50 protein-coding genes (1 of these 50 running past the window's edge) are annotated in these 57,353 nt (G+C 60.2%); 35 read left to right on the top strand and 15 right to left on the bottom strand.

Annotated features, from left to right (window positions below; translation table 11 throughout):
- From dgoD to ACIPL2_RS28315, 3 genes are all read left to right on the top strand, one after another.
- On the top strand, positions 1-789 hold the 3' portion of the coding sequence (gene dgoD, locus ACIPL2_RS28325; RefSeq protein ID WP_401362127.1) for a galactonate dehydratase. Its footprint begins 360 nt before the window's first position; the window shows 789 of its 1,149 coding nt (coding positions 361-1,149); its start codon lies beyond the left edge, outside the window; its stop codon occupies positions 787-789.
- Positions 790-979: 190 nt separating this feature from the next.
- The gene (locus ACIPL2_RS28320) at positions 980-2,290 is read left to right on the top strand and encodes an MFS transporter (RefSeq protein ID WP_401362124.1); all 1,311 of its coding nucleotides are present in this window, start codon (positions 980-982) and stop codon (positions 2,288-2,290) included.
- A 60-nt stretch (positions 2,291-2,350) separates the two neighbouring features.
- Positions 2,351-3,154, top strand: coding sequence for an IclR family transcriptional regulator (locus tag ACIPL2_RS28315; RefSeq protein ID WP_076028203.1), 804 nt, complete (start codon positions 2,351-2,353; stop codon positions 3,152-3,154).
- Here the strand turns inward: ACIPL2_RS28315 and ACIPL2_RS28310 are convergent.
- Positions 3,151-4,203, bottom strand: coding sequence for an NAD(P)-dependent alcohol dehydrogenase (locus ACIPL2_RS28310; protein WP_401362120.1), 1,053 nt, complete (start codon positions 4,201-4,203; stop codon positions 3,151-3,153). The genes ACIPL2_RS28315 and ACIPL2_RS28310 overlap by 4 nt on opposite strands.
- A 191-nt stretch (positions 4,204-4,394) precedes the next feature.
- On the opposite strand from ACIPL2_RS28310, the gene ACIPL2_RS28305 reads away from it, so the two are divergent.
- A complete protein-coding gene (locus ACIPL2_RS28305; protein WP_401362118.1) occupies positions 4,395-5,285 on the top strand; it encodes an AraC family transcriptional regulator N-terminal domain-containing protein in 891 nt (296 codons plus the stop codon).
- Positions 5,286-5,469: 184 nt separating this feature from the next.
- Here the strand turns inward: ACIPL2_RS28305 and ACIPL2_RS28300 are convergent, their stop codons facing one another.
- A complete protein-coding gene (locus tag ACIPL2_RS28300) occupies positions 5,470-7,134 on the bottom strand; it encodes an electron transfer flavoprotein-ubiquinone oxidoreductase (protein ID WP_401362115.1) in 1,665 nt (554 codons plus the stop codon).
- 547 nt (positions 7,135-7,681) lie between these two features.
- Between ACIPL2_RS28300 and ACIPL2_RS28295 the strand changes: the two genes are divergently transcribed.
- The 10 genes from ACIPL2_RS28295 to ACIPL2_RS28250 all read left to right on the top strand — a co-directional run bounded on the left by ACIPL2_RS28295 (position 7,682) and on the right by ACIPL2_RS28250 (position 17,397).
- On the top strand, positions 7,682-8,431 hold the full coding sequence (locus tag ACIPL2_RS28295; RefSeq protein WP_033057000.1) for an electron transfer flavoprotein subunit beta/FixA family protein: 750 nt from the start codon (positions 7,682-7,684) through the stop codon (positions 8,429-8,431).
- Complete coding sequence (locus ACIPL2_RS28290) at positions 8,432-9,361, top strand: electron transfer flavoprotein subunit alpha/FixB family protein (RefSeq protein ID WP_401362111.1); 930 nt, start codon at positions 8,432-8,434, stop codon at positions 9,359-9,361.
- A 190-nt stretch (positions 9,362-9,551) separates the two neighbouring features.
- Positions 9,552-10,367 carry a substrate-binding periplasmic protein gene (locus tag ACIPL2_RS28285; protein WP_401362108.1) on the top strand — a complete coding sequence of 272 codons (816 nt, stop codon included), beginning with the start codon at positions 9,552-9,554 and terminating at the stop codon, positions 10,365-10,367.
- A 9-nt stretch (positions 10,368-10,376) separates the two neighbouring features.
- Complete coding sequence (locus ACIPL2_RS28280; protein WP_059406836.1) at positions 10,377-10,733, top strand: DUF4398 domain-containing protein; 357 nt, start codon at positions 10,377-10,379, stop codon at positions 10,731-10,733.
- The gene (locus ACIPL2_RS28275; RefSeq protein WP_401362104.1) at positions 10,730-11,542 is read left to right on the top strand and encodes an OmpA family protein; all 813 of its coding nucleotides are present in this window, start codon (positions 10,730-10,732) and stop codon (positions 11,540-11,542) included. The genes ACIPL2_RS28280 and ACIPL2_RS28275 overlap by 4 nt, the downstream gene beginning before the upstream one ends.
- Before the next feature lie 213 nt (positions 11,543-11,755).
- Positions 11,756-13,195, top strand: a complete 1,440-nt coding sequence (locus ACIPL2_RS28270) for a PLP-dependent aminotransferase family protein (RefSeq protein ID WP_059406834.1) — start codon at positions 11,756-11,758, stop codon at positions 13,193-13,195.
- 89 nt (positions 13,196-13,284) lie between these two features.
- Positions 13,285-13,752: a translation initiation factor 2 gene (locus ACIPL2_RS28265; protein ID WP_401362101.1), complete on the top strand. Its 468-nt coding sequence runs from the start codon at positions 13,285-13,287 to the stop codon at positions 13,750-13,752.
- Between the two features lie 165 nt (positions 13,753-13,917).
- Positions 13,918-14,172 (top strand): YkgJ family cysteine cluster protein, encoded by a 255-nt coding sequence (locus tag ACIPL2_RS28260; RefSeq protein WP_401362099.1) that lies wholly within the window; start codon positions 13,918-13,920, stop codon positions 14,170-14,172.
- Positions 14,173-14,213: 41 nt separating this feature from the next.
- A complete protein-coding gene (locus ACIPL2_RS28255) occupies positions 14,214-14,819 on the top strand; it encodes an START domain-containing protein (protein ID WP_401362096.1) in 606 nt (201 codons plus the stop codon).
- Positions 14,820-15,303: 484 nt separating this feature from the next.
- Entirely contained in the window at positions 15,304-17,397 is a 2,094-nt protein-coding gene (locus tag ACIPL2_RS28250) for an LTA synthase family protein (RefSeq protein ID WP_401362093.1), read from the top strand.
- A 59-nt stretch (positions 17,398-17,456) separates the two neighbouring features.
- On the opposite strand, the gene ACIPL2_RS28245 is transcribed toward ACIPL2_RS28250, so the two are convergent.
- A complete protein-coding gene (locus tag ACIPL2_RS28245; protein WP_169858239.1) occupies positions 17,457-17,615 on the bottom strand; it encodes a DUF3309 family protein in 159 nt (52 codons plus the stop codon).
- A 281-nt stretch (positions 17,616-17,896) separates the two neighbouring features.
- On the opposite strand from ACIPL2_RS28245, the gene ACIPL2_RS28240 reads away from it, so the two are divergent.
- The 3 genes from ACIPL2_RS28240 to csrA all read left to right on the top strand — a co-directional run bounded on the left by ACIPL2_RS28240 (position 17,897) and on the right by csrA (position 19,447).
- On the top strand, positions 17,897-18,712 hold the full coding sequence (locus tag ACIPL2_RS28240) for an SDR family oxidoreductase (protein ID WP_401362090.1): 816 nt from the start codon (positions 17,897-17,899) through the stop codon (positions 18,710-18,712).
- A 64-nt stretch (positions 18,713-18,776) separates the two neighbouring features.
- On the top strand, positions 18,777-19,109 hold the full coding sequence (locus ACIPL2_RS28235) for a YnfA family protein (protein ID WP_401362087.1): 333 nt from the start codon (positions 18,777-18,779) through the stop codon (positions 19,107-19,109).
- Between the two features lie 152 nt (positions 19,110-19,261).
- A complete protein-coding gene (csrA, locus tag ACIPL2_RS28230; RefSeq protein ID WP_401362084.1) occupies positions 19,262-19,447 on the top strand; it encodes a carbon storage regulator CsrA in 186 nt (61 codons plus the stop codon).
- 4 nt (positions 19,448-19,451) lie between these two features.
- Here the strand turns inward: csrA and ACIPL2_RS28225 are convergent, their stop codons facing one another.
- The 5 genes from ACIPL2_RS28225 to mnmC form a co-directional block, all read right to left on the bottom strand.
- Positions 19,452-19,679, bottom strand: a complete 228-nt coding sequence (locus ACIPL2_RS28225; RefSeq protein ID WP_007945785.1) for a YheU family protein — start codon at positions 19,677-19,679, stop codon at positions 19,452-19,454.
- A 216-nt stretch (positions 19,680-19,895) separates the two neighbouring features.
- Complete coding sequence (locus ACIPL2_RS28220) at positions 19,896-21,086, bottom strand: osmoprotectant NAGGN system M42 family peptidase (protein WP_307327371.1); 1,191 nt, start codon at positions 21,084-21,086, stop codon at positions 19,896-19,898.
- Positions 21,087-21,248: 162 nt separating this feature from the next.
- Positions 21,249-22,997, bottom strand: coding sequence for an N-acetylglutaminylglutamine synthetase (gene ngg, locus ACIPL2_RS28215; RefSeq protein WP_401362080.1), 1,749 nt, complete (start codon positions 22,995-22,997; stop codon positions 21,249-21,251).
- A 2-nt stretch (positions 22,998-22,999) separates the two neighbouring features.
- The gene (locus ACIPL2_RS28210) at positions 23,000-24,772 is read right to left on the bottom strand and encodes an N-acetylglutaminylglutamine amidotransferase (protein ID WP_401362077.1); all 1,773 of its coding nucleotides are present in this window, start codon (positions 24,770-24,772) and stop codon (positions 23,000-23,002) included.
- Between the two features lie 123 nt (positions 24,773-24,895).
- Positions 24,896-26,878 carry a bifunctional tRNA (5-methylaminomethyl-2-thiouridine)(34)-methyltransferase MnmD/FAD-dependent 5-carboxymethylaminomethyl-2-thiouridine(34) oxidoreductase MnmC gene (gene mnmC / locus ACIPL2_RS28205; RefSeq protein WP_401362075.1) on the bottom strand — a complete coding sequence of 661 codons (1,983 nt, stop codon included), beginning with the start codon at positions 26,876-26,878 and terminating at the stop codon, positions 24,896-24,898.
- Positions 26,879-27,166: 288 nt separating this feature from the next.
- On the opposite strand from mnmC, the gene pap reads away from it, so the two are divergent.
- Entirely contained in the window at positions 27,167-28,690 is a 1,524-nt protein-coding gene (pap, locus tag ACIPL2_RS28200; protein ID WP_401362073.1) for a polyphosphate:AMP phosphotransferase, read from the top strand.
- Between the two features lie 102 nt (positions 28,691-28,792).
- The gene (locus ACIPL2_RS28195; protein WP_401362070.1) at positions 28,793-29,977 is read left to right on the top strand and encodes a thiolase family protein; all 1,185 of its coding nucleotides are present in this window, start codon (positions 28,793-28,795) and stop codon (positions 29,975-29,977) included.
- Positions 29,978-30,104: 127 nt separating this feature from the next.
- Here the strand turns inward: ACIPL2_RS28195 and ACIPL2_RS28190 are convergent, their stop codons facing one another.
- Positions 30,105-30,299 (bottom strand): DUF6316 family protein, encoded by a 195-nt coding sequence (locus tag ACIPL2_RS28190; protein ID WP_401362067.1) that lies wholly within the window; start codon positions 30,297-30,299, stop codon positions 30,105-30,107.
- 210 nt (positions 30,300-30,509) lie between these two features.
- Between ACIPL2_RS28190 and ACIPL2_RS28185 the strand changes: the two genes are divergently transcribed.
- A complete protein-coding gene (locus ACIPL2_RS28185; RefSeq protein ID WP_401362065.1) occupies positions 30,510-31,469 on the top strand; it encodes a DMT family transporter in 960 nt (319 codons plus the stop codon).
- A gap of 131 nt (positions 31,470-31,600) precedes the next feature.
- On the opposite strand, the gene ACIPL2_RS28180 is transcribed toward ACIPL2_RS28185, so the two are convergent.
- Positions 31,601-32,995, bottom strand: a complete 1,395-nt coding sequence (locus ACIPL2_RS28180; RefSeq protein WP_401362062.1) for a class II fumarate hydratase — start codon at positions 32,993-32,995, stop codon at positions 31,601-31,603.
- A 192-nt stretch (positions 32,996-33,187) separates the two neighbouring features.
- On the opposite strand from ACIPL2_RS28180, the gene ACIPL2_RS28175 reads away from it, so the two are divergent.
- The 7 genes from ACIPL2_RS28175 to ACIPL2_RS28145 all read left to right on the top strand — a co-directional run bounded on the left by ACIPL2_RS28175 (position 33,188) and on the right by ACIPL2_RS28145 (position 41,025).
- The gene (locus ACIPL2_RS28175; RefSeq protein WP_150657013.1) at positions 33,188-33,712 is read left to right on the top strand and encodes a DUF2059 domain-containing protein; all 525 of its coding nucleotides are present in this window, start codon (positions 33,188-33,190) and stop codon (positions 33,710-33,712) included.
- Between the two features lie 12 nt (positions 33,713-33,724).
- Entirely contained in the window at positions 33,725-34,024 is a 300-nt protein-coding gene (locus ACIPL2_RS28170; RefSeq protein ID WP_052964137.1) for a BolA family transcriptional regulator, read from the top strand.
- 182 nt (positions 34,025-34,206) lie between these two features.
- Entirely contained in the window at positions 34,207-35,148 is a 942-nt protein-coding gene (locus ACIPL2_RS28165; protein WP_401362058.1) for a rhodanese-related sulfurtransferase, read from the top strand.
- 39 nt (positions 35,149-35,187) lie between these two features.
- Positions 35,188-35,790, top strand: coding sequence for a DsbA family protein (locus ACIPL2_RS28160; protein WP_177333688.1), 603 nt, complete (start codon positions 35,188-35,190; stop codon positions 35,788-35,790).
- The gene (locus ACIPL2_RS28155; protein ID WP_401362055.1) at positions 35,783-37,600 is read left to right on the top strand and encodes an ABC transporter ATP-binding protein; all 1,818 of its coding nucleotides are present in this window, start codon (positions 35,783-35,785) and stop codon (positions 37,598-37,600) included. Before ACIPL2_RS28160 ends, ACIPL2_RS28155 begins: the two co-directional genes overlap by 8 nt.
- Before the next feature lie 125 nt (positions 37,601-37,725).
- Positions 37,726-40,185: an EAL domain-containing protein gene (locus tag ACIPL2_RS28150; protein WP_401362053.1), complete on the top strand. Its 2,460-nt coding sequence runs from the start codon at positions 37,726-37,728 to the stop codon at positions 40,183-40,185.
- 45 nt (positions 40,186-40,230) lie between these two features.
- Positions 40,231-41,025, top strand: a complete 795-nt coding sequence (locus ACIPL2_RS28145) for a TenA family transcriptional regulator (RefSeq protein ID WP_401362050.1) — start codon at positions 40,231-40,233, stop codon at positions 41,023-41,025.
- Positions 41,026-41,160: 135 nt separating this feature from the next.
- On the opposite strand, the gene ACIPL2_RS28140 is transcribed toward ACIPL2_RS28145, so the two are convergent.
- From ACIPL2_RS28140 to ACIPL2_RS28120, 5 genes are all read right to left on the bottom strand, one after another.
- The gene (locus ACIPL2_RS28140) at positions 41,161-42,087 is read right to left on the bottom strand and encodes a GGDEF domain-containing protein (RefSeq protein WP_401362047.1); all 927 of its coding nucleotides are present in this window, start codon (positions 42,085-42,087) and stop codon (positions 41,161-41,163) included.
- A gap of 373 nt (positions 42,088-42,460) precedes the next feature.
- A complete protein-coding gene (locus ACIPL2_RS28135) occupies positions 42,461-43,201 on the bottom strand; it encodes a YciK family oxidoreductase (protein ID WP_401362045.1) in 741 nt (246 codons plus the stop codon).
- A 143-nt stretch (positions 43,202-43,344) separates the two neighbouring features.
- On the bottom strand, positions 43,345-44,016 hold the full coding sequence (gene mupP, locus ACIPL2_RS28130) for an N-acetylmuramic acid 6-phosphate phosphatase MupP (protein WP_401362042.1): 672 nt from the start codon (positions 44,014-44,016) through the stop codon (positions 43,345-43,347).
- Between the two features lie 4 nt (positions 44,017-44,020).
- A complete protein-coding gene (gene ubiG / locus ACIPL2_RS28125) occupies positions 44,021-44,719 on the bottom strand; it encodes a bifunctional 2-polyprenyl-6-hydroxyphenol methylase/3-demethylubiquinol 3-O-methyltransferase UbiG (RefSeq protein WP_056856461.1) in 699 nt (232 codons plus the stop codon).
- A 59-nt stretch (positions 44,720-44,778) separates the two neighbouring features.
- Positions 44,779-46,113: a TRZ/ATZ family hydrolase gene (locus ACIPL2_RS28120; protein ID WP_401362038.1), complete on the bottom strand. Its 1,335-nt coding sequence runs from the start codon at positions 46,111-46,113 to the stop codon at positions 44,779-44,781.
- 108 nt (positions 46,114-46,221) lie between these two features.
- Between ACIPL2_RS28120 and mtnA the strand changes: the two genes are divergently transcribed.
- The 8 genes from mtnA to ACIPL2_RS28080 form a co-directional block, all read left to right on the top strand.
- Positions 46,222-47,298, top strand: coding sequence for an S-methyl-5-thioribose-1-phosphate isomerase (gene mtnA / locus ACIPL2_RS28115; protein ID WP_401362035.1), 1,077 nt, complete (start codon positions 46,222-46,224; stop codon positions 47,296-47,298).
- Positions 47,299-47,721: 423 nt separating this feature from the next.
- A complete protein-coding gene (gene gyrA, locus ACIPL2_RS28110) occupies positions 47,722-50,391 on the top strand; it encodes a DNA gyrase subunit A (protein WP_401362032.1) in 2,670 nt (889 codons plus the stop codon).
- Between the two features lie 228 nt (positions 50,392-50,619).
- The gene (gene serC / locus ACIPL2_RS28105; protein ID WP_401362030.1) at positions 50,620-51,705 is read left to right on the top strand and encodes a 3-phosphoserine/phosphohydroxythreonine transaminase; all 1,086 of its coding nucleotides are present in this window, start codon (positions 50,620-50,622) and stop codon (positions 51,703-51,705) included.
- Positions 51,705-52,799, top strand: a complete 1,095-nt coding sequence (gene pheA, locus ACIPL2_RS28100; RefSeq protein WP_007899727.1) for a prephenate dehydratase — start codon at positions 51,705-51,707, stop codon at positions 52,797-52,799. The genes serC and pheA overlap by 1 nt, the downstream gene beginning before the upstream one ends.
- Positions 52,800-52,809: 10 nt before the next feature.
- The gene (hisC, locus tag ACIPL2_RS28095; RefSeq protein ID WP_401362027.1) at positions 52,810-53,922 is read left to right on the top strand and encodes a histidinol-phosphate transaminase; all 1,113 of its coding nucleotides are present in this window, start codon (positions 52,810-52,812) and stop codon (positions 53,920-53,922) included.
- A gap of 28 nt (positions 53,923-53,950) precedes the next feature.
- Positions 53,951-56,158: a bifunctional prephenate dehydrogenase/3-phosphoshikimate 1-carboxyvinyltransferase gene (locus ACIPL2_RS28090; RefSeq protein WP_401362197.1), complete on the top strand. Its 2,208-nt coding sequence runs from the start codon at positions 53,951-53,953 to the stop codon at positions 56,156-56,158.
- Positions 56,155-56,844 carry a (d)CMP kinase gene (gene cmk, locus ACIPL2_RS28085; protein ID WP_401362024.1) on the top strand — a complete coding sequence of 230 codons (690 nt, stop codon included), beginning with the start codon at positions 56,155-56,157 and terminating at the stop codon, positions 56,842-56,844. The genes ACIPL2_RS28090 and cmk overlap by 4 nt, the downstream gene beginning before the upstream one ends.
- Positions 56,845-56,964: 120 nt before the next feature.
- Positions 56,965-57,353 (top strand): S1 RNA-binding domain-containing protein (locus tag ACIPL2_RS28080; protein ID WP_401362021.1); only part of this gene is annotated, 389 nt, incomplete at its 3' end.

Genomic DNA, 57,353 nt, shown 5'->3' with positions numbered 1-57,353 from the left:
GGCGGTGACCGTCCCGCCGACACGGCGCGTGCGGCGCAAGAAGCGGTCGAGCGCGGTTTCACTGCGGTGAAAATGAACGGCACCGAAGAGCTGCAATTTCTCGATTCCTTCGAGAAAGTCGACCTGGCGCTGGCCAACGTCGCCGCCGTGCGTGACGCGGTGGGGCCAAACATTGGCATCGGCGTCGACTTCCATGGCCGGGTGCACAAGCCCATGGCCAAGGTGCTGATGAAGGAACTCGATCCGTACAAATTGATGTTCATCGAAGAGCCGGTGCTCAGCGAAAACTACGAAGCGCTGAAGGAACTGGCGCCGCTGACCAGCACGCCGATTGCCCTCGGTGAGCGGCTGTTCTCGCGCTGGGATTTCAAGCGTGTGCTCAGCGAAGGTTACGTCGACATCATCCAGCCCGATGCCTCTCACGCGGGCGGCATTACCGAGACGCGCAAAATCGCCAACATGGCCGAAGCCTACGACGTGGCGCTGGCGCTGCATTGCCCGTTGGGCCCGATTGCGCTGGCGGCGTGCCTGCAACTGGACGCGGTTTGCTACAACGCGTTCATCCAGGAGCAGAGCCTGGGCATCCATTACAACGAGAGCAACGACCTGCTGGATTACGTCAAGGATCCGCGGGTGTTCGACTACGACAAAGGCTTCGTGAAAATCCCCAACGGCCCGGGCCTGGGTATCGAGATCAACGAGGAATACGTGATCGAACGCGCGAAGGTCGGCCACCGCTGGCGTAACCCGATCTGGCGCCATGCCGATGGCAGTTTTGCCGAGTGGTGAGATCTGACTGACACCTCAATTCCAATGTGGGAGCGGGCTTGCTCGCGAAGGCGGTTGATCATTCAACATTGATGTCGACTGACACAGCGCTTTCGCGAGCAAGCCCGCTCCCACATTTGATCTCCATGGACCGGGAGATCCGTTACCCCCGTTTTTTTGACCTCAATAAACATAAGAAGAGGCATTCCCCATGCAACCGCAAACCCTCACCGGGCAGGCGTCGTTGGTGACGCCCAGTCGCAAGCGTTTTTTCATCATGGTCCTGCTGTTCATCACCGTGGTGATCAACTACCTGGACCGCAGCAACCTGTCGATTGCCGCGCCGGCGCTGACCAGCGAACTGGGGATCGACCCGATCCACGTCGGGCTGATCTTCTCCGCCTTCGGCTGGACGTACGCCGCCATGCAAATCCCCGGCGGCTGGCTGGTGGATCGGGTTCCGCCGCGCATCCTCTACAGCGTCGCACTGCTGCTGTGGTCGATCGCCACGGTGATGCTCGGCTTCGCCGCCAGTTTCATCGCGCTGTTCGTATTGCGCATGGCGGTCGGTGCGCTGGAAGCACCGGCGTATCCGATCAACAGCCGGGTAGTGACGACCTGGTTTCCGGAGCGCGAGCGTGCCACGGCCATCGGTTTCTACACCTCCGGGCAGTTCGTCGGCCTGGCATTCCTGACGCCGGTATTGGCCTGGTTGCAGCATCAATACGGCTGGCACATGGTGTTCGTCAGCACCGGTGCGGTGGGCATTGTGTGGGCGGTGATCTGGTACGCGGTGTATCGCGAGCCACGGGATTTCAAAGGCGCCAACGACGCGGAAATCGAGCTGATCCGCGAGGGTGGCGGGCTGGTGGATATCCAGGCTGAGCAAGCCAAAGTCAAAGCCAAATTCAGCTGGACCGACCTCGGCATCGTCCTGAGCAAACGTAAGCTCTGGGGCATCTACCTCGGCCAGTTTTGCCTCAACTCGACGCTGTGGTTTTTCCTGACGTGGTTCCCGACCTACCTGGTGAAATATCGCGGCATGGACTTCATCAAGTCCGGCTTGTTGGCGTCGCTGCCGTTTCTAGCGGCCTTCGTCGGCGTGCTGTGTTCGGGGTTCTTCTCCGACTGGTTGATCCGTCGCGGCTACACGGTAGGGTTTGCCCGCAAGTTGCCGATCATTGGCGGCCTGCTGATTTCCACCTCGATCATCGGCGCCAACTTTGTCGAGTCGACGCCGCTGGTGATTGCCTTCCTCGCGCTGGCGTTTTTCGGCAACGGGCTGGCGTCGATCACCTGGTCGCTGGTTTCAACGCTGGCACCGGCACGCCTGCTTGGATTGACCGGCGGGGTGTTCAATTTCATCGGCAACCTGTCGGCCATTGCCACGCCCATCGTCATTGGTTTCCTCGCCACCGGTGATTCGTTCGCCCCGGCGATTACCTATATCTCGGTTCTGGCGCTGCTGGGTGCACTTTCCTACATCTTGCTGGTGGGCAAAGTCGAGCGTATCAAGTTGTAGTCGCAGCCGTCGGGCGACCATAATGCCGCCCGTTCACTCGCTCAACGGTAAAGGCTGGATATGCAGGAAGACGCCCCAAAAATCGCCAAGGACGCCGCACCGACCGGCACCCAGACACTGCTTCGTGGTTTGGGTGTGGTTCAGGCCGTGGCCAGTGGCGCCCGCGATCTCAAGGAAATTGCCCGGCTCATCGGCACCACGCGCAGCACCACTCATCGTCTGGCCAGTTGCCTGGTGGACGAGCGTTATCTGCGGGTGGTGCCGCAGGTCGGTTACCTGTTGGGGCCGAAGCTGATCGAGTTGGGCTTCCAGGCGCGCGAAGAGTTGCCGTTGGTGACGTTGGCCGGGCCGTATCTGGATGAGTTGTCGGCGTTGACCGGCGACACCATTCACCTGGCGATTCGCGAGGGCGACGAAGTGCTGTACCTGCACAAGAATCCGGGGCGCAATGGCCCGGAAATGCGTTCGCGGGTCGGTCATCGCATGCCGTTGGCGCGCACCGGGATCGGTAAGGCGCTGATGCTCGACGACACGCAGGAAGAATGGCAGCGGCTGTACGAAGTCAGCCTGCCTGCGGGTGGGAAAAATCAGTTCTGGCCGCAGCACCCCGAGCAGTCCTGGGAGCAGTTTCAGCAGCGCATGGTCGAGTATGTCGCGGGCGGTTACGCCTTTGACCTGGAAGACAACGAACCGTCGATCCGTTGTGTGGCCGCGCCGATCCGTGATGCCAGCAAGCGCATCGTTGCCGGCATCAGCATCGCCAGCACCGTGCCGTACATGCCGCTGGAAAAAATGGCCGAGCTGATTCCCCTGATCAAAGGCGTCACAGCCCGGCTGTCGGCGGAGCTTGGCTTGAAGGTTTAAATCTTCAGTGTCGCCATGTCGATGACGAAGCGATACTTCACGTCACCGGCGATCATGCGGGTGTAAGCCTCGTTGATCTGACGGATGTCGAGCATTTCGATGTCGCAGGTGATGTCGTGCTCGGCGCAGAAATCCAGCACTTCCTGGGTTTCGGCAATGCCACCGATCAGCGAGCCGGCCAGTACACGACGGCTCATCACCAGTTTGCCGGCATGCACCGGTGGATCGACCGGTTCAATCAAGCCCACTAGAATGTGCACGCCGTCGAAACGCAGGGTGTCGAGGTAGGGGTTGAGGTCGTGCTGCACCGGAATGGTGTCCAGCAGGAAGTCGAAATGTCCTGCGGCGGCCTTCATCTGTTCGGCATCGGTGGACACGATCACGTGGTCCGCACCTTGGCGACGACCTTCCTCAGCCTTGCTCGCCGAGCGGGTGAACAACGTGACTTCCGCACCCATCGCCTTGGCGAACTTGATGCCCATGTGGCCGAGGCCGCCCATGCCGAGAATCCCGACCTTGTCGCCGGCTTTCACACCGTAATGCTTGAGTGGCGAGTAGGTGGTGATGCCGGCGCAAAGTATCGGCGCGGCGCTGGCCAGGTCGAGTTGTTCCGGGATGCGCACGACGAAGTGCTCGCTGACCACGATGCTGTCGGAGTAACCGCCCATGGTGTTGCTGCCATCGACCCGGTCCGGGGTGGCGTAGGTCATGGTCGGGCCTTCGAGGCAGTATTGCTCGAGGTTGGCCTGGCAGGCTTCGCAGCTGCGGCATGAATCGACCATGCAACCGACGCCTACCAGATCGCCGACCTTGTGTTGGGTGACGTTCGCACCGACGGCGGTCACTTTGCCTACGATCTCGTGGCCGGGCATCAGCGGGTAAACGGCAATGCCCCACTCGTTACGTGCCTGATGGATGTCGGAATGGCAGACGCCGCAGTAGAGAATATCGATCGCCACGTCGTCGGCCCGAGGGCTGCGGCGTTCGAATTTAACGGGGGCGAGGGGAGTGGTGGCCGATTGGGCGGCATATCCGATGGCGGTGTACATGAGGAACCTCGCAAAAGCAGTGACAGGTGAGGTGGCGAATTCTGGGCGCGGTACCGGCCAGCGGCCATGGCGATTCCTCCGGGTGTCATGCCTAATCCTCCGGCATCGGCTTTTGAACGAGCGCATTGGCGATCAGACCTGCGATGATGCTTTCATCCCTTTTTCCGCGACTTTTTCTGTGAAGAGCTCCCATGTTGTTGACCCGTCATCTTGACGCCAATGCCACGCTGGTTTCGTTGATTGAGCCGCTGACCACCCGCGACGGATTCGCGCCCACCGCCTTGCCGGGCGTGCAGGTTTTGCGCGCCAGTTGCGATGTTGCCCGCGGCCCGCAGATCTACGAACCGAGCCTGGTGATCATCGCCCAAGGCAGCAAACTGGCGTATCTGGGCCCGCGTACGCTGGAATACGGCGCCGGGCATTATTTGATTCAGGCGTTGCCGGTGCCGTTCGAGTGCGAGACGTTTTCGGCACCGGATGGCCCGATGCTGGGCGTGTCCATCGCCATTGACCGGGTGTTGCTCGGTGAATTGGTATTGGCCATGAGGCTGGCGCCGGGGCGCTATATTCCGGCGCAGACGCCAGAGTCCATGACCTCGGCGGTGCTCGACGATGCGATGCGCGGTTGCGTTGAGCGGCTGTTGCAGTGCCTGCACGATCCGCTGGAATGCCAGGTGATGGGCCAGGCGCGATTGCGCGAGTTGTTGTTCGTTGCCTTGCGCGGGCCGCAAGCCGATGTGCTGCGAGCGCTGGTCGAGCAGCAGGGGCAATTCGCGCGGATCGCGGCCTCGCTCAGTCATTTGCATGCGCATTACACCGAGCCCTTGAACGTCGAGACACTGGCCAGTTGCGCGAACATGAGTGCGTCGACCTTTCACGAGCATTTCAAGCGCAGCACCTTGTTGTCGCCGGTGCAGTACTTGAAACGCTTGCGCTTGCTCAAGGCGCAGACGTTGCTGGTGGCGGAAGGACTGGGCGTGGCGCAGGTGGCGCATCGCGTCGGGTATCAGAGCACGTCGCAGTTCAGTCGCGAGTACAAGCGCTACTTCGAGCGCAGCCCCGGCGACGAACGCGCCGCCTGATTCACCGCCAATCGAATGTGGGAGCGGGCTTGCTCGCGAAAGCGGTAGATCCGTCAACTTATCGATTGAATGACACACCGCATTCGCGAGCAAGCCCGCTCCCACATTGGTTTTGTGGTGTTGCTGGAATTTCGGGCAACAAAAAGGCCCCCGTTTCGGGAGCCTTGATGTTCAGCCTTTCGACTTACATGTTCGGGTAAGTCGGGCCGCCGGAGCCTTCCGGCGCCACCCAGGTGATGTTCTGTGCAGGGTCCTTGATGTCGCAGGTCTTGCAGTGAACGCAGTTCTGGGCGTTGATCTGGAAGCGCTTCTCGCCGTCTTCCTTGGTCACCACCTCGTACACACCGGCCGGGCAGTAGCGCTGGGCAGGCTCATCGTACAGCGGCAGGTTCTTGCTGATCGGGATGCTCGGGTCGGTCAACTTCAGGTGGCAAGGCTGTTCTTCTTCATGGTTGGTACCAGAGATGAACACCGAGCTGAGTTTGTCGAAGCTGATCTTGCCGTCCGGTTTCGGGTAGTCGATCTTCTTGCAGTCGGCCGCGAGCTTCAGGCAAGCGTAATCCGGCTTGGTGTCGTGCAAGGTGAACGGCAGTTTGCCGCCGAAGATGTTCTGGTCGAGCCAGTTGAAACCACCACCGACGATGGCGCCGAACTTGTGGATCGCCGGGCCGAAGTTGCGGCTGGCAAACAGCTCATCGTAGAGCCAGCTCTTCTTGAAGGCGTCGACGTAAGTGGTCAGCTCTTGCGTGCCGTCCTTCTCAGCGAACAGCGCCTCGGCCACGGATTCAGCGGCGAGCATGCCGGACTTCATCGCGGTGTGGCTGCCTTTGATCTTGGCGAAGTTCAGGGTGCCGAGGTCGCAACCGATCAGCGCGCCGCCCTTGAAGACCATTTTCGGCAGCGAGTTCAGGCCGCCCTTGCAGATGGCGCGCGCGCCGTAGCTGATGCGCTTGCCGCCTTCCAGGTACTGCTTGAGCACCGGGTGATGCTTGAGGCGCTGGAACTCGTCGAACGGCGACAGGTAGGTGTTGCTGTAGGACAGATCGACGATCAGGCCGACCACCACCTGGTTGTTTTCCAGGTGATAGAGGAACGAGCCGCCGGTGTTCTCGGTGCCCATGATGTCCAGCGGCCAACCGGCGGTGTGCACCACCAGGCCTGGCTGATGCTTGGCCGGGTCGATTTCCCAGATTTCTTTCAGGCCGATGCCGTAATGCTGGGCGTCGGCCTCGCTGTCGAGGTTGAAGCGCTTGATCAGCTGCTTGCCGATGTGGCCACGGCAACCTTCGGCGAACAGCGTGTACTTGCCACGCAGCTCCATGCCCGGGGTGTACAGGCCTTCTTTCGGATGGCCTTCACGGTCAACGCCCAGATCGCCGGTGATGATCCCGCGAACCACGCCGTTTTCGTCGAACAGTGCTTCCTGAGCGGCGAAGCCCGGGTAGATTTCCACGCCCAGGTTCTCGGCCTGCTGAGCCAGCCAGCGGCACAGGTTGCCCAGGGAGATGATGTAGTTGCCTTCGTTGTGCATGGTCTTGGGCACAAAGAGGTCAGGGATTTTCTGCGCGCTGTCGGCGTTCTTGAGGACGAAAATGTCGTCGCGGGTGACCGGCGTGTTCAGCGGCGCGCCGAGTTCTTTCCAGTCCGGGAACAATTCGTTCAGGGCGCGTGGTTCGAACACGGCACCGGACAAGATGTGAGCACCGACTTCGGAGCCTTTTTCGACCACGCAGACGCTGATTTCCTTACCGGCTTCGGCGGCCTTCTGCTTCAAGCGGCAGGCGGCGGAAAGACCAGCGGGGCCGGCACCGACGATGACGACGTCGAATTCCATGTATTCGCGTTCCACAGGTTATCTCCTACTCAAGGCTCAACAGTTTTTTTTCTAATTGGAGGTTTGGTGTCGCATCCATGAATTCCTGCGCAATGCGGGAAGAGGACAATCGATGAACCACCTTTCTCTCTGGGTGGCGCATTATATCTACACCACTCCTAGCGTCCAATACAAACGTTTGTTTGAATCGGCTCAAAGCCAGAGAAATCAAAGTCACGCGGCTTATGACTGGCCATTTTGCCGTATTGACCGGAATAGGCGTTCCGGTCAAGATACGGTCGGTTTTGCGCTCGCCGTAGGCTGACTGTTGGTTTCAAGAGCACCTCTAAAGACAGGGCGATGGCAGTACAGGGTGATGCGCCGCGCGGGCTTGGCGCGCAGTTTACACGCCGCGATATTGAATGACTCGTTAGTCACCACTGACGAACGGTCATGCGCATCGTGAGCGAGGGTCCCTTGACACATGTGCCGGCGTTTTTGGAGGTGCCCTTGCGCCCGATGAGCATCAACCGCCAGGTTCGCCTAGGCGACTTTCTTTTCACCGGAGAGTAACGAGGAATCCATGAAGGTTCTTGTAGCTGTCAAACGCGTTGTGGATTACAACGTCAAGGTTCGCGTCAAGGCGGACAATTCCGGCGTCGACCTCGCTAACGTGAAGATGTCGATGAACCCATTCTGCGAAATCGCCGTGGAAGAAGCGGTACGCCTGAAAGAGAAAGGCGTTGCGACTGAAATCGTCGTCGTCTCGATCGGCCCGTCCACCGCTCAAGAGCAACTGCGCACCGCGCTGGCTCTGGGTGCCGACCGCGCCATCCTCGTCGAATCCGCTGAAGATCTGACTTCCCTGGCCGTTGCCAAACTGTTGAAAGCGGTAGTCGACAAGGAACAGCCTCAGCTGGTGATCCTTGGCAAACAAGCCATCGACAGCGACAACAACCAGACCGGCCAGATGCTCGCTGCACTGAGCGGCTACGGTCAGGGCACGTTCGCCTCGAAAGTCGACATCAGCGGCGACAGCGTTGCCGTGACCCGCGAAGTCGACGGCGGCGCGCAGACAGTTTCTCTGAAACTGCCGGCCATCGTCACCACCGACCTGCGTTTGAACGAGCCGCGTTATGCGTCCCTGCCAAACATCATGAAAGCCAAGAAGAAGCCTCTCGAAGTGCTGACTCCGGACGCTTTGGGCGTTTCCACCGCCTCCACCAACAAGACCGTGAAAGTCGAAGCGCCGGCTGCACGCAGCGCGGGTATCAAGGTCAAGTCGGTGGCTGAACTGGTCGAGAAACTGAAAAACGAAGCGAAGGTAATCTAAATGACTATCTTGGTTATTGCTGAACACGACAACAAAGTGCTGGCCCCGGCCACGCTGAACACCGTGGCTGCTGCCGTCAAAATCGGTGGTGATATCCACGTGCTGGTTGCAGGTCAGGGCGCTGGCGCCGTGGCTGAAGCCGCTGCGAAAATCGCCGGTGTGAGCAAAGTCCTGAACGCTGACAACGCGGCTTACGCGCATCAGCTGCCGGAAAACGTTGCTCCTCTGGTTGCCGAGCTGGGCAAGGGCTACAGCCACATCCTGGCTGCCGCGACTTCCAACGGCAAAAACATCCTGCCGCGCGTTGCCGCTCAGCTGGACGTTGACCAGATCTCCGAGATCATCTCGGTCGAAAGCGCTGACACCTTCAAGCGTCCGATCTATGCCGGTAACGCGATCGCAACCGTTCAATCGAACGCTGCGGTCAAAGTGATCACCGTGCGTGCCACCGGTTTCGACCCGGTAGCAGCTGAAGGCGGTTCTGCTTCGGTTGAAGCGGTTGGCGCTGCACACGACGCTGGCATCTCCAGCTTCGTTGGCGAAGAACTGGCCAAGTCCGATCGTCCGGAACTGACCGCTGCCAAGATCGTCGTTTCCGGCGGCCGTGGCATGCAGAATGGCGACAACTTCAAACACCTGTACGCCCTGGCTGACAAGCTGGGCGCTGCTGTCGGTGCTTCCCGCGCCGCAGTCGACGCAGGTTTTGTACCTAACGACATGCAGGTCGGTCAGACCGGCAAGATCGTTGCTCCACAGCTGTACATCGCCGTCGGTATCTCCGGCGCGATCCAGCACCTGGCCGGCATGAAAGACTCCAAAGTGATCGTTGCGATCAACAAGGACGAAGAAGCGCCGATCTTCCAGGTGGCCGATTACGGCCTGGTGGCGGACTTGTTCGAAGCCATCCCTGAGTTCGAGAAGCTGGTCTAACCCAGCCGCTTGACTTATAAAGAGCCCGACCTTTTGGTCGGGCTTTTTTTTGTTCTCCTGTAGGAGCTGTCGAGTGAAACGAGGCTGCGATCTTTTGATCTTGTTTTTACATAGCGAAATCAAAAGATCGCAGCCTCGTTTCACTCGACAGCTCCTACAGGTAAAACCGGGTTGAGTGGAGTGTATTGCCATGGATCTGCGCCGAGTGTTCGGTTGGTCATTGTTGCTGTTGCCGGCGCTGTCTTTCGCCGCGGGCAAGTGCGAGCGGCTGGTGGTGACCGGCAGCCCGGATGCGCCGCCGTACCTGTGGCAAGACCCGCAAAACCCCAAGCACCTGATCGGCGCCAGTGCCGATTTATTGCAGCAAGTGGCGGGGGAGTTGGGCATCAAGGTTGACATACTCTACGCCGGCAAACGCTCCCAGGCCCTGGACGAAGTGCGCAGCGGGCGCATGGACATGCTGGCCGATGCGCCGCTGACTGTCAGCGAACTGGAGTCACTGGATTACATTCATCCGCCGTTGCTGGAAAACGACTACCTGGTCTGGACCCGCAAAGACTCGGCATTGGTCTACAACCAAGTGCAAGACTTGCACGGTCATCCCGGCGCTTTGTCGGAAAAGTCTCGAATGACCCAGGCATTCGGCATGTTCGCCGAGCAGCAATTGACCCTCGTGCGTACGCCCAACCTGACCCAGGCCTTGCAGAAATTGCTCTTGGGCGAAGTAGAATTTGTCCTCGCGGGACGTTACTCGGGCATGGCCGCCGCGCAGGCACTGAGCATGGCCAACGATCTGGTTGCGCGACCACAACCGGTCGACAAACCCGGCCTGTTCCTCGCGGTTTCCCACAACTCCGCCTGCAACGATCCGTGGTTGCGCGGACAGCTGGCCAAAAAGATGACAGAATTGCCCGCGTCCGGACTGACGGAAGCTGTGCTGCAACGCAACATCGAGCGTTGGAAAGCGCAGCAACAGCAACAACCCGCCAGTACCCCAAAACAGTAGGGATTTTTAGTGAGTATTCGACCTCTTTTCGCTGCCCTGGCCGTTCTGGCTCTGGCGGGTTGTGCAGCCGATCCGGCGCCGAATGAACAATTGCGCCTGACCGAGCAGGCACTCGAACAAGCCAAGGCCGTCGGCGCCACTGCCGATGACGTACCGGAAATGAAATTGGCCGAAGACAAGTTCAACCGTGCCAAGGGCAGCATGAACGACCAATCCTTCAAGAACGCACGCATGCGCGCCGAACAGGCCGAGCTGGATGCGCGCCTGGCTGAAGCCAAGGTCCTGACCCTCAAGAGCGAGGAGCAGTTGAACGTGCTCAATACCCGCATTACTCGCCTGCGCAAGCAACTGGGAGATGCCCAATGAGCCTCAAGAGCACAGTCCTCGGCGGCTTGATCCTGGCCGGTTGCGCCAGCCTTTATGGCTGTGCCGGTCAGCACAGCGAGGCCGCGTTGCAGCAGGCCGGCACCGACTTCCAGAAGGTCAAGGAAGATTCCAATGTGCTGCGAATCGCGCCGAAGGACGTGATCCGTGCCGGTGAATCCCTGGCCCGCGCCGATCGCCTGTCCAGCTACTGGGGCAGCGGCTCGGACGTGGTGCATTACGCTTACTTGAGCCAGCGCTACAGCGAAATTGCCCGCGAACATACCAATCAGGTCCTCAATGAGGAACAGGCCGCCAAGCTCGAACTGGAGCGTCAACGCCTGCAACTGGCGTTGCGCGAATCGAAATTGCTCAGCGTGCAGCAACAGGGCAAGTGGCTCGAAGAGCAGATTGTCGCGCTGGCCACCACCCAGACAGACCGTGGCCTGGTGATGACCCTCGGCGATGTGCTGTTCGATACCGGCGAAGCGGAGTTGAAAAACTCGGCGAACCGCGTGGTGTTGAAGATCGTTCAGTTCCTGCAGCTCAACCCCAAGCGGGTGGTGCGCATCGAAGGCTATGCCGACAGTACCGGCGGCAAGCAGGAAAACCTCAAGCTGTCCCGTGACCGTGCGCAGTCGGTGGCAGACGTGCTGATGGACCTGGGCATCGACGACAAACGTATTCAGGTTGAAGGTTACGGCGATGAATACCCGGTGGACGTGAACGCCTCCGAACGGGGACGTGCGCAAAACCGTCGGGTGGAAATTGTGTTCTCCGACGAGAAAGGCCAGCTCGGCGCCGCCCGTTAAGGGTTGCGTCACTGGAAAACCCGGCCTGCCATGCAGCGCCGGGTTTTTTTTACGCCTGCCGGTTAGCTCGCCCATGCCAGAAAAAGCAGTACAGATTTTGCTGACACCGCACTGTACGGTCGACTATTGTGGCAACTGTCCCCGTACACTTCTAAACTGTTCCGGTATTGTTTAACACAAGAATAAAATGCCCGTGAAATCGAGTGCTGCGTCATGACCAATCTCTTGCTCTACCAACGTATTGCTCAACAACTGGCCGAAGACATCCGTCGTGGGGTCTATCAACCGGGAGAGCGCGTGCCTTCGGTGCGCAAGATGAGTTCGCAGCTCAACGTTAGCCATGCGACGGTGTTGCAGGCTTACGCCAACCTGGAAGATCAGGGCCTGATCCGGGCCCGGCCGCAGTCGGGTTACTACGTGCACCAGACGCCAGCGCTCACCGCGCCGACGCCGGACATCGCCCGAGTCGAGCGTCCCGGCCTGGTCACCCGCAGCAGCATCATTCAACAAGTGTTGGTCGAATCCCGCCGCGAGGGTGTTTTTCCCTTGGGCGCCGCGGTGCCCAGCGTCGACTATCTGCCGGTGCGGGCGCTGCATCAGCAGTTGGCCAAAGTCACCCGTTTCCATAGTCCGCGCGCCTTCAGCTACATGTTCAGCCCCGGTTTCGAACCGCTGCGGCGGCAAGTGGCGATTCGCATGCGGGACGCTGGCGTGGTGGTCGACCCCTCGGAAGTGGTGATTACCCACGGCTGCGTCGATGCCTTGCAGATGTCCTTGCGCGTGTTGACCCGGCCGGGCGATTTGATCGCTGCCGAGTCGCCGACCTATTACGGTTTGCTGCAACTGGCGGACCTGCTGGGCCTCAAGGTCATCGAAATTCCCAGCGATCCGGCCACCGGCATGAGCCTTGAAGCCCTGCAATTGGCGGCCAACCAGTGGTCGATCAAAGCGCTGGTGTTGACCACTCGTCTGAGTAATCCACTGGGCGGCACCATGCCCGAAGAGCGGCAGAAGCAATTGCTGCGTCTGGCCTCGGATTTCGATATCCAGATTGTCGAAGACGATATCTACGGCGAACTGATGTTCGAGCAAGGTCGCACCAAATCACTCAAGGCCTACGATCGGCTGGATCGGGTGATCTATTGCTCAAGCTTCTCCAAAACCTTGTCGCCAGGTGTGCGGATCGGCTGGATGATTGCCGGTAAATACCAGCAGGAAATCCAGCGTTTGCAGACCTTCAGTACCCATTCGGCCTGTAGCGTCACGCAGATGGGCATTGCCGCTTATCTTGAGAACGGCGGTTACGACCGGCATCTGCGCTACATCCGTCAGGAGTACCGCAAGAACCTCAGCGCCTTCCAGCTGGCGGTGCAGCAGTACTTTCCGGAAGGCACGCAGATGACCCGGCCGACCGGCGGCTTCATTCTGTGGGTCAGTTTGCCGGGACGGGTCAACACCCAGGAACTGCACGTGCGCGCCTTGCAACAAGGCATCAGCATCGCGCCGGGGCTGATTTTCAGTAACACCGAGCAGTTCAATCACTGCATCCGGCTGAACTGCGGTACACCCTGGAACCGTGAAGCGGAGCGCGCCTTGATGACCCTCGGCATGCTCGCCACCCAGCTTTGCCAGGAGATGGCCGGCGGCATTTGACGGAATGGGCAGGTTCTTCCTGCCCGAGCTTGTCTTGTTGCGTGCAACAGGCGAGCATACGGGCCTCTGCCGCTAGCGCTGTTGGGTCCATGAAACCTATTTTCGCCGCCGTTTGGCTATCGATCTGCCTATTGATGGCCTTGCATGCCGAAGGCGTCATGGCGGCTGCCGTTCAGGAAAAACCACCCGCAAGCACCACGTCGAAGAAACCGGCGCCGGCCAAGAAAGCCGCGCCGGCCAAAAAGAAAACGGCAGTGGTGAAAAAGCGTGCGCCGATTGCTTCCAAATCGAAACCGGCGAGCGAGGTGGTGAAAACTCAACTCCCGCCGGCCACCCTGGATTTGAGCCTGCCCAAGGACATGGCCGAGGAGTTGAAGCCGATCGGTACAGTCCCGTTGCCCCGCCACGATACGGTGTTGCCGCAAATGTTCGGCGACAAGGCCACGCCGTTTCAGCTCAACGGAAGGCTGATCAGCAACGAAATGCAGTTGCAACTGCGTAACGAAGAGCGCCGCGAAGTCGAAGGCGCCGCGCTGGAATTCGAGTTCAAGCGTTAATTTCATCCCATCGGTGACCCGCCAACCAGACGCTTTGTCGGAGACTGGTCAGTCACCTTCGTTTCAGCGAAAAAACCCGGCCCGAAGTAATTTTAAACAACTGTTTTAGCGGTTACTCTGTGCCCCGTCCTTTAACACATCACCTATCGCGAGGAGCTCGTCGTCATGAAATGCCGTGCAGGCTGTGGCGCCTGTTGCATTGCCCCTTCCATCAGTTCACCGATTCCCGGCATGCCCAATGGCAAGCCTGCGGGAGAACGCTGCGTACAACTCTCAGTCGAAAACCTGTGCAACATTTTCGGTCAACCGGAGCGCCCGGCGGTGTGTGCGGCGTTTGAGGCCGACGTTGAGGTTTGCGGTAGCAGTAATGATGAAGCAATCAAATTGCTGGGTTGGTGGGAGGAAATGACGGCTGCGTGATGTGTTCGAGGAACGGAACTTCAACAATAAGGAATAAGACTATGGGTTCGCTGCATCGTATGGCTGTGTTGTGTGGTTTGACGGTTTTGCTGGCCTCCACGGCTGCTCAGGCCGAAGACTGGAAAGTCGCCAAGAACGAAGACGGCATCAAGGTTTCCCTGAGTGAAGTGGCCGGTTCTGATTACAAGGCTTACCAGGGTGTCACGTTGATGAAAACCACCATGGCCAAGCTGCGTGCGCTGCAGGAAGACGTGCCCGGCGCCTGTGCCTGGATTCACGAGTGCAAGACCCAGAAGTTGCTCAAACACGAAGGCGATCAGAGCTGGACCTATACGCAGTTCAATACGCCTTGGCCGGTAACTGCGCGTGATTCGGTGTTGCATGTCACTACCACCGTGGGTGCTGATGGCAGCCTGACTCGCAAACTTGAAGGTGTGCCGACGTACATTCCTGAAGAGAAGGGCTTTGTGCGGGTGACCAAGGTCGATGGTTTCTGGAAATTGGTGCCCAAGGGCGATCAGGTTGAAGTGACTTATCAGGTGCACACCGAGCCGGGCGGTAGCATTCCTTCGATGGTTGCCAACAAGTTTGTGGTGGATGCGCCGTTTAATACCTTGAAAGCTTTGAAGGAACGCGCTGAGAAGTAACGGCGGTTACCGCGGCATCCTTGCCGCGGTAACCCTCTGCGCAACGCGCAACAGCAAGATCACAGCCTTCGGCAGCTCCTTGGCCGTGTGTGCCCATCTATATATGTAGCGCACCGATCCCCTGTAGGAGCGAGCTTGCTCGCGATGAACCCACAGGCACCGCGTTTTTCCCGCTGAAACACGTCATCGTTAACGTTCTTCGCGAGCAAGCTCGCTCCTACAGGGGAATGCGTATTCCCCAATCAGGCTAGCCGGCATGCCGCAGCCTTTATTGTGTTTCCAGATATCGCCCTGTACGAAATTTTCACAAAGCGTCCAAGACAATTCGCCCGCGCCAACATCCGGGCAGTAATCAATGGCATTGCGGCGGTTGATCGTGCAACATTTGCGCACCGCGCAAGCCCCGGGGCCGAGAACTGGCCAACAGAGGGCAAGGCGCAGCTGTATTTTTGAAACTTAAACTTCCAATGGGTCCTAAAACGACATGGCAATCCCGGACGCCCTGAATCAGCAGCGAGCTTCTAGTCGCCTGCTGCAACCGACCGTCAAATCGCATCTGGCCTACACGCTGCTGTGTGCCCTGGTCATGATGGTCATGTTCAGCCTGCTGCGCGTCGCGCTGCTGGTCTACAACCGCTCGATGATCCTCGACACGCCAGCCTCGACCTTCCTCGAAGCCTTCGCCAACGGCCTGCGTTTCGACCTGCGCCTGGTGGTCTACCTCTGCATTCCGTTGCTGCTGGCACTGTTCAGTGCCCGGGCCATGGCCGCTCGCGGGTTCTTCCGTTTCTGGCTGACCATCGCCTCGAGCATCGCCCTGTTCCTCGGCCTGATGGAGATGGACTTCTACCGCGAGTTCCACCAGCGCCTCAACGGCCTGGTCTTCCAGTATGTGAAAGAAGACCCGAAAACCGTGATGAGCATGCTCTGGTACGGTTTCCCGGTGGTTCGCTACCTGTTGGCCTGGGTCGTGGGCACCTTGATCCTGACCCTGGCGTTCAAGGGCGCCGATCGCGCCACCCGTCCTCGCGGCCCGTTCAGCGGCGGCAGCATCGGCACGCGCCAGATCGCTCCGTGGTATGCGCGCATCGCCGTGTTCGTGGTGTGCCTGCTGGTCTGCGTGGTTGCCGCTCGTGGCACCCTGCGTCAAGGCCCGCCGCTGCGTTGGGGTGACGTCTACACCACCGATTCGAACTTCGCCAACCAGTTGGGCCTCAACGGCACATTGTCGCTGGTCGCGGCGGCCAAGAGCCGGATGTCCGAAGATCGCGACAACATCTGGAAAGCTACGCTGCCACAACCGCAAGCCCAGCAAATCGTGCGTGACATGCTGGTGATGCCGGACGACAAACTGGTGGATAGCGAGACCGCCGCCGTGCGTCGCGACTACACGCCGCCGAGCGACAAGACGCTGCCGATCAAGAACGTCGTCGTGATCCTGATGGAAAGCATGGCCGGTCACTCGGTCGGCGCCTTGGGTGCACCGGGCAACATCACGCCGTACCTCGACAAACTGTCGAAGGAAGGCCTGCTGTTCGACCGCTTCTTCTCCAACGGCACCCACACCCACCAGGGCATGTTCGCCACCATGGCCTGCTTCCCGAACCTGCCGGGTTTCGAATACCTGATGCAGACCCCGGAGGGCAGCCACAAACTGTCCGGCCTGCCGCAGTTGCTCAGTGCTCGTGACTACGAAGACGTGTACGTCTACAACGGCGACTTCGCCTGGGATAACCAGTCGGGTTTCTTCAGCAACCAGGGCATGACCAACTTCATCGGTCGTAACGACTTCGTCAACCCGGTGTTCTCCGACCCGACGTGGGGCGTGTCCGACCAGGACATGTTCGACCGTGGCCTGGTGGAGCTCAAGGCGCGGGAAAACGGCAAGCCGTTCTATGCGCTGCTGCAAACCCTGTCGAACCACACGCCATACGCCTTGCCGACGCCATTGCCGGTCGAGCGCGTGACCGATCGCGGCAGCCTGAACGAGCATTTGACCGCCATGCGTTACGCGGATTGGGCGCTGGGTCAGTTCTTTGAAAAGGCCCGCAAGGAGCCGTACTTCAAGGAAACCCTGTTTGTCATCGTCGGCGACCACGGGTTTGGCAACGAGCGTCAGATCACCGAGATGGACCTGGGCCGCTTCAACGTACCGATGCTGATGATCGCGCCGGGCATCCAGGAAAAATTCGGCCAGCGTGACCACACCGTGGGCACCCAGATCGACATCGTGCCGACCATCATGGGTCGCATCGGTGGCGAAGTGCGCCATCAGTGCTGGGGACGTGACCTGCTCAATCTGCCTGAAGGCGACACCGGTTTTGGTGTGATCAAGCCGTCGGGCAGTGAACAGACCACGGCCATCATCACCGCTGACCAGATTCTGGTGCTGCCGAAAGAAAAAGAAATGGCGCCGAAGATGTACCAGTACGAACTGGGCGCCACACCACACGCCGAGATCGTGCCGGATGCGCCGCGTACGGCCGAGCTGAAACTCAAGCTCGAAGCGTTCCTGCAAACGGCGACCAAAAGCCTGATCGACAACACCGCCGGTGTGGTTGACGGCAAGCCGGACTAAGTGTTGGCGCAATAAAAAAGAGGCCCCTGAGGGCCTCTTTTTTTTTGCCTGTTAATTCTTTATATCTTGCCAAGCAACAGCAGGATCAACAGCACTACCAACACCACGCCGATGATACCCGACGGGCCATAACCCCAACTTCTGGAGTGAGGGAAGACCGGCAAACCACCTACCAGCAGGAGGATCAGAATAACGATAAGAATTGTGCCCATGTCTATTTCCTTGTTGGAAGTGTTCTCGAATGACCTAGCTTTTAACTATCAGCTGGAATGCAAATAAACCCGAGCTGCTTACAAAATCCGACTGTTGCGCATCAAAGAAAATTCCAAGTTTTTTTAATGTTTTTCGAAGAAAGGCTTATTTCGTTTTTTATGGCGCTAGTTGATTCAGACGCTCCCACGGTTTGCTCGGGCCATTCAGCAATCTGATGGAGCGTGGGTCCGGCAATTTCCTTCGCTACACTCGGCAGATCTTCCCCGGAACAACAAGGCTGTTTGCTATGCAAAATCGCATGATGATCACTGGCGCGGGCTCTGGCCTGGGTCGCGAAATCGCGCTGCGCTGGGCGCGCGAGGGCTGGCAGCTGGCATTGTCGGACGTCAGCGAGCCCGGCCTGCAAGAAACGCTGAAACTGGTTCGCGAAGCCGGCGGCGACGGTTTCATCCAGCGTTGCGACGTGCGTGATTACAGTCAACTGACGGCCTTCGCCCAGGCCTGCGAAGAGAAGCTCGGTGGCATCGATGTCATCGTCAACAATGCTGGCGTCGCCTCGGGCGGGTTCTTCAACGAACTGTCCCTGGAAGACTGGGACTGGCAGATCGCGATCAACTTGATGGGCGTGGTCAAGGGCTGCAAGGCCTTCCTGCCATTGCTGGAAAAAAGCAAAGGCAAGATCATCAACATCGCGTCGATGGCCGCTCTGATGCAAGGTCCGGCCATGAGCAACTACAACGTGGCCAAGGCCGGCGTGGTGGCGCTGTCGGAAAGCCTGTTGGTCGAACTGGCGCAACAGGAAATCGCTGTGCATGTGGTGTGCCCGTCGTTCTTCCAGACCAACTTGCTGGACTCCTTCCGCGGCCCGACACCGGCCATGAAAGCCCAGGTCGGCAAGTTGCTGGAAAGCTCGCCGATCACCGCAGCCGACATTGCCGACTACATCTATCAGCACGTCGCTGAAGGTGAGTTCATGATCCTGCCGCACGAACAGGGCCGGATGGCTTGGGCGCTCAAGCAAAAGAACCCGCAACTGCTGTACAACGAAATGACCGTCATGGCCGACAAAATGCGCGCCAAGGCCAAACAAACCGCAGGCTGACTTGCCCGCAGGCAACGCCCTCGTTAGGGTGGCCGCCATCGGCCATCCCTCGCGAGACGTTTGCATGCTCAATTACCTGTGGTTTTTCCTCGCCGCACTGTTCGAAATCGCCGGTTGCTTCGCCTTCTGGATGTGGCTGCGCCAGGGCAAAAGCATTTGGTGGGTGGTACCGGCGCTGCTCAGCCTGACCTTGTTCGCGTTGTTGTTGACCCGCGTCGAAGCCATTTACGCCGGGCGTGCGTATGCCGCTTACGGTGGCATCTACATCGTTGCGTCGATCGGCTGGCTGGCGGTGGTCGAGCGGATTCGTCCGCTGGGCTCGGACTGGATCGGTGTGGCGCTGTGCGTGATCGGGGCCAGTGTCATCCTTTTCGGGCCGCGCTTCTCCGCGTCCTGAACGGGCTGTTCTTCATTGATCGGTGTGTCGGACGTTTCCGTAAGGGGCGTGCGGCCCACGTTGTAGGGACGGTCTGATTTGCTGCCGCTGCATTGAAGACCTGGCGAGGGCCGGGCATCTTCAGGGTTCGATAACCCTGAAGGACGAATGCCATGCTTGTACTCAGTCGCGTTGTGGGCGAATTGATTTCCATCGGTGACGAGATTTCCGTGCGCGTGGTGGCGGTCAGCGGAGACAGCGTGCGCTTCGGTATCGAAGCGCCACGGGCCGTTCCTGTGCACCGTGCAGAAATCTACGACCGTATCCAGCTAGAACTGGATAAAGCCAAGGGACGCTAAGGCCTCAGTCGAACAGGTGCTTGGGCACGTCATGCTTGAGCATCAACTGGCATTGCTCGCTTTCCGGATCGAAGACAATCAAGGCCTGGCCTTTGGTCAATGCCTGACGAACACGCAGGACGCGGGTTTCCAGCGGCGTGTCATCACCGTTGTCGGTGCCGTCACGGGTCACGAAATCCTCGATCAGGCGGGTCAGGGTGTCGACTTCAAGTTGGTCGTAGGGAATCAGCATAGGCACCTCGGGTAAACAATGGCGCGATGCTACGGCGAATGGGCGGTGGCGGCTAGTCTGGGCCTGATGCGGTGCCCGATTTGACGCCTTCGCGGGCAAGCCTCGCTCCTACAAGATGCGTGTCGATCTCGGAAATTGCGTACGACACAAAACCTGTAGGAGCGAGGCTTGCCCGCGAAGGCGATCTATCCAACACCCAACCTCTCAAGGCAAAAATCAGCTCTCCGACCGCTGCCCCACCAAACTGTCCACCGATGGCACCCGGGTATCGCTTTCCATCTGCGTGTCATGTTCGATCTGATGACTGAACCGGTCCAGCGAACCCTTGGCCGGTTGCGCATCGCTGGCGAACACCGGCGGGCTGAGGATGTAAGCGCCGAGTAAACGGCTGAGCGCTGCCAGGCTGTCGATGTGGGTGCGTTCGTAACCGTGGGTGGCGTCGCAGCCGAAGGCGAGCAGGGCGGTGCGAATGTCATGGCCGGCGGTCACTGCCGAGTGAGCATCGCTGAAGTAATACCGGAACAGGTCGCGGCGCACCGGCAGCTCGTTGTCACTGGCCAGTCGCAGCAAGTGCCGCGACAAATGATAGTCATACGGCCCGCCGGAATCCTGCATCGCCACGCTCACCGCGTGTTCGCTGGAGTGCTGCCCCGGCGCGACGGGCGCAATGTCGATGCCGACGAATTCACTGACGTCCCACGGCAAAGCCGCCGCAGCGCCGCTGCCGGTTTCCTCGGTGATGGTGAACAACGGATGACAATCGATCATCAGCTCTTCGCCGCTGTCGACGATCGCTTTCAGCGCCGCCAGCAACGCGGCGACACCGGCCTTGTCGTCGAGGTGACGAGCGCTGATGTGGCCGCTTTCGGTGAACTCGGGCAGCGGGTCGAAGGCGACGAAATCACCGACGCTGATGCCCAATGAGTCGCAATCGGCGCGTGTGGCGCAATAGGCGTCGAGGCGTAATTCGATGTGATCCCAACTGATCGGCATTTCATCCACGGCGGTATTGAACGCGTGCCCGGACGCCATCAACGGCAACACGCTGCCACGGATCACGCCGTTGTCGGTGAACAGGCTCACGCGACTGCCCTCGGCAAAACGACTGGACCAGCACCCAACGGGGGCCAAGGTCAGACGACCATTGTCCTTGATCGCGCGAACCGCCGCGCCGATGGTGTCCAGGTGCGCCGAGACCGCGCGATCCGGGCTGTTCTTCTTGCCCTTGAGGGTGGCGCGGATGGTCCCGCGCCGGGTCATTTCAAACGGAATGCCCAGCTCTTCAAGCCGCTCGGCGACGTAGCGCACGATGGTGTCGGTGAACCCGGTCGGGCTGGGAATGGCGAGCATTTCCAGCAGGACTTTTTGCAGGTAGTTGAGGTCTGGTTCGGGGATTTTGCTGGTCATGGAAACTCCTGATGAGTAAACAGCATCGATGGTTTCGATGAGGGGAAAAGAATGGTTGCCTGAACGGGCGCCTTCGCGGGCAAGCCTCGCTCCTACAGGGGAACGCGATTAACTGTAGGAGCGAGGCTTGCCCGCGAAGAGGCCCGTCCAGGCGCTACATCACTAAGAAACCGCCGGCTGGCTATGCGGAAACAACAAATCCACAAACCGCTCGGCCGTCGGCTGCGGTTCATGGTTGGCCAGTCCGGCGCGCTCGTTGGCTTCGATAAATACGTACTCCGGCTGATCGGCCGCCGGCACCATCAGGTCGAGCCCGACCATCGGAATATCCAGCGCCCGCGCCGCGCGCACGGCGGCGTCTATCAAGGTCGGATGCAGGATCGCCGTGACGTCTTCAAGAACGCCGCCGGTATGAAGATTCGCCGTACGCCGTACGAACAGATGCTCGCCGGCCGGCAGAATGCTCTCGTAGTCGTAACCCGCTGCGTGCAAGGTGCGCTCGGTCTCATGGTCCAGCGGGATTTTGCTTTCACCGCTGGTAGCGGCCTGACGGCGGCGACTCTGGGCTTCGATCAGCGCACCGATGGAATGCTGACCATCGCCCACCACTTCCGCCGGCCGGCGAATCGCCGCAGCGACCACCTCGAAACCGATCACCACAATCCGTAAATCCAGGCCTTCGTGAAAGCTTTCGAGCAGCACGCGGCTGTCGAACTGGCGGGCCGATTCGATGGCTCGTTGAACCTCTTCGATGGTCCGCAAATCCACCGCTACGCCTTGGCCCTGTTCGCCATCCAGCGGCTTGACCACCACACGCTCGTGCTCATCGAGAAACGCCAGATTGTCATCGGCATTCCCCGCCAGTTGCTGCGACGGCAGGTTCAGGCCGGCGGCCTTGAGCACTTTGTGCGTCAGGCTTTTGTCCTGGCACAGGCTCATGCTGATGGCGCTGGTCAGGTCGCTGAGGGATTCGCGGCAACGCACCCGACGCCCGCCATGGCTGAGGGTGAACATCCCGGCATCGGCATCATCGACCTGCACATCGATGCCGCGACGGTGCGCTTCCTCGACGATGATCCGCGCATACGGGTTGAACGCGGCTTCCGGGCCCGGGCCCAGAAACAACGGCTGATTGATGCAGTTCTTGCGCTTGATGGCGAAGGTCGACAGGTTGCGGAAGCCAAGCTTGGCGTAAAGACTTTTCGCCTGGCGATTGTCGTGCAGCACCGACAGGTCGAGGTAACTCAACCCGCGACTCATGAAGTGCTCGATCAAATGCCGCACCAGCACTTCACCGACACCGGGCCGCGAGCATTGCGGATCGACCGCCAGGCACCACAGGCTGCTGCCGTTTTCCGGATCGTTGAACGCCTTGTGATGATTGAGGCCCATCACGCTGCCGATGATCGCGCCGCTGTCTTCGTCTTCGGCCAGCCAGTACACCGGGCCGCCCTCATGACGCGGGGTCAACAGACTCGCGTCGATCGGCAGCATGCCGCGCAAGTGATACAGCTGATTGATCGCCTGCCAGTCCGACTCGCTCTGCGCACGGCGGATACGAAAACCACGAAACACCCGGGTCGACTGGCGGTAATCGCTGAACCACAGGCGCAAGGTGTCGGACGGATCGAGAAACAGCTGCGCCGGTTCCAGCCCCAACACTTGTTGGGGCGCGGCGACATACAGGGCGATGTCGCGTTCGCCGGGTTGTTCGTTGAGCAGTTCCTGAGCGAGGCTCGCCGCATCGGGAAAGGTGTGGCCGATCAGCAACCGGCCCCAACCGCAATGCACGGCAATCGGCGCGGCGCCCAGTTCGCTGCCGTCTTCGGCGAGGCGCGCTTGCAAGCGTTCGTAAGAGGGCGCCTGACCGCGCAACAAGCGTTGGCTATAAGCCGTGGCGTGGGGTTTCATGATCAGAGTCCTTGTTCACTGAGCCACAGGTTCAGCGCCGCCAATTGCCACAGCTTCGAGCCGCGCAACGGGGTCAGTTGACCTTGCGGATCGGTCAGCAGGCGGTCAAGCATGGCCGGGTTGAACAGGCCGCGATCCTGGCTCGGATCAAGCAGCAGCTCACGCACCCAGCTCAGCGTATCGCCCTGCAAATGCTTGAGACCCGGGACCGGGAAGTAGCCTTTTTTGCGGTCGATCACTTCACTCGGAATCACCAGCCGCGCTGCTTCTTTCAGGACCTGTTTACCGCCGTCCGGCAGTTTGAATTTGCCCGGCACCCGCGCCGACAATTCCACCATGCGATAGTCGAGAAATGGCGTGCGCGCTTCCAGGCCCCAGGCCATGGTCATGTTGTCGACGCGTTTGACCGGGTCGTCGACCAGCATCACCGTACTGTCCAGGCGCAGGGCTTTGTCGACGGCCGCATCGGCGCCGGGTTGGGCGAAATGTTCCTTCACGAAGTCGCCCGCCGCGTCATTCGCGGTCAGCCATTTCGGCTGCACCGTGGCTGCATAGTCCTCGTAGCTGCGGTCGAAGAAGGCCTCTCGATACGCCGCATACGGATCGCTGGCGCCATCCACCTGCGGGTACCAGTGATAACCGGCGAACAGCTCATCCGCACCTTGGCCGCTTTGCACCACCTTGCAGTGCTTGGCCACTTCTCGCGACAGCAGATAGAAAGCGATGCAGTCGTGACTGACCATCGGCTCGCTCATGGCGCGGAACGCGGCCGGCAGTTGCTCGATGATCTCTTTTTCGTCGATGCGCAATTGGTGATGCTGAGTGCCGTAGTGCTTGGCGATCAGGTCCGAATACTGGAACTCGTCGCCACGCTCGCCGCCGGCATCCTGGAAACCGATGGAAAAGGTCGAGAGGTTTTCCACGCCGACTTCACGCAACAGCCCGACCAGCAGGCTCGAATCGACGCCGCCGGACAGCAGCACGCCAACATCGACCGCTGCACGTTGGCGGATCGCCACGGCGTCACGGGTGCTGTCGAGGACGCGGTCGCGCCAGTCTTCGAGTGTCAGATTCAACTCATCGGCGTGTGGGCCGTAAGGCAGGGTCCACCAGGTTTTCTGCTCGGTGCTGCCGTCCGCTTCGATGCGCATCCAGGTCGCTGGCGGCAGTTTTTCGATGCCGGCCAGCAAGGTGCGCGGTGCCGGGACCACGGCGTGGAAATTCAAATAGTGATTGAGCGCCACCGGATCGAGGATCGGGTTGATGTCGCCGCCCTTGAGCAACGCCGGCAGCGACGAGGCAAAGCGCAGGCGCTGACCGGTGCGCGACAGGTACAGCGGCTTGACGCCGAGACGGTCGCGGGCGATGAACAGGCGTTTGGCGTCGCGTTCCCAGATGGCGAAGGCGAACATGCCGTTGAGTTTTGGCAACAGCGCTTCGCCCCAGGCGTGATAGCCCTTGAGCAGCACTTCGGTGTCGCCGCCGGAATAGAAGGCGTAACCGAGGCTTTCCAGCTCGGTGCGCAGTTCCGGGAAGTTGTAGATCGCGCCGTTGAAGGCCAGGGACAAGCCCAGTTGGTTGTCGATCATCGGCTGCGCCGAACCGTCCGACAGGTCCATGATTTTCAGGCGTCGATGGCCCAGGGCAATCGGCCCCTGGCTGTGAAAACCCCAGGCATCTGGGCCGCGAGGCGCCAGGTGATGGGTGATTCGTTCAACGGCCGCGAGGTCCGCAGGTTGATGATCAAAGCGTAACTCGCCAGCTAATCCGCACATAAAGTCCTTACCGGTTTTTCCGTTGGGGAGGGTCAATCAGTACCGGCCAAAAACGGCAGGTACTCAGAAACTGACCCGGCTCAATCCCCGGAGTTTTAGACCGATAAGTTATAAGTCGCGGGGTCAGACTTTCCCGCGGACCAGTTGCCGCACCGCAAATCGATTGGGATGACAGGCCTCGGCAACAGCCTTGGGCAATGGCAGCGGTTCATTATCCAGCCAGGCTGCCAGCAGCTCTCCCGACAGCGGGGCGGTGATCAGGCCGCGAGAACCATGGCCGCTGTTCACGTAAAAACCGTCATGCCAAGGGCAAGGAACGTCGGGGACTTGGCGGGCGTCTTTGCCCAGCACGGCATAGGCGTCGGCGAAGGCCGCTTGCTCGGCCAGCGGGCCGACGATCGGCAAGTAATCCGGACTGGTGCAACGGAACGCCGCGCGTCCTTCAAGGTGTTGCGGGTCCAGGTCAAGAGCGTGCAGGCGTGCGGCCAGGTCCGTGGAAATTTCCTCAAGCAATGCGAGGTTGCCGAGGTGTTCGGCGACGGTCGGGGTCAGGTCATCGCTCTTGAAGTCGAAGCTGGCGCCGAGGGTGTGTTCGCCCAGACGCGCCGGCGCGACATAACCTTCGGCACACACCACCGTCGCCAGCGCCTGGCTTTGCGGGGTTTGTGCCAGCCGGGTAATTTGCCCACGAATGCGTTTGAGCGGCAGCTCGGCGCTTTGTGCAAAACGCTTGATCTCGGCGGCGCCGGCCAGAATCACTACCGGCGCACTGGCCAGCAGAACATCACCGTCCCACGCTTGCCACTGGTCAGCGACCTTGCGTAGCTCAAGCACTTCACGGTGCGGCAGCCACTGAATATTCGACGAGGACGCCTGCCAGTGACACAACGCTGGCGGATGAACCCAGCCACCTTCCGGGTAGAACAGGCCACCGTGCTCCAAGGCAATGCCGGCCTGTGCCTGAGCCTGGGATTGATCGAGCAAATGCACCAGGTCTGCAGAGAACGCCGCCGCCAATTGCGCCTGACGCTCGGCTTCCTTGGCATTGAACGCCAGTTGCAGCACGCCGCAGTCGTCCCAGTCGACACCGCGTTGCAGGTGTTCGAGCACGCGTCGGGTGTAACCGAAGCCACTGACGATCAATTGCGACAGCGCCGTACCATGCGCCGAAAGCTTGAGGTACAGAACGCCCTGAGGATTGCCCGACGCTTCCTGCGCCAGGGCATCGTGACGCTCCAGCAGACTCACTTGCCAACCCCGCGCGGCCAGGCTCGCCGCGCTGGCGCAACCGGCCAGGCCGGCACCGATCACCAGGGCGCGACGTTCACCCGTCAACGGTTGCGGACGGGCAAACCACGGTTTCGTCGCGGTGGGTACGGCTGCTTCTTCGGGCCAGCCGAGGAACACGCCGCGCAGGATTTCCCATTTGTGGCCGATGCCCGGCGTGCGCTTCATCTTGAAGCCTGCCGCATTCAGCAGGCGGCGCACCCAACCGGTGCTGGTGAACGTGCTGATGGTCGAACCGGGCGCGGCCAGACGTGCCAGCTCGGCAAACAGTTCGGCGGTCCACATGTCGGGGTTTTTCGCCGGGGCGAAACCGTCGAGAAACCAGGCGTCGATCTGTGCGTCCAGCTGTGGCAACTGCTCCAGCGCATCGCCGATCAACAGGGTCAAGGTGACACGACCGTTGTCCAGCACCAGGCGCTGGAAACCCTGATGGATCGCCACGTATTGCGCCAGCAGTTGATCGGCAAACGGTTTGAGCTCCGGCCACAAGGCCAGCGCCCGCTGCAGGTCGGGCTGGCTCAGCGGGTACTTTTCGACGCTGACAAAATGCAACCGCGCACCGGCCACCGCGTGCTGTTCGAACAGCTGCCAGGCACACAAAAAATTCAACCCGGTGCCAAAACCGGTCTCGCCAATCACCAGTCGACCACCGACCGGCAACGCGGCGAAGCGCGCCTGCAAACTATTTTGCTCAAGGAACACGTAGCGGGTTTCTTCCAGACCCGACTTGTCCGAAAAATACACATCGTCGAACACCCGCGAGCGCGGCAGACCTTGGTCATCCCAGTCAAGCTGGGCGTGGGGCAATACAGGTTTCATGGCAGGCTCGGCAACGACAAGGCGGCCATTCTAGCCGATCGCCCGCGGCGGCGAGACCACCCAAAACCTGTAGCAGCTGCCGAAGGCTGCGTTCGGCCGCGCAGCGGTCGTCAATCCTGAATCTGCGTTTTGCCTGAAGCAATACGTTGGCTGGTTTTGCGACCGCTGCGCGGCCGAACGCAGCCTTCGGCAGCTGCTACAAAAGCTATCGTGCGAGGACGGAGGGATTTCTCCCACGGATAAAGGGTCAATCCGCTAGTCTTGCTCAATTCAGGAAGGAGCCGTCCCATGTTCGAATCTGCCGAAATCGGTCACGCCATCGACAAAGAAACCTACGACGCCGAAGTGCCGATCCTGCGTGAAGCCTTGCTGGACGCTCAGTTCGAACTGCAACAGCAAGGCCGTTTTCCGGTGATCATCCTGATCAATGGCATCGAAGGCGCCGGCAAGGGCGAGACGGTCAAGTTGCTCAACGAGTGGATGGACCCGCGCCTGATCGAGGTCCGCACGTTCGATCAGCAAACCGATGAAGAGCTGGCACGGCCACCGGCGTGGCGCTACTGGCGGATGCTCCCGGCCAAGGGCCGCATGGGGATTTTCTTCGGCAACTGGTACAGCCAGATGTTGCAGGGCCGGGTCCATGGCTTGTTCAAGAACGCGGTGCTCGATCAGGCGATCAACCAGGCCGAGCGTCTGGAACAAATGCTCTGCGACGAAGGCGCGTTGATCTTCAAGTTCTGGTTTCACCTCTCCAAGAAGCAAATGAAGGCGCGCCTCAAGGCGCTGGCGGATGACCCGTTGCACAGCTGGCGCATCAGCCCGCTGGACTGGCAACAATCGCAGACCTACGACAAGTTCGTGAAGTACGGTGAGCGCGTGTTGCGCCGTACCAGTCGCGACTATGCGCCCTGGCATGTGATCGAAGGCGTTGACGCTCATTACCGCAGCCTGGCGGTGGGCCAGATTCTCCTCGAAGGCCTGCAAATTGCCCTCAAACGTTCCGAGGTTCATCCGGACAAGGTCAATGCCGCGCCTCTGCCCATTCATGTCGATCAGTTGAACCTGCTCGACAGCCTGGATTTGACCCTGAGCCTGGAAAAGGACGACTACGAAGAACAGTTGATTACCGAGCAGGCGCGATTCTCCGGCCTGATGCGCGACAAACGCATGCGTCGGCACGCCTTGGTGGCGGTGTTCGAAGGCAATGATGCGGCCGGCAAGGGCGGGGCGATTCGGCGGGCCGCGGCAGCCCTTGATCCGCGCCAATACAGCATCGTGCCAATCGCCGCGCCGACCGAAGAAGAGCGGGCGCAACCTTATCTGTGGCGGTTCTGGCGACACATCCCGGCCAAGGGCAAGTTCACCGTGTTCGATCGTTCGTGGTATGGCCGGGTGCTGGTGGAGCGCGTCGAAAACTTCTGCCCGCCGGCAGACTGGCTGCGGGCCTACAGCGAAATCAACGATTTCGAAGAACAGCTCGTCGAATCGGGCGTGATTGTCGTCAAGTTCTGGCTGGCCATCGACAAGCAGACGCAACTGGAACGTTTCCAGGCCCGGGAAGAGATCCCCTTCAAGCGTTTCAAGATCACCGAGGACGACTGGCGCAACCGCGACAAGTGGGACGCCTACCGCGCGGCGGTCGGAGACATGGTCGATCGCACCAGCACCGAGATAGCGCCCTGGACCCTGGTGGAAGCCAATGACAAGCGCTGGGCGCGGGTCAAGGTCCTGCGCACCATCAACCATGCGTTGGAAGAAGCCTTCGAAAAGTCCGACAAACACGACAGGAAGGCAAAGCGGCACACGAAGTGATCCGATGGTTACGCATACGCGGGGTGAATGATTGTCGCGGTCGGTAATGGGGTGGACTTATGCTCGGTCCACTCTCAACCGACAACAACAATGAGGTATGCCATGCGTGAAGTGGTGATCGTCGACAGCGTGCGGACCGGCTTGGCCAAATCCTTTCGCGGCAAGTTCAACCAGACCCGTCCGGACGACATGGCGGCGCACTGCGTCAACGCGTTGTTGGCGCGCACGGGCATCGACCCGGCCAGCGTCGAGGATTGCATCGTCGGCGCCGGCTCCAACGAAGGCGCCCAGGGTTTCAACATCGGTCGCAACGTCGCGGTGCTCTCGGGCCTGGGCATCGGCACCGCCGGCATGACCCTCAACCGCTTCTGCTCGTCGGGCTTGCAGGCGATTGCCATCGCCGCCAACCAGATTGCCTCGGGTTGCAGCGACATCATCGTCGCCGGTGGCGTCGAGTCCATCAGCCTGACCATGAAAAGCGTCAACACCGACAACCTGATCAACCCGCTGCTGAAAGAGCAGGTGCCGGGCATCTACTTCCCGATGGGCCAGACTGCCGAAATCGTCGCGCGCCGTTACAACGTCAGCCGTGAAGAACAGGATGTGTACGCCCTGCAAAGCCAGCAACGCACCGCCCAGGCTCAGGCGGCCGGGCTGTTCGACGATGAAATCGTGCCGATGGCGGTGAAGTATCGGGTCGAAGACAAGGCCACCGGCCAGGTACAGATTCTCGACGGCATCGTCGATCGCGACGACTGCAACCGCCCGGACACCACGCTGGAAAGCCTGGCGGGTTTGAAACCGGTGTTTGCCGAAGACGGGTCGGTCACGGCTGGCAACTCTTCGCAATTGTCTGACGGCGCTTCGATGACCTTGGTGATGAGCCTGGAAAAAGCCCTGGAACTGGGGCTGAAGCCGAAAGCGTTCTTCCGCGGTTTTGCGGTGGCCGGGTGCCAACCGGATGAAATGGGTATCGGCCCGGTGTTTTCGGTGCCGAAGTTGCTCAAGGCAAAGGGTTTGCAGATTGCCGACATTGATCTGTGGGAGCTTAACGAAGCGTTTGCCTCGCAGTGCTTGTACAGCCGCAACCGGCTGGAGATCGATAACGACAAGTACAACGTCAATGGCGGCTCGATTTCCATTGGCCACCCGTTCGGCATGACCGGTTCGCGTCAGGTCGGGCATCTCGTGCGGGAGTTGCAGCGACGTAACTTGCGTTACGGCGTGGTGACCATGTGCGTGGGGGGCGGGATGGGGGCGACCGGGTTGTTTGAGGCGGTGCGATAGATCCGAAAGATTTATTGGCTGATCCACCGCATTCGCGAGCAAGCCCGCTCCCACATTTGACCGAGTTCTCATAAAGGAATGCGGTTGAATGTGGGAGCGGGCTTGCTCGCGAAGGCAGCGCTGCGGTCTACAAGCTCATCCGCAACAGCAGCATCCGCTCGATGTAGGCTTCAATTTCCCGCGCAGCCTTCTCCGGACTTTTAAATGGCCCTTCCAGGGTGTTTTCCCGGGTGCAGAAGTACAACTCCCCGTTCACTCGACACATCCGGTCACTGCGAAAGTGTGTGGCGGGGGCGTTGTCCTGGGCGCGCATGCCGTACATGGCAATCTCCTGAAGGCTGTTCCGGTGGGTGGATCCAATGAGCTTATGCATGAACCGCTTACAACGCCTTGCCAACCGATCGACGGCATGTCGCCAAATAAACGTTGCGACCTGCACAGTTTCATTCACGGCTGACGGCCAACTGTCCCTGTGTGCCGAACGGCTCTGCGCCTAGAATGACGGTTCTCGCTTCTGGGCTTTGGGGTTTGCATGCACATTTCATCGGGTCGCTGGGTTTACGGTCTGTTCCTGGCCTTGTTGACCGCGTTGTTGTGGGGAATCCTGCCGATCAAACTCAAGCAAGTGCTGCTGGTGATGGACCCGGTGACGGTGACCTGGTTTCGCCTGATCGTGTCCGGCAGTTGCCTGTTCATTTACCTGGCAGCGACCAAGCGCCTGCCGAGCCGCAAAGTCCTTGGCCCGCGCGGTGGCTGGCTGGTGTTGATGGCGGTGCTCGGGCTGGTGGGCAATTACGTGCTGTATTTGATGGGCCTGAACCTGCTCAGCCCCGGCACCGCGCAACTGGTGGTGCAGATGGGCCCGATCATGTTGCTGATCGCTAGCCTGTTTGTGTTCAAGGAACGCTTCAGCGTGGGGCAGGGGATAGGCTTGCTGGTGCTGTTGATCGGCTTCGCGCTGTTTTTCAATCAGCGCTTGGCCGAGTTGCTGACCTCGCTGACCGATTACACCGCTGGCGTGCTGATGGTGCTGCTGGCTTCAACGGTCTGGACGTTCTATGCGCTGGGGCAGAAACAATTGCTGACGGTGTGGAATTCGTTGCAGGTCATGATGGTGATCTACCTGTTCTGCGCGCTGTTGCTGACCCCATGGGTGCATCCGCTGGAAGCGCTGCAACTGAGCCCGCTGCAAGGCTGGTTGCTGCTGGCGTGCTGCATGAACACGCTGATCGCCTATGGCGCGTTTGCCGAGGCGTTGGCTCACTGGGAAGCTTCGCGGGTGAGTGCGACGCTGGCGATCACGCCGCTGGTGACGTTTGCCGCGGTGGCCATCGCGGCGTGGTTATGGCCGGACTATGTGCATGCCGAGACGATCAATGGTCTGGGGTATGGCGGGGCGGTGCTGGTGGTCGTGGGATCGGCGCTGGTGGCGCTGGGGCCTTCGTTGATTGCCGGGCTTCGAGCGCGGAAGGTACGGATGGCGGCCAGTTAGACCGCGTCATCGTTCTTCGCGGGCAAGCCTCGCTCCTACAGGATTTGTGCCGGTCACCATTTCCATGAACGACACTAATCCTGTAGGAGCGAGGCTTGCCCGCGAAGACTGACTATCAGGCGCTAAACCTGTCAGCCCTTGGCACCCGCCTCAAGCATATTCTCCGGCCTGACCCAGGCATCAAACTCTTCATCGGTCAGGTACCCCAGCTGCAACGCCGCCTCACGCAAGGTCAACCCTTCGCTGTACGCCTTCTTGGCAATCTCCGCCGATTTGTCATAACCGATGTGCGGATTGAGTGCCGTCACCAGCATCAACCCACGTTCCAGGTGTTCAGCCATTTTCGCCGCGTCTGGCTCCAGGCCGGCGATGCAATGCTGCTGGAAGTTGCTGCAACCATCGCCCAGCAGGCGGATCGATTGCAGCAGGTTATGGATGATCACCGGCTTGAACACGTTCAGCTGCAAGTGCCCCTGACTGGCGGCAAAACCGATCGCAACGTCGTTGCCCATGACCTGGCAAGCGAGCATCGACAAGGCTTCGCACTGGGTCGGATTGACCTTGCCGGGCATGATCGAACTGCCCGGTTCGTTGGCCGGCAGCTTCACTTCGGCGAAACCGGCGCGTGGCCCGGAGCCCAGCAGGCGCAGGTCGTTGGCGATTTTCATCAGGGTCACGGCGAGGGTTTTCAGCGCCCCGGACAGCGTGGTCAGCGGCTCATGGCCGGCGAGGGCGGCGAATTTGTTCGGGGCGGTGACGAACGGCAAACCGGAGAGCGCCGCCAATTCGGCCGCAATCGCTTCGCCAAATCCGTGGGGTGAATTCAGCCCGGTGCCGACCGCCGTGCCGCCCTGGGCCAGTTCACACACCGCCGGCAGCGCGCTGCGGATCGCCCGTTCGGCGTAATCCAGTTGCGCGATGAACGCCGAAATTTCCTGGCCAAACGTTATCGGCGTCGCATCCATCATGTGTGTGCGGCCGGTCTTGACCAGTTTCATGTGCCGTGCAGACAACTCCGCCAATCCGCCGGACAGTTCGTTGATCGCCGGCAGCAAATGCTGTTGCACGGCCTGGGCCGCAGCGATGTGCATGGCGGTGGGGAAGCAGTCGTTGGAACTCTGGGAGCGATTGACGTGATCGTTGGGGTGCACCGGCGTCTTGCCGCCACGCGGATTGCCGGCGAGTTCGTTGGCTCGGCCGGCGATCACTTCGTTGACGTTCATGTTGCTCTGGGTGCCGCTGCCGGTCTGCCAGACCACCAGCGGGAACTGGTCGTCATGGCTGCCGTCGAGCACTTCGTCGGCGGCTTGTTCGATCAGCCGGGCGATGTCGGCGGGCAGGTCGCCATTGCGGTCGTTGACCCGCGCGGCGGCTTTCTTGATCAGCGCCAAGGCATGCAGCACGGCCAGCGGCATTTTCTCGTTGCCGATGGCGAAGTTGATCAGCGAGCGTTGCGTCTGAGCGCCCCAGTAGGCTTCATCCGGGACTTCCACCTGGCCAAGGCTGTCGGTTTCGATACGGCTCATCATGCACACTCCTGTAGGTCTGATAGCGCAGTTTAGGCCGTGATCGTCGGCCGTGGTTCCATCAGTCTGGTTTTTGACCATTCAACCCCTCTAAATCAGGCCCGACAAGGCTTGGGGTTGAGTGACACACTTTTTTAGGTGCAGAATGGTCGCCCTTGGGGTAATGACCTCGCCTGCTAGAAAGGAAACTCGATGACTCGTCTTCGTGCCATCTGTACCGCGGTTGCACTGGTTTGCGCCAGCGGCCCTGTTTTTGCCGATACCGCCAGCCACAACGCCAGTGCCGAAGCTTTCCTGACTCTGGCGCACGCTGACAAATTGGGCACTCCGGTGTACATGCAAGTGCAGCAAATGTTCGCTCAGCGCTTTGCACAAACCAAAGCCCCTGAATCGAAAAAAGCCCTGCTGGAAACCTACCAGGCCAAGGCCAACGCAGCGCTGGATGCCGCCATTGGCTGGAACAAGCTGAAGCCGGACATGGTCAAGCTCTACACCACCAACTTCAGCGAATCCGAGCTCAAAGACCTGGTTGCCTTCTACCAGTCGCCACTGGGCAAGAAAGTCCTGGAAAAAATGCCGCAGCTGACTCAGCAATCGGCCCAGATGACCCAAGCCAAGCTGGAAAGCGCGGTACCTGTGGTCAACAAACTGCTGGCTGACATGACTGCCGAGCTGGAGCCTAAAGGCGCCGCCGCTCCAGCCAAGAAAAAGCCTTAAGCGGAGTTCGGTATGACCATGCAACAACGCATCGAATCGACCCTTGGCCTGTTGCAGCCCGAGCATCTGCAAGTGCTGGATGAAAGCCACATGCACAGCCGTGGGTTGCAGACCCATTTCAAGGCCGTGGTGGTCAGCCAGCAGTTCGAAGGGCTCAACCGCGTCAAGCGTCACCAGAAAGTCTACGGCACGCTCGGCGAGCTGATGGGCGAATTCCATGCGTTGGCGCTGCATACCTACACACCGGAAGAATGGGCACAGATCGACGCGGCTCCGGCCTCGCCGACCTGTGCTGGCGGCAGCAAACACTGAAATCACTACCTGTAGGAGCACGGCTTGCCGGCGAAGGCGTCCTTGAAATCGCCTGCGCCGGCAAGCCGTGCTCCTACAGGAGGGTTTATTTTTGTTAGACTGCACAACGCGCCGCTTACCCGGCGCGTTTTTTTTCGCATCCGGTTCACCCTTTGCGAGGGTAGCCACCTGGAGAAACACCCATGACACAACAGATTGTCGTGGCGGCACTGTATAAGTTCGTCACCCTGGAAGATTACGTCGCCCTGCGCGAGCCCCTGCTGCAAGCCATGGTCGACAACGGCGTCAAAGGCACGCTGCTGATTGCCGAAGAAGGCATCAACGGCACCGTGTCCGGCAGCCGCGAAGGCATTGACGGGCTGATGGCCTGGCTCAAGAACGACCCACGCATGGACGACATCGACCACAAAGAGTCGTACTGCGACGAGCAGCCGTTCTATCGCACCAAGGTCAAATTGAAGAAAGAAATCGTCACCCTCGGCGTCGAAGGCGTGGACCCGAACAAGAAGGTCGGCACCTATGTCGATCCAGAGAACTGGAATGCGCTGATCAGCGACCCGGAAGTGCTGTTGATCGACACCCGCAACGACTACGAAGTCTCGATTGGCACCTTCGAAGGCGCCATCGACCCGAAGACCACCAGTTTTCGCGAATTCCCCGACTACATCAAAGCCAACTTCGACCCGGCCGTGCACAAGAAAGTCGCGATGTTCTGCACCGGCGGCATTCGTTGCGAAAAGGCCTCGAGCTACATGCTCAGCCAGGGCTTCGATGAGGTCTATCACCTCAAGGGCGGCATTCTGAAGTACCTCGAAGAGGTGCCGCAGGAAGAGACCAAATGGCAGGGCGACTGCTTTGTGTTCGATAACCGCGTGACCGTTCGCCATGACCTCAGCGAAGGCGACTACGATCAGTGTCATGCCTGTCGTACCCCCGTCAGCGTTGAAGACCGCGCATCCGAGCACTATGTGGCTGGCATCAGTTGCCCGCATTGCTGGGATAAGCTGAGCGAGAAAACCCGTCGCAGCGCCATCGACCGGCAAAAGCAGATCGAATTGGCCAAGGCTCGCAACCTGCCTCACCCGATCGGCTACAACTACAAGCAAACACCTTCCGAGGCTTGAACCATGTCTGCGCGCCGCCTGCTCTATGTGATGGACCCGATGTGTTCCTGGTGCTGGGGCTTTGCGCCAGTGGCCAATGCGCTGGTCGAGCAGGCGCAGGCAGCGGGTGTCGACGTGCACCTGGTGGTGGGCGGTTTGCGCACCGGCAGTGGTTCGGCGCTGGAACCGACCACCCGACGCTATATCCTTGAACACTGGCAGGCGGTCACCGAGGCCACCGGCCAGCCGTTCAAGCGTGAAGGTGCGTTGCCTGACGGTTTTGTCTACGACACCGAGCCTGCCTGTCGGGCACTGGTCACGGCGCGCAGCCTGGCGCCGGATTGCGCGTGGAAACTGCTCGGGCTGATCCAGCACGCGTTCTACGCCGAAGGCCGCGATGTCACCCACGCCAGTGTGCTGGTGGAACTGGCGGAGCAGGCCGGTCTGCCGCGCATCGAGTTCGCCGCAGCGTTCGACCGTGCCGACATGCACGCCGCAACCGCAGCCGATTTCACCTGGGTCCAGGACCTGGGCATTGCCGGTTTCCCTACTTTGCTGGCAGAGCGTGATGGTCAATTGGCGCTGTTGACCAATGGCTATCAACCTCTGAGCGTACTGTCACCGCTGCTCGGCCGTTGGCTGGAGCGCGCTGCCTGTGCATGATCTGCCCGACAACGCCGCAACCGCTCCACGTGTCGATCGTCTGAGTTGGGCGGAAATCCGTCGGCTGGCCCTTCATCACAAGAAATCCCTGTGGATCGCCAACGGCGTGGCCGTGCTGGCGACCCTGTGCAGCGTGCCCATCCCCTTGCTTCTGCCGTTGCTGGTGGACGAAGTCCTGCTGGGCCACGGTGACACCGCGCTGAAGATCATGAACCACGCGCTGCCTGATGGCTGGCAGAAAGCGGCGGGCTACATCGGCCTGATGCTGCTGGTGACCTTGACCCTGCGTTGCGCGGCCTTGCTGTTCAACGTGCTGCAAGCGCGGTTGTTCGCGGCGCTGGCCAAGGACATCGTGTACCGCATTCGCGTGCGCCTGATCGAACGGCTCAAGCGTATCTCGCTGGGTGAATACGAAAGCCTGGGCAGCGGCACGGTCACCACGCACCTGGTGACCGACCTCGATACCCTCGACAAATTCGTCGGCGAAACCCTCAGCCGCTTCCTCGTGGCGATGCTGACGCTGGTCGGCACCGCGGGCATTCTGGTGTGGATGCATTGGCAACTGGCGCTGCTGATCCTGCTGTTCAACCCGCTGGTGATCTACGCCACGGTGTTGTTGGGCAAACGGGTCAAACACTTGAAGAAACTCGAGAACGACAGCACCTCGCGCTTCACCCAGGCGCTGACTGAAACCCTCGATGCCATTCAGGAAGTACGGGCCGGCAACCGCCAGGGGTTTTTCCTAGGGCGCCTCGGCCAGCGTGCCCGGGAAGTGCGCGATTACGCGGTGAACTCCCAGTGGAAAACCGATGCTTCGAACCGTGCCAGCGGTTTGCTGTTCCAGTTCGGCATCGATATTTTCCGCGCGGCGGCCATGCTCACCGTGCTGTTTTCCGACCTGTCCATCGGCCAGATGCTGGCGGTGTTCAGCTACCTGTGGTTCATGATCGGTCCGGTGGAACAGCTGCTGAATCTGCAATACGCCTTTTACGCCGCCGGTGGTGCGCTATCGCGGATCAACGAGTTGCTCGCCCGGGCCGATGAGCCGGAGTATCCGGGTGGAGTCGATCCGTTCAACGGTCGTGAGACCGTGGGTATCGAAGTCCAGGGCTTGAGTTTCGGTTACGGCGACGAGCTGGTGTTGAACCAGATGGACCTGTCCATCGCCCCCGGCGAAAAAGTGGCGATCGTCGGCGCCAGCGGTGGCGGCAAAAGCACGCTGGTGCAATTGCTGCTGGGCTTGTACACGCCGTTGGCCGGGACCATCCGCTTCGGCGGTTCGACCCAACAAGAGATCGGCCTGGAAACCGTGCGGGAAAATGTCGCGGTGGTTTTGCAACATCCGGCGCTGTTCAACGACACCGTACGGGCCAACCTGACCATGGGCCGCGAACGCAGCGACGAGGCCTGCTGGCAGGCGCTGGAAATCGCCCAGCTGCACACCACGGTCCGCGAGTTGCCCAATGGCCTGGACAGCATCGTCGGACGTTCCGGCGTGCGCTTGTCCGGCGGGCAGCGTCAACGCCTGGCGATTGCGCGAATGGTCCTGGCCGAACCGAAAGTGGTGATCCTTGATGAAGCTACGTCGGCACTGGACGCGGCCACTGAATATAACCTGCACCAGGCGCTGGCGCGTTTCCTGAGCAACCGCACCACGCTGATCATTGCTCATCGCCTGTCCGCGGTGAAGCAGGCTGACCGTGTCCTGGTGTTCGACGGCGGGCAGATTGCCGAGGATGGCGACCATCAGCAATTGATCGCCGAGGGTGGTTTATACGCCAAGCTGTATGGGCATTTGCAACAGTTGTAGCCATCCGGGCCGCATCACGCCGGCCGGGCAAGGTTTGCCGCTTGCCGGGAGCGAAATCGCCACCTAGTCTAGCGGTAGCGATCTTGTCCGGACGACGATCGAGCAGTGCTAAAACAAGGGACCTCATGAATCAAACGCGGACTCTCGGAACGCCACGGTTGTTGGGCATCGTCTGGCCATTCATCGCCGTTGTGTTATTTCAAGCCCTGCTGGGCGGCGTCAGCCTGTACGTTCTGTCGGCGGTTCGCGGCTACGTTGCCGGTGAAAGCCTGTGGTCGAAGGGCCAGAAAGACGCCATCTATTACCTCAATCTGTACGCCGACAGCCGCGACGAATCGATTTTTCTCAAATACCAGAACGCCATTTCCGTGCCTCAGGGCGGCCATGAATTGCGCGTCGCCCTCGATCAGCATCAACCGGATATCGAGGCGGCACGCCTGGCCATTCTCAAGGGCGGCAACCACCCGGATGACGTCTCCAGCCTAATCTGGCTGTACCTCAATTTCCGGCACTTCAGTTACCTCGAAAAAGCCATCGACCGCTGGACCGTCGGCGACGCGTATCTGGTGCAACTCGACAACGTTGCGCAGGAGATGCATCAGCGCATCGCCGCGAGTCAGGCCACCGAGGGCGACGTCAAACGCTGGAAGGAACAGATATTCGCCATCAACGACGGCGTGAGTCCGGCGGCGAAGGCCTTCAGCGATGCCTTGGGCGAAGGCTCGCGGGTCATCCTGCGCCTGCTGCTGGTGACCAACCTCGCCACCGCGCTGGGCTTGATTGCGTTGGCCTTGATGCGCACGCACAAACTGCTCAAGCAGCGCCATGCGTTCGCCGAAGCCCTGCAGTTGGAGAAAGACCGGGCGCAGATCACCTTGCAGTCGATTGGCGATGGGGTGATTACCACGGATGTCGCCGGCGCGATTGCCTACATGAACCCGGCTGCCGAAGCGTTGACCCACTGGAAGGCTGAACAGGCGACGGGGCTGCCGTTGGCGGCATTGTTCAATCTGCTGGACGAGAATGCCCAGGCCGATGGCTTTACGTTGATCGAGCACATCTTGAGCGGTCAACTCAGCGGTGGCAGCGAACATTCCAAATTGATCCAGCGCCTGGATGGCAGCACGGTGTCGGTCACCCTGGTGGGGGCGCCGATCCGCAATGCCGGAAAAGTCAGCGGCACTGTGCTGGTGCTGCACGACATGACCCAGGAGCGGCAATACATTGCCAATCTGTCGTGGCAGGCAACCCATGATGCCTTGACCGGTCTGGCCAACCGCCGCGAGTTCGAATATCGCCTGGAACAGGCGCTGCATAACCTGACGCGATATTCGGGGCGTCATGCCCTGATGTTCCTCGATCTGGATCAGTTCAAGCTGGTCAACGACACCTGTGGCCATGCGGCCGGTGACGAGTTGCTGCGGCATATCTGCGCGTTGCTGCAATCGGGTTTGCGCGAAGGCGATACCCTGGCCCGCTTGGGCGGCGATGAGTTCGGCATTTTGCTGGAAAACTGTGCGCCGGAGTCGGCGGAGAAGATCGCCGAGAGCCTGCGCCAGACCGTGCAAAACCTGCATTTCGTGTGGAAAGGTCGACCGTTCGTGACCACCGTGAGTATCGGGCTGGTGCATGTCACTCAGAACCCGACCACCCTCGAAGCTTCGCTGCGCGCGGCCGACATGGCGTGCTACATGGCCAAGGAAAAGGGCCGCAACCGGGTACAGGTCTATCACGCCGACGACTCGGAACTGTCGCTGCGTTTCGGCGAAATGGCGTGGGTGCAGCGCTTGCACATCGCGCTGGAGGAAGACCGCTTCTGTCTGTATTCCCAGGAAATCGCGCCCTTGGGGCATGTCGAGAAGGGCGGCGGGCATATCGAAATCCTGTTGCGCCTGCATGACGAAGCCGGGCGCATGATTCTGCCCGACAGCTTTATCCCGGCGGCAGAACGTTATGGCTTGATGACGTCGCTTGATCGCTGGGTTGTCGAGAACGTGTTCAAGATCATCGCCCAGTGCATCGCCGAAAAGCGCAAGGGACCGCTGGCCATGTGTGCGATTAATCTGTCAGGCACCACCATCGGAGATGAGGCGTTCCTGGACTTTCTGCGGGAAAAGTTTGTTGAGTACGCGATACCGCCGGAAATGATTTGTTTTGAAATTACCGAAACCAGTGCCATTTCAAATCTTGGAAGTGCAATCAGGTTTATCAATGAACTCAAAGGTTTAGGCTGCCATTTTTCGCTGGATGATTTTTGTGCCGGAATGTCCTCGTTCGCCTACTTGAAACATTTGCCTGTAGACTTCCTGAAGATCGACGGGAGTTTCGTAAAGGATATGCTGGACGACCCGATTAACCGCGCCATGGTCGAAGTGATCAATCACATCGGTCATGTCATGGGTAAACGTACGATTGCCGAGTTTGTAGAAACACCCCAGATCGAGCAGGCATTGCTGGAGATCGGGGTCGATTACGCTCAAGGGTATGTCATCGAACGCCCGCATCTGTTTACCTGCGACAGTTTACAAAGTCGTCCTGCCAGGCCTCAGCCCTTGTTATTCAAGGCGCCGGGCACGTTCCGTTGAAATCTCTTGCTGATCCTTACAATCACAATCAAAAGGAGCTCGACAGTGATCGACACATTCAACCGAACCGGACCACTCATGGAAGCTGCAAGTTATCCCGCCTGGGCTCAGCGCCTGATCCAGGATTGCAGTGAGAGCAAGCGCCGGGTTGTCGAACACGAACTGTATCAGCGTATGCGTGATAACAAACTCAGCGCAAAAACCATGCGTCAGTACCTGATTGGTGGCTGGCCGGTTGTCGAACAGTTCGCATTGTATATGGCACAAAACCTCACCAAGACCCGCTTTGCCCGCCATCCCGGCGAGGACATGGCGCGCCGCTGGCTGATGCGCAACATTCGTGTCGAATTGAACCACGCCGATTACTGGGTGAACTGGAGCCATGCACACGGCGTCAGCCTGGAAGATCTGCAAGCGCAACACGTTGCCCCTGAACTGCACGCCCTGAGCCACTGGTGCTGGCACACCAGTTCGGCGGATTCGCTGATCGTGGCGATTGCCGCTACCAACTACGCCATTGAAGGCGCGACCGGCGAGTGGTCGGCGCTGGTGTGTTCCACGGGCGTCTACGCCGCCGCTTTCCCGGAAGAAGACCGCAAGCGGGCCATGAAGTGGTTGAAGATGCATGCCCAGTATGACGATGCCCATCCGTGGGAAGCACTGGAAATCATCTGCACGCTGGCAGGCATGAACCCGAGCAAGGCGCTGCAAATGGAATTGCGCCAGGCCGTCTGCAAGAGCTACGACTACATGTTCCTGTTCCTGGAGCGTTGCATGCAACTGGAACACGGCGAACGAACGCCGGTAGCCCGTGAGCGCAAGGAACTGGCGGAAAGCTGATCTGAAGATCACGCAATAAAACTGTGGGAGCGAGCCTGCTCGCGATAGCGATCTACCGATCAACGACGATGTTGACTGATAGACCGCTTTCGCGAGCAGGCTCGCTCCCACATTTGTTTTGTGGTGTGGGTGGGATTAGCCCGCCATCGCCAACCGGTTACGCCCTTCGCGCTTGGCCACATACAGCGCGCTGTCCGCCCGTCGCAACAGGCTCTCCGCAGACTCGCCCGGCAACAGGGTCGAGCAGCCCAGGCTGACCGTCAGGCCGATCGATTGGCCATCGGCCGAATATTCCGCGGTTTGCGTCGCGAAACGCAGGCGTTCACCGACCATGGCCGCGGCTTCGCGGCTGGTGTTGGACAGCAGGATCAGAAACTCTTCGCCACCAAACCGGAACACCATGTCGACATTGCGCAACTGGCTTTTGATCGAGGCGGCAACCGCCTTGAGCACATCATCGCCGGCACTGTGGCCATGGTTGTCGTTGATGTGTTTAAAGTGGTCGATGTCCAGCATCAGCAACGACAAGGGTTGCAGGTGCCGGCGCGACATGTCGATTTCCCGTTGCAGGGTCTGATCCATGGCGATGCGGTTGCCCGTGTTCGTCAGCGGGTCGCGCAAGGCGCTTTGCGTGGCGGCGCGGTAGAGCAGGGCATTGCGCATCGGATACAGCAACGCGGACAGCAGCGACTCGAGGTTGCCCTGTTCCAATTCGCTGAAGCGCAGGTTCCGGCGAAACACCAATTCACCCAGATGCTCGCCTTCGTGGCTGAGGCTGTAGCTGAGCGAATGACGGCCGCGCAGGCCGAGCTCCAGGCGCAAATCACTAGACGTGTGCTCGTAGCTCAAGGCATCGAGCGGTACAAGTTTCTGAATTTCACGGAAGAAGAGGCCGAGAATGCGTTGCGGCTCAAGACTGGTTTGCAGTTGCAGGCTCAACTGTTGGCGCAGCTGCGCGAGACTGATGGGCCTCTCCAGAAGGACGGGCTGATGACCAAAGCCCAGGCGTTGCAATTTGGCACTATCAAAGTCAATTGCGTTGGTCTGGGAAGGTGATTTCATATGGCATGCGCCCCTAAGCAGTAAGGCTGTCTTACAAGCTGGGTGAGAGCGGCTTTGGGCTGCGCGTCATACTGGTCCGTCAGTCCCGTAGGACATTTCGTACAAGTCTAATCTGCTTTTCGGAAGATTAGTAACCAATTGACTCCAGCACTGCACCATTTGCTACCACGCGGCGTGTCTGAGCCTATGTAGAGCGAAAGTCATGCCATTCGGTTCAATTGAATAAAATTCGCTCTAAATCAACCGTCCTGGAATGTTGCGGCGCAAGGGGAGCGCGTCGGTGACATTTGTTTGACTGGAAACAGCAGAAGTTGCAACGCGCTTCGAGTGCCGCGACGGGAAGTCGTCGCGGCACAAAAGCGACGCGCGGGCGTTACTGAGCGTTGAACGCCTGGCCGTTGATGCCAGTGCTGTCCGGCCCCATCAGGTAGAGGTAGACCGGCATGATCTCCTCGGGCGTCGGGTTGTTCAGCGGGTTTTCACCCGGGTACGCCTGCGCGCGCATGCTGGTGCGGGTGGCGCCGGGGTTGATGCTGTTGGAGCGCACGGGGGCAACGGTGTCGACTTCGTCGGCGAGGGTTTGCATCAAGCCTTCGGTGGCGAATTTGGAGACGCCGTAAGCGCCCCAATACGCACGACCCTTGCGACCGACGCTGCTGGAGGTGAACACCACCGAGGCGTCCTGAGACAGCTTGAGCAGCGGCAGCAAGGTACTGGTGAGCATGAACATGGCGTTGACGTTGACGTGCATGACGCGCATGAAGTTCTCGCCGGACAGCTGTTCGATCGGCGTGCGTGGCCCAATGATCGATGCGTTGTGCAGCAAGCCGTCGAGGTGGCCGAATTCGCTTTCGATCATCGCCGCCAGTTCATCGTATTGATGGGGCAGGGCGGTTTCGAGGTTGAACGGGATCACCGCCGGCTGTGGATGGCCGGCAGCTTCGATTTCGTCGTAGACCTGAGTCAGGTTGGCTTCGGTCTTGCCCAGCAACAACACCGTGGCACCGTGCGCCGCGTAGGTTTTCGCGGCGGCAGCGCCGATGCCTCGACCAGCGCCGGTGACCAGGATGACCCGGTCCTTGAGCAATTCAGGGTGGGCAGAATAATCAAACATAAAAAACCTCACAAAATCGAAATACGGGCGACTTTGTAGGAGCGAGCCTGCTCGCGATGGTCGTCAACGATAACGCGGTAAGCCTGACACCCAGCGGCGTTCTCGGGTTTTTCGCGAGCGAGCTCGCTCCTACAAACTCAGGCTCAGCAGCTGCACAAAGCGCTGTCGAGCACCTTGCGCAACTCCAGCGGATGATCGACCACCACATCCGCGCCCCAGTGCCGTGGGTTGTCGTCCGGGTGAATGTAGCCAAAGGTCACGGCGGCGGTCTTGGTGCCGGCATCGCGTCCCGACTCGATATCGCGCAGGTCATCGCCCACGAACAACACGCTGGCCGGATCGAGGTTGAGCATCTTGCACGCCAGAATCAACGGCTCCGGGTCCGGTTTGCTGTTCTTCACGTGATCCGGACAGATCAGCAGCGCCGAGCGCTCGGCCAGCCCAAGTTGCTGCATGATCGGCTCGGCGAAGCGCAGCGGCTTGTTGGTGACCACGCCCCAGATCAGGTTGGCTTTCTCGATGTCGGCCAACAGTTCACCCATGCCGTCGAACAGTTTGCTGTGAACCGCGCAACCCACCAGGTAGCGCTCCAGGAACTCCAGGCGCAATGCCTCGAAGCCTGGTGATTCCGGGTCCATGGAGAAGGTCACGGCGACCATCGCCTTGGCGCCGCCGGAAATCTCGTCGCGAATATGCTTGTCGTTGATCGGCGGCAAGCCACGATCGGCGCGCATGGCCTGACAAATCGCAATGAAGTCCGGCGCGGTGTCGAGCAGGGTGCCGTCCATGTCGAAAAGGACTGCTCTGATACGCATCGGCTTACTCCTCGCGCAGGGTCTGGATCATGTAGTTGACGTCGACATCCGACGCCAGTTTGTAATGCTTGGTCAGCGGGTTGTAGGTCAGGCCGATGATGTCCTTGACAGTCAAGCCGGCCATGCGGCTCCAGGCACCCAGCTCGGAAGGGCGGATAAATTTCTTGAAGTCGTGGGTGCCGCGCGGCAGCAGCTTCATGATGTATTCGGCACCGACGATGGCGAACAGGTACGCCTTCGGATTGCGGTTGATGGTCGAGAAGAACACCTGGCCGCCGGGCTTGACCATGCGGAAGCAGGCGCGGATCACCGAGGACGGATCCGGCACGTGTTCGAGCATTTCCAGGCAAGTGACCACGTCGAACTGCTCGGGCATTTCCTCGGCCAGGGCTTCGGCGGTGATCTGCCGGTATTCGACGCTCACGCCCGATTCCAGCTGATGCAATTGCGCGACCGCCAGCGGCGCTTCGCCCATGTCGATGCCCATCACGGTCGCGCCGCGCTGGGCCATGGCTTCGCTGAGGATGCCGCCGCCGCAGCCGACGTCGAGGACTTTCTTGCCGGCCAGACTGACCCGCTCGTCAATCCAGTTGACCCGCAATGGGTTGATGTCGTGCAGCGGTTTGAACTCGCTTTCGCGGTCCCACCAGCGATGGGCCAGGGCTTCGAATTTGGCGATTTCGGCGTAGTCGACGTTGCTCATGGTTTAAGTCCTCTAAAACTTGAAAAAATCCTTTTGCCCCGGCGTTAGCTCCGGGGTGCTTACAATTCGGTATGACCGCTGATGCGCTGGCCCCAGGCCTTGGCGGTGGCGCAGAGCTGTTCTTCATCCAGGCGGGTCAGGCGACGGTCGTCGAGCAGTTGCTTGCCGGCGACCCAAAGGTGTTTCACGCAATCGCGGCTTGTGGCGTATATAAGCTGCGAAACCGGGTCGTAGATCGGTTGCTGCGCCAGGCCCGAGAGGTCGAACGCGACGATGTCTGCGGCTTTGCCGACTTCCAGCGAGCCGACTTCAGCTTCGATGCCCAGTGCCCGGGCGCCGTTGAGCGTGGCCATGCGCAGGGCGCTATGGGCGTTCAGTGCGGTGGCCGAGCCGGCGACGGCTTTGGCCAGCAGGGCGGCGGTGCGGGTTTCGCCGAGCAGGTCGAGGTCATTGTTGCTGGCGGCGCCATCGGTGCCGACGGCCACATTGACGCCCGCTTGCCACAGGCGCTCAACCGGGCAGAAACCGCTGGCCAGTTTCAGGTTCGACTCAGGGCAATGAATCACGCTGGTGTTACTTTCTACCAGCAGCACCAGGTCTTCATCGCTGATCTGCGTCATGTGCACGGCCTGAAAGCGCGGCCCCAGCAAGCCCAGGCGCCCGAGGCGGGCCAAGGGGCGCTCGCCGCGCTGCTCGACCGATTGCTGCACTTCGAAAGCGGTTTCATGCACGTGCATGTGAATCGAGGCGTCCAGTTCTTCGGCGATCACCCGGATTTTCTCGAGGTTTTCGTCGCTCACGGTGTAGGGGGCGTGAGGGCCGAAGGTGATTTTGATGCGCTCGTGGTGCTTGAGATCGCCGAACAATTCGACACCCTGACGAATGGCGTCGTCCGCCGTGCTGGCGCCCGGGATCGGGAAATCGAGGATCGGAATGGCGATTTGCGCGCGGATGCCGCTGTTATGGACGCACTCGCTGGCAACCTTCGGGAAGAAATACATGTCAGAGAAGCAGGTGATGCCACCTTTGATCTGCTCGGCGATGGCAAGGTCGGTGCCATCGCGTACAAAGGCTTCGTCGACCCACTTGGCTTCGGCCGGCCAGATGTGGTTTTCCAGCCAGGTCATCAGCGGCAGATCATCGGCCAGGCCGCGGAACAGCGTCATCGCCGCATGCCCGTGGGCATTGATCAGGCCGGGACTGAGCAGCACGTCCGGCAGTTCACGAACTTCAGTTGCGTTAAGCTTCAGCGCAGCCGCACGCGGGCCGATAAAAACGATGCGCCCGTCACGGATGCCGAGGGCGTGCTCCTTGAGGACAACGCCAGCAGGTTCGACGGGTACCAGCCAGGTCGGCAGCAACAGCAGGTCGAGCGCAGCAGCAGTGTTCGGCATCGAAGGTCGGTTCCAGTGCTTTTGTAAAGGATGGCGAAGTATACCCGAGCGTCTTCGCGGGGGGATCGCTATAATCGGCGGCTTTTGTTCATGAGTGCGGGGTGAGGGATGCGCGATCGACTGTTGGCTGCGGAGAAAGTGAAGGCCATCGATTGGCGTGATGGCGCCCTGTACCTGCTGGATCAGCGTATTTTACCGTTCGAAGAAACCTGGATCGCCTACACCAGCGCCGCTGGCGTGGCCGAAGCCATTCGTTCGATGGTCGTGCGCGGCGCACCGGCCATTGGCATCACTGCCGCCTACGGCGTGGTGCTGGCCGCTCGCGCCCGGTTTGCTCAGGGCGGTGAATGGCAAGCGGCGCTGGAAGAGGATTTCGCGCTGCTGGCCGACTCCCGTCCGACCGCGGTCAACCTGTTCTGGGCGCTTGGCCGCATGCGCGACCGGCTGGAGCGCCTGAAGCATCACGCCGATCCGCTGGCGGTGCTGGAAGCCGAAGCCATCGCCATTCATGAAAGTGATCGCGAAGCCAACCTGACCATGGCGCAGCTGGGTGTCGACCTGATCCGCAAGCACCAGGGCAATGCCCAGGCGATCCTGACTCACTGCAACACCGGCGCACTGGCCACCGGCGGCTTCGGCACGGCGCTGGGGGTGATTCGCGGGGCGTTCATTGAGGGCATGGTCGAGCGCGTGTATGCCGATGAAACCCGTCCATGGCTGCAAGGTTCGCGATTGACCGCGTGGGAATTGGCCAACGAGGGCATTCCCGTGACTGTGAATGCCGACTCCGCCGCGGCGCACATCATGAAAACCAAAGGCGTGACCTGGGTCATCGTGGGTGCCGACCGGATCACCGCCAATGGTGATGTGGCCAACAAGATCGGTACCTATCAGCTGGCGGTGAACGCCATGCACCACGGTGTGCGCTTCATGGTGGTGGCGCCGAGCTCGACCATCGACATGAACCTGGCCAGCGGCGACGACATTCCCCTCGAAGAGCGTGATGGTCGAGAATTGCTGGAAGTCGGCGGCAAGCGGCTCGGGGCCGACGTTGACGCGTTCAACCCGGTGTTCGACGTGACCCCGGCGGACTTGATCGATGCGATCGTCACTGAAAAAGGCATCGTCGAGCGCCCGGACACCGCGAAAATGGCGCAGTTGATGTGCCGTAAGCGGTTGCATTGATGATCGTTAGCGCCTGATAGATCGCTTTCGCGGGCAAGCCTCGCTCCTACAGGTTGCACATTTCTGTAGGAGCGAGGCTTGCCCGCGAAGAACGATGACTCGGTCTGCTTCTCCTCCTGCCCCATATTTTGCTGATAAATAGGGGGTGTGACGTCTCTAAGCCTCTCTCGTCCGCTTCAAGCCTGTCACCGGTCAACTAACTATGCTCCATGCGCATCAGGGGGATAGGTGCGTGGCGGCTCTTGTGATAACATCCGGCGTTTTCCGAGGCAGTCCCGCGGGGTTGTCTTTACTGCGCAGATCCATGGCATAACTCGTTGATTTGTCGTAAGTCGGTGCATGGCACTCAGCCTGCGTCGGCGAGCTTCGTTCGTCCCATATGGATGTGACGAAGTTTCACCAGAAAAAGGAATCAGGCTTCTCATGGGCGAACTGGCCAAAGAAATCCTCCCGGTCAATATCGAAGACGAGCTGAAGCAGTCCTACCTCGACTACGCGATGAGCGTAATTGTCGGGCGGGCACTGCCGGATGCGCGCGATGGCTTGAAGCCCGTGCACCGGCGTGTGCTGTTCGCGATGAGCGAGCTGGGCAACGACTTCAACAAGCCGTACAAGAAATCTGCCCGTGTTGTCGGTGACGTGATCGGTAAGTATCACCCTCACGGTGATACCGCGGTGTACGACACCATCGTTCGGATGGCGCAGCCATTCTCCCTGCGCTACCTGCTGGTAGACGGTCAGGGCAACTTCGGTTCGGTGGACGGCGACAACGCCGCGGCCATGCGATACACCGAAGTGCGCATGACCAAGCTGGCGCACGAGCTGCTGGCTGACCTGCACAAAGAAACCGTGGACTGGGTGCCGAACTACGACGGCACCGAAATGATCCCGGCGGTCATGCCGACCCGTATTCCCAACCTGCTGGTCAACGGCTCCAGCGGTATCGCCGTGGGCATGGCGACCAACATTCCGCCGCACAACCTCGGTGAAGTCATCGACGGTTGCCTGGCCCTCATCGACAACCCTGAGTTGACCATCGATGAGCTGATGCAATACATCCCCGGTCCGGACTTCCCGACCGCCGCGATCATCAACGGTCGCGCCGGCATCATCGAAGCCTACCGTACCGGTCGCGGGCGCATTTACATGCGTGCCCGCTCGATGATCGAAGACATCGACAAAGTCGGTGGCCGCCAGCAGATCGTCATCACCGAACTCCCTTACCAGCTGAACAAGGCCCGTCTGATCGAGAAGATCGCCGAGCTGGTGAAAGAGAAGAAGCTCGAAGGCATCACCGAACTGCGCGACGAGTCCGACAAGGACGGTATGCGCGTCGTGATCGAGTTGCGTCGCGGCGAAGTGCCTGAGGTGATCCTCAACAACCTCTACGCCCAGACCCAGCTGCAAGCGGTATTCGGTATCAACATCGTCGCGCTGATCGACGGCCGTCCGCGGATCCTGAACCTCAAGGACCTGCTGGAAGCCTTCGTTCGTCACCGCCGCGAAGTCGTCACCCGTCGTACCGTGTTCGAACTGCGTAAAGCCCGCGAACGTGGCCACATCCTCGAAGGTCAAGCGGTTGCCCTGTCGAACATCGACCCGGTCATCGCCCTGATCAAGGCGTCGCCGACCCCGTCGGAAGCCAAGGAAGCGCTGATCAAGACCGCGTGGGAATCCAGTGCTGTAGTGGCGATGGTTGAACGTGCCGGTGCCGACTCGTGCCGTCCGGAAACCCTGGACCCGCAATACGGCCTGCGCGAAGGCAAGTACTTCCTGTCCCCGGAACAGGCGCAAGCCATCCTGGAACTGCGTCTGCACCGCCTGACCGGTCTGGAACACGAGAAGCTGCTGGCCGAGTATCAAGAGATCCTCAACCAGATCGGCGAACTGATCCGTATCCTCAGCAGCGCCACGCGCCTGATGGAAGTGATCCGCGAAGAGCTGGAAGTGATCCGCGCCGAATACGGCGACGTGCGCCGCACCGAAATTCTCGATGCCCGTCTCGACCTGACCCTGGGTGACATGATCCCGGAAGAGGAGCGCGTCGTGACCATCTCCCACGGTGGCTACGCCAAGACCCAGCCATTGGCTGCGTACCAGGCTCAGCGTCGTGGCGGTAAAGGCAAATCGGCGACCGGCGTCAAGGATGAGGACTACATCGCTCACCTGCTGGTCGCCAACAGCCACACCACGCTGCTGCTGTTCTCCAGCAAAGGCAAAGTGTACTGGCTGAAAACCTACGAAATCCCGGAAGCGTCCCGCGCTGCCCGTGGTCGTCCGCTGGTCAACCTGCTGCCGCTGGACAGTGATGAATACATCACCACCATGCTGCCGGTCGAGGAATACACCGAAGGTCACTTCATCTTCATGGCCACAGCCAAAGGCACCGTGAAGAAGACCCCGCTGGAATCCTTCAGCCGTCAACGCAGCGTCGGCCTGATCGCGCTGGAGCTGGATGAAGGCGACGTACTGATCTCCGCGGCCATTACCGATGGCGAGCGCGAAGTCATGTTGTTCTCCGACGGCGGCAAGGTGACTCGCTTCAAGGAAACCGACGTTCGCGCCATGGGCCGTACCGCTCGTGGTGTTCGCGGCATGCGTCTGCCGGAAGGCCAGAAGCTGATTTCCATGCTGATCCCGGAAGAAGGCAGCCAGATCCTCACCGCTTCGGCCCGTGGTTTCGGCAAGCGCACGGCGATCACTGAATTCCCTGAGTACAAGCGTGGCGGCCAAGGCGTTATCGCCATGGTCAGCAACGACCGTAACGGCCGTCTGGTCGGCGCGGTCCAGGTGCTCGACGGCGAGGAAATCATGCTGATTTCCGACCAGGGCACTCTGGTTCGTACCCGTGTCGACGAAGTCTCCAGCCTGGGTCGTAACACCCAGGGCGTGACCCTGATCAAACTCGCCAGCGATGAAACACTGGTCGGTCTGGAGCGGGTTCAGGAGCCGTCGGAAGTCGAGAGCGAAGAGCTTGAAGGTGAGGAGCTCGAGGGCGAAGAGGGTGCAGTGTTCGACGGTGAAGTCGTGATCGACGACGTTGCCGAAGACCAGCAACTCGACGCCGCCGCCGACGAAGAACCACAGGAGTAAGCGGGCAAACAGGGGGCGGATGAAAATTCGCCCCCTTGTTGTTTGTCTGTAATGAAATTTCGACGCCCATGGAGATCGAGTGTGGGAGCGGGCTTGCTCGCGAAGACGGACTGACATTCAACATCGATGTCGCCTGTTACACCGCTTTCGCGAGCAAGCCCGCTCCCACATTGGATCTGCGTCGACTGATATGTTTGCGTGACCCACCAAATCAGAGCGAGATTGGATGTGAGCAAGAGAGCCTATAACTTCTGTGCCGGTCCTGCGGCACTTCCCGAAGCTGTCCTGCAGCGCGCCCAGGGTGAACTCCTTGACTGGCACGGCAAGGGCTTGTCGGTCATGGAAATGAGCCATCGCAGTGATGAGTTCGTGTCCATCGCCACCAAGGCCGAGCAGGATCTGCGTGATCTGCTGAATATCCCCTCGAACTATAAAGTGCTGTTCCTGCAAGGTGGCGCAAGCCAGCAATTTGCTCAGATCCCTCTGAACCTGTTGCCGGAAAACGCTACCGCCGACTATATCGACACCGGTATCTGGTCGCAGAAAGCCATCGAAGAAGCTTCGCGCTACGGCAACGTCAATGTGGCCGCTACCGCCAAGCCTTACGACTATTTCGCTATTCCCGGTCAGAACGAATGGAGCCTGTCGAAAGACGCCGCCTACGTTCACTACGCACCGAACGAAACCATTGGCGGTCTGGAATTCAACTGGGTCCCGGAAACCGGTGACGTTCCGCTGGTGGCCGACATGTCCTCGGACATCCTCTCGCGCCCGATCGATGTCTCGCGCTTCGGCATGATCTACGCCGGCGCCCAGAAAAACATCGGCCCGAGCGGCATCGTCGTCAACATCGTTCGCGAAGACCTGCTGGGTCACGCCCGTTCCCTGTGCCCGACCATGCTCAACTACAAGGTCGCGGCCGATAACGGCTCGATGTACAACACCCCGCCGACACTGGCCTGGTACCTCTCGGGTCTGGTATTCGAGTGGCTGAAGGAGCAGGGTGGTGTTGAAGCCATCGGCAAGCTCAATGAAGTGAAACAGCGCACGCTGTACGACTTCATCGACGCCAGCGGCCTGTACAGCAACCCGATCAACAAGTCGGACCGCTCGTGGATGAACGTGCCATTCCGTCTGGCGGACGACCGTCTCGACAAGTCGTTCCTGGCCGGTGCCGAAGAGCGTGGCCTGTTGAACCTCAAGGGTCACCGTTCCGTGGGCGGCATGCGTGCCTCCATCTATAACGCCGTCGATATCGTTGCGGTCAACGCACTGGTTTCGTACATGGCAGAGTTCGAGAAGGAACACGGCTAATGTCTGAGCAAGAACTCAAGGCACTGCGCCTGCGCATTGATGCCCTGGACGAGAAAGTCCTGGAGCTGATCAGTGAGCGCGCACGCTGCGCCCAGGAAGTTGCGCGAGTAAAGATGGCCTCGCTGGCCGAAGGCGAAGTGCCGGTGTTCTATCGTCCTGAGCGTGAAGCTCAGGTGCTCAAGCGCGTGATGGAGCGTAACCAGGGGCCGCTGGGCAACGAAGAGATGGCGCGACTGTTCCGCGAAATCATGTCCTCGTGCCTGGCCCTCGAGCAGCCGCTGAAAGTGGCTTACCTCGGCCCTGAAGGCACCTTCACCCAGGCGGCGGCCATGAAGCACTTCGGCCACGCCGTGATCAGCAAGCCAATGGCGGCGATCGACGAAGTGTTCCGCGAAGTGGCGGCCGGTGCGGTGAACTTCGGCGTGGTCCCGGTGGAAAACTCCACCGAAGGCGCGGTCAACCACACCCTCGACAGCTTCCTCGAGCACGACATGGTCATCTGTGGCGAAGTCGAGTTGCGCATTCACCACCACCTGTTGGTCGGCGAAAACACCAAGACCGACAGCATCAGCCGCATTTATTCCCACGCCCAGTCCCTGGCCCAGTGCCGCAAGTGGCTGGACGCGCATTACCCGAATGTCGAGCGCGTGGCGGTGTCCAGCAACGCCGAAGCGGCGAAGCGGGTCAAGGGTGAGTGGAACTCGGCGGCGATTGCCGGCGACATGGCCGCAGGCTTGTACGGGCTGACCCGCCTGGCCGAGAAAATCGAGGATCGCCCGGACAACTCCACGCGATTCCTGATGATCGGCAGCCAGGAAGTGCCGCCGACCGGCGACGACAAGACTTCGATCATCGTCTCCATGAGCAACAAGCCCGGCGCGCTTCACGAGTTGCTGGTGCCGTTCCACGACAACGGCATCGATCTGACACGGATCGAGACCCGTCCGTCGCGCAGCGGTAAATGGACCTACGTGTTCTTCATCGACTTCGTCGGCCACCACCGCGACCCGCTGGTAAAAGGTGTGCTGGAAAAGATCAGTCAGGAAGCAGTAGCACTCAAAGTGCTGGGTTCCTACCCGAAAGCAGTTCTCTAAGGGGTAGCAAATGAGTGGTGACTTCCTCGCTCTGGCACAGCCGGGCGTGCAACAACTTTCGCCTTATGTTCCGGGCAAGCCCGTGGACGAACTGGCGCGCGAGCTGGGCATCGATCCAGCCAATATCATCAAGCTGGCGAGCAACGAAAACCCGTTGGGCGCCAGTCCCAAGGCACTGGCGGCCATTCGCGAAGCGTTGGCCGAGCTGACCCGTTATCCGGACGGCAACGGTTTTGCGCTGAAAAGCCTGCTGGCCGAGCAGTGCCGCGTCGAACTGAATCAAGTGACGCTGGGCAACGGTTCCAACGACATTCTGGAGCTGGTCGCCCGAGCCTACCTGGCGCCGGGCCTGAACGCGGTGTTCAGTGAGCATGCGTTCGCGGTCTATCCGATCGTGACCCAGGCCGTTGGCGCCCAGGCGAAAGTGATCCCGGCCAAAGACTACGGTCATGATCTGCCGGCCATGCTGGCCGCGATCGACGCCAACACCCGCGTGGTGTTCATTGCCAACCCGAACAACCCAACCGGTACCTGGTTCGACGCCGAAGCTCTGGACGAATTCCTCCAGGACGTCCCGGAGCACGTGTTGGTGGTGCTGGACGAGGCCTACATCGAATACGCCGAAGGCAGCGACTTGCCGGATGGTCTCGACTATCTCGCGGCGTACCCGAACCTGCTGGTTTCGCGCACCTTCTCCAAGGCCTATGGCCTGGCGGCGTTGCGGGTCGGTTACGGTTTGTCCACCGCCGTGGTCGCCGACGTGCTGAACCGTGTACGCCAGCCGTTCAACGTCAACAGCCTGGCCCTGGCCGCGGCTTGCGCTGCGCTGCAGGACACCGAGTACCTGGCAGAAGGCCGTCGCCTGAACGAATCCGGCATGCAGCAACTGGAAGCAGGTTTCCGTGAGCTGGGGCTGAGCTGGATTCCGTCGAAGGGTAACTTCATCTGCGTCGACGTCGGTCGTGTTGCCCTGCCTGTTTTCCAGGGCTTGCTGCGCGAAGGCGTGATCGTGCGTCCGGTGGCCAACTACGGCCTGCCGAACCACCTGCGCATCACCATTGGTCTGCCGGCGGAAAACAGCCGCTTCCTCGAGGCACTGACCAAGGTTCTGGCTCGTGGTTGATGTCACTGCACTGCAATCTGCTGCACCTATGATCGGTCGCCTGGTGGTGGTCGGCCTGGGGTTGATCGGCGGTTCGTTTGCCAAGGGTTTGCGCGAGAGCGGCCTGTGCCGCGAAGTGGTCGGGGTCGATCTCGATCCGCAGTCACGCAAGCTGGCGGTTGAGCTGGGTGTGGTGGATCGCTGCGAAGAAGACCTGGCCGTCGCGTGCCAAGGCGCCGACGTGATTCAACTGGCCGTGCCAATCCTGGCCATGGAAAAAATGCTCGGTCGCTTGGCCGGCATGGACCTGGGGCAAGCGATTCTGACCGACGTCGGCAGCGCCAAGGGCAATGTGGTGCGCGCGGCGACCGAAGCGTTTGGCGGTATGCCGTCGCGTTTCGTGCCGGGGCATCCGATTGCCGGTTCCGAGCAGAGCGGGGTGGAAGCTTCCAACGCCGACCTGTTCCGTCGCCATAAAGTGATTCTGACGCCGCTGGATCAGACCGATCCGGCAGCCCTGGCCGTGGTCGATCGGTTGTGGCGCGAATTGGGCGCCGATGTCGAGCACATGCAGGTCGAGCGTCACGACGAAGTGCTGGCGGCGACCAGCCATTTACCGCACTTGCTGGCCTTCGGTTTGGTCGATTCGTTGGCCAAGCGCAATGAAAATCTTGAGATCTTCCGTTACGCTGCGGGCGGTTTCCGCGATTTCACAAGAATCGCCGGAAGCGACCCGGTGATGTGGCACGACATCTTCCTCGCCAACCGCGAAGCTGTCCTGCGCACACTCGATACATTTCGCAGCGACCTCGACGCCTTGCGCGACGCGGTCGATGCAGGGGATGGGCACCAATTGTTGGGCGTATTCACTCGCGCCCGGGTTGCCCGCGAACATTTCAGTAAAATCCTGGCCCGCCGGGCTTATGTGGACGCTATGAACTCCAACGACCTGATTTTCCTGGCACAACCTGGTGGCCGCCTGACTGGGCGGATTCGTGTACCGGGCGATAAATCGATTTCCCACCGTTCGATCATGCTGGGCTCCCTGGCCGAAGGCGTCACCGAAGTGGAAGGTTTCCTTGAGGGCGAAGATGCCCTGGCGACGCTGCAAGCTTTCCGTGACATGGGCGTCGTGATCGAAGGTCCGCACCATGGTCGCGTGACCATCCACGGCGTCGGCCTGCATGGCCTGAAACCAGCGCCGGGCCCGATCTACCTGGGCAACTCCGGCACCTCGATGCGTCTGCTGTCTGGCCTGTTGGCTGCGCAGAACTTCGACAGCACCCTGACGGGCGACGCTTCGCTGTCCAAGCGTCCGATGAATCGCGTGGCCAATCCGCTGCGTGAAATGGGCGCTGTGATCGAGACCGCTGCCGAAGGTCGTCCACCGATGACCATTCGCGGTGGCAACAAACTCAAAGGCCTGACTTACACCATGCCGATGGCCAGTGCCCAGGTTAAATCCTGCCTGCTGCTGGCGGGTCTGTACGCCGAAGGCAAGACCACCGTCACCGAGCCTGCACCGACCCGCGATCACACCGAGCGCATGCTGCGTGGCTTCGGCTATCCGGTCACCGTCAACGGCGCGACCGCGTCGGTCGAGTCCGGGCACAAGCTGACCGCGACCCACATTGAAGTGCCGGGCGATATCTCGTCATCGGCCTTCTTCCTGGTGGCCGCTTCGATCGCCGAAGGCTCGGAACTGGTGCTCGAACACGTCGGCATCAACCCGACCCGTACCGGCGTGATCGACATCCTGCGCTTGATGGGCGCCGACATCACCCTGGAAAACCAGCGTGAAGTCGGTGGCGAACCGGTAGCGGACCTGCGCGTACGTGCAGCTAAACTCAAGGGTATCGAGATTCCGGAAGCGCTGGTTCCACTGGCTATCGACGAATTCCCGGTGCTGTTCGTGGCCGCAGCGTGTGCCGAAGGGCGCACCATCCTGCGCGGCGCTGAAGAGCTGCGCGTCAAGGAGTCGGACCGCATTCAGGTCATGGCCGATGGCTTGCTGGCGCTGGGCGTCAAGTGCGAACCGACCCCGGACGGCATCATCATCGATGGCGGCCAGATCGGCGGCGGCGAAGTGCACGGTCACGGCGATCACCGGATTGCCATGGCCTTCAGCGTGGCTTCGCTGCGCGCCACGGCGCCGATCCGCATCCATGATTGCGCCAACGTCGCGACGTCGTTCCCGAACTTCCTCGCGTTGTGCGCGCAGGTCGGTATCCGTGTTGCCCAAGAGGCTCAGTCGTGATTATCAAGCCACCGGTCATTACCATCGACGGCCCAAGCGGGTCGGGCAAGGGCACCATTGCCGGGATTCTGGCCAAGCGTCTTGGCTGGTGCCTGCTGGATTCCGGTGCGTTGTACCGTTTGTTGGCGTTCGCAGCGCGTAACCATGGCGTCGATCTGACCAATGAAGAGTCGCTGAAGCTGTTGGCCGCTCATCTGGACGTGCAGTTCGTCGGCGCGACCGAAGGTCATCCGCAGCGAATCATCCTCGAAGGTGACGATGTCACCGACGATTTGCGTAACGAACAAGTGGGCGCCTGGGCTTCCCAGGTGGCCGCGTTGCCGGCGGTGCGCGACGCGCTGCTGCAGCGCCAGCGGGCATTCCAGGAGGCTCCGGGCCTGGTGGCCGATGGCCGCGACATGGGCACGGTGGTTTTTCCGGACGCGCCGCTGAAGATATTCCTCACTGCCAGTGCCGAGGAGCGTGCGCGCCGTCGATACTTGCAGTTGAAGGGCAAAGTCGATGGTGTTAGTCTGTCGAGTCTGCTAGATGAGATACGTGCACGCGATGAGCGTGACACCCAGCGAGCGGTAGCCCCGCTCAAGCCGGCGGCTGACGCCATTCAGCTGGATTCCACGGAATTATCCATCGACCAGGTGCTGGAACGCATCATGAGCGAGATCGCCATTCGCGATATCGCCGGGTGACCAAGAAACACCGTAGGGGACCAGTCATAGTCTTGTGGTGCTTCTTCTAATGAACATAACCCACGTCGTCTGGGACGTGGAGATGGGCGTATCCTTCGCCCTTATTCAACAGGAATTAAAATGAGCGAAAGCTTTGCGGAACTCTTTGAAGAAAGCCTAAAAACCCTGAACCTTCAGGCAGGCTCCATCATCACCGGTGTTATCGTTGATATCGATTACCAAGCTCGCTGGGTAACCGTTCACGCTGGCCTGAAGTCTGAAGCACTCATCCCGCTTGAGCAGTTCTACAACGATGCTGGCGAACTGACTATCAACGTCGGTGACGAAGTTCACGTTGCTCTGGACTCGGTTGAAGACGGCTTTGGTGAAACCAAGCTGTCCCGTGAAAAAGCCAAGCGCGCTGAATGCTGGATTGTTCTGGAAGCAGCCTTCGCAGCCGAAGAAGTGGTCAAGGGCGTTATCACGGGTAAGGTTAAAGGCGGCTTCGGAGTCGACGTTAACGGCTTCCG

This window comes from Pseudomonas sp. NPDC086251 (assembly GCF_044746405.1).
Taxonomy (GTDB): domain Bacteria; phylum Pseudomonadota; class Gammaproteobacteria; order Pseudomonadales; family Pseudomonadaceae; genus Aquipseudomonas.
This window is presented reverse-complemented; position numbering and strand designations above follow the sequence as displayed.

Excerpts from the sequence above, each read along its gene's own strand:
- ACIPL2_RS28320 (WP_401362124.1), top strand. The coding sequence starts at position 980 with ATGCAACCGCAAACCCTCACCGGGCAGGCGTCGTTGGTGACGCCCAGT.
- ACIPL2_RS28315 (WP_076028203.1), top strand. The coding sequence starts at position 2,351 with ATGCAGGAAGACGCCCCAAAAATCGCCAAGGACGCCGCACCGACCGGC.
- ACIPL2_RS28310 (WP_401362120.1), bottom strand. The coding sequence starts at position 4,203 with ATGTACACCGCCATCGGATATGCCGCCCAATCGGCCACCACTCCCCTC.
- ACIPL2_RS28305 (WP_401362118.1), top strand. The coding sequence starts at position 4,395 with ATGTTGTTGACCCGTCATCTTGACGCCAATGCCACGCTGGTTTCGTTG.
- ACIPL2_RS28295 (WP_033057000.1), top strand. The coding sequence starts at position 7,682 with ATGAAGGTTCTTGTAGCTGTCAAACGCGTTGTGGATTACAACGTCAAG.
- ACIPL2_RS28290 (WP_401362111.1), top strand. The coding sequence starts at position 8,432 with ATGACTATCTTGGTTATTGCTGAACACGACAACAAAGTGCTGGCCCCG.
- ACIPL2_RS28285 (WP_401362108.1), top strand. The coding sequence starts at position 9,552 with ATGGATCTGCGCCGAGTGTTCGGTTGGTCATTGTTGCTGTTGCCGGCG.
- ACIPL2_RS28275 (WP_401362104.1), top strand. The coding sequence starts at position 10,730 with ATGAGCCTCAAGAGCACAGTCCTCGGCGGCTTGATCCTGGCCGGTTGC.
- ACIPL2_RS28270 (WP_059406834.1), top strand. The coding sequence starts at position 11,756 with ATGACCAATCTCTTGCTCTACCAACGTATTGCTCAACAACTGGCCGAA.
- ACIPL2_RS28265 (WP_401362101.1), top strand. The coding sequence starts at position 13,285 with ATGAAACCTATTTTCGCCGCCGTTTGGCTATCGATCTGCCTATTGATG.
- ACIPL2_RS28260 (WP_401362099.1), top strand. The coding sequence starts at position 13,918 with ATGAAATGCCGTGCAGGCTGTGGCGCCTGTTGCATTGCCCCTTCCATC.
- ACIPL2_RS28255 (WP_401362096.1), top strand. The coding sequence starts at position 14,214 with ATGGGTTCGCTGCATCGTATGGCTGTGTTGTGTGGTTTGACGGTTTTG.
- ACIPL2_RS28250 (WP_401362093.1), top strand. The coding sequence starts at position 15,304 with ATGGCAATCCCGGACGCCCTGAATCAGCAGCGAGCTTCTAGTCGCCTG.
- ACIPL2_RS28240 (WP_401362090.1), top strand. The coding sequence starts at position 17,897 with ATGCAAAATCGCATGATGATCACTGGCGCGGGCTCTGGCCTGGGTCGC.
- ACIPL2_RS28235 (WP_401362087.1), top strand. The coding sequence starts at position 18,777 with ATGCTCAATTACCTGTGGTTTTTCCTCGCCGCACTGTTCGAAATCGCC.
- csrA (WP_401362084.1), top strand. The coding sequence starts at position 19,262 with ATGCTTGTACTCAGTCGCGTTGTGGGCGAATTGATTTCCATCGGTGAC.
- ACIPL2_RS28225 (WP_007945785.1), bottom strand. The coding sequence starts at position 19,679 with ATGCTGATTCCCTACGACCAACTTGAAGTCGACACCCTGACCCGCCTG.
- ACIPL2_RS28220 (WP_307327371.1), bottom strand. The coding sequence starts at position 21,086 with ATGACCAGCAAAATCCCCGAACCAGACCTCAACTACCTGCAAAAAGTC.
- ngg (WP_401362080.1), bottom strand. The coding sequence starts at position 22,997 with ATGAAACCCCACGCCACGGCTTATAGCCAACGCTTGTTGCGCGGTCAG.
- ACIPL2_RS28210 (WP_401362077.1), bottom strand. The coding sequence starts at position 24,772 with ATGTGCGGATTAGCTGGCGAGTTACGCTTTGATCATCAACCTGCGGAC.
- mnmC (WP_401362075.1), bottom strand. The coding sequence starts at position 26,878 with ATGAAACCTGTATTGCCCCACGCCCAGCTTGACTGGGATGACCAAGGT.
- pap (WP_401362073.1), top strand. The coding sequence starts at position 27,167 with ATGTTCGAATCTGCCGAAATCGGTCACGCCATCGACAAAGAAACCTAC.
- ACIPL2_RS28195 (WP_401362070.1), top strand. The coding sequence starts at position 28,793 with ATGCGTGAAGTGGTGATCGTCGACAGCGTGCGGACCGGCTTGGCCAAA.
- ACIPL2_RS28190 (WP_401362067.1), bottom strand. The coding sequence starts at position 30,299 with ATGTACGGCATGCGCGCCCAGGACAACGCCCCCGCCACACACTTTCGC.
- ACIPL2_RS28185 (WP_401362065.1), top strand. The coding sequence starts at position 30,510 with ATGCACATTTCATCGGGTCGCTGGGTTTACGGTCTGTTCCTGGCCTTG.
- ACIPL2_RS28180 (WP_401362062.1), bottom strand. The coding sequence starts at position 32,995 with ATGAGCCGTATCGAAACCGACAGCCTTGGCCAGGTGGAAGTCCCGGAT.
- ACIPL2_RS28175 (WP_150657013.1), top strand. The coding sequence starts at position 33,188 with ATGACTCGTCTTCGTGCCATCTGTACCGCGGTTGCACTGGTTTGCGCC.
- ACIPL2_RS28170 (WP_052964137.1), top strand. The coding sequence starts at position 33,725 with ATGACCATGCAACAACGCATCGAATCGACCCTTGGCCTGTTGCAGCCC.
- ACIPL2_RS28165 (WP_401362058.1), top strand. The coding sequence starts at position 34,207 with ATGACACAACAGATTGTCGTGGCGGCACTGTATAAGTTCGTCACCCTG.
- ACIPL2_RS28160 (WP_177333688.1), top strand. The coding sequence starts at position 35,188 with ATGTGTTCCTGGTGCTGGGGCTTTGCGCCAGTGGCCAATGCGCTGGTC.
- ACIPL2_RS28150 (WP_401362053.1), top strand. The coding sequence starts at position 37,726 with ATGAATCAAACGCGGACTCTCGGAACGCCACGGTTGTTGGGCATCGTC.
- ACIPL2_RS28140 (WP_401362047.1), bottom strand. The coding sequence starts at position 42,087 with ATGAAATCACCTTCCCAGACCAACGCAATTGACTTTGATAGTGCCAAA.
- ACIPL2_RS28135 (WP_401362045.1), bottom strand. The coding sequence starts at position 43,201 with ATGTTTGATTATTCTGCCCACCCTGAATTGCTCAAGGACCGGGTCATC.
- mupP (WP_401362042.1), bottom strand. The coding sequence starts at position 44,016 with ATGCGTATCAGAGCAGTCCTTTTCGACATGGACGGCACCCTGCTCGAC.
- ubiG (WP_056856461.1), bottom strand. The coding sequence starts at position 44,719 with ATGAGCAACGTCGACTACGCCGAAATCGCCAAATTCGAAGCCCTGGCC.
- ACIPL2_RS28120 (WP_401362038.1), bottom strand. The coding sequence starts at position 46,113 with ATGCCGAACACTGCTGCTGCGCTCGACCTGCTGTTGCTGCCGACCTGG.
- mtnA (WP_401362035.1), top strand. The coding sequence starts at position 46,222 with ATGCGCGATCGACTGTTGGCTGCGGAGAAAGTGAAGGCCATCGATTGG.
- gyrA (WP_401362032.1), top strand. The coding sequence starts at position 47,722 with ATGGGCGAACTGGCCAAAGAAATCCTCCCGGTCAATATCGAAGACGAG.
- pheA (WP_007899727.1), top strand. The coding sequence starts at position 51,705 with ATGTCTGAGCAAGAACTCAAGGCACTGCGCCTGCGCATTGATGCCCTG.
- hisC (WP_401362027.1), top strand. The coding sequence starts at position 52,810 with ATGAGTGGTGACTTCCTCGCTCTGGCACAGCCGGGCGTGCAACAACTT.
- ACIPL2_RS28090 (WP_401362197.1), top strand. The coding sequence starts at position 53,951 with ATGATCGGTCGCCTGGTGGTGGTCGGCCTGGGGTTGATCGGCGGTTCG.